This window comes from Roseateles sp. GW823-FHT07B05, from assembly GCF_058794515.1.
Window position 1 is genome coordinate 1 of record NZ_JBXAGX010000001.1, and the last position, 56,242, is coordinate 56,242.

Sequence of the window (56,242 nt, forward strand, 5' to 3'; positions counted from 1 at the left end):
TTCACTGCGCAAATCGTCCCCGCGATCAGCCTGCGGAAGCCGTCCCCGAAATCAAAGGCTTATTCAGCGTAGCCCTAAGCGAGGCATCGCTCCCCGGAATCACCGACAAGCGAGTAGATGGATTCATGAAGGGATTGCAATGAGTAAGAAGGAAGTTCGAATTGCAGATCTCCTCGAGTTCCAGCACGTCTTGATCAGATGTGCGGATGACCTCAATCAATGGCGTGCCAAGCGCGATGACATTGCTGAGCATGAGCGTGTGGGAAGAAGCCTGGTCTGGGTCTCCCAGCAGATGACAAAAGTCTCCGGGCACCTCGCCCGAGTCGCAGAGGCTCCTTCCGACGAGCTAGATTTGGAAGACGATCACGAGGTGGGGTTGCGGCTTCGCCGTCTACGCGAGCTCTACTTCAGACGAGGGCGCTTTGGGAACGATTTCGACGGGGACCTGACGAGGGAGCATCCCTTCTATCGGAGCTTTCACGATGAAGCCGAGAAACTGCAGCTTATCTTCGGCCCCAAACCGAAGCCTAAGTCGGAGCACGGTGGCTTGATCGAAGGGTTGCCGCCTTCCAGATCCTTCCCAGAGTCTGACGCCTAATCGCGCGCCGCCTGCGATGTCATTGCCTGCCTGAAGCACTGCAAGGACGACGTCACGAGGAGTCAGCGCGTGAGAAGTCGATGGCTGCATGTATCCGCAGGGGCTTGCATTGCTAGTAGGCCCTGCCAATACGCACCTGCTATTGCAAGCAGAATTGGAGATCGTCCATTGTCTCGGTCTAGGTATCTGGCGATCTCGCTGGCGGCGGCCTTGGCCGAAGGCGCCATGGCTCAAGCCTCCACGGCTCCGAGCAACGATGCCCCAGCCTGGGTTCAGGCGATTGGCTCAGTCGTCGCTATCGTGGTGGCCATCCTTGTTCCGTGGTGGCTCCATGCTCAGGCTAGAAGTGACGCGAAGGCCACTGCCGATACGCGCGCCAAGGTGGTAGCTTCTGGTCTCGTGGAGTGGATTATTGGACTGGATGAGGTGGTGAAGCCAGCGGCGGAGTGCTTTGAGAGCCACTCGAAAGATGAGAAGCCGCACGAGGAAGATCTATCGTGGCGTCGGCGTCTGAACCAGATTTATGTGCCTAGCGATGACCAGTTCTTGGAGGTCGCGGTAATGTGGCCTGGTTGTGCCGCGTTGCTTGCTAGAGCGCGCACGAGAATCTGGCAGGCCCGCAGTTGCCTTGAAGACAAAGATAATTTGACAACACAGGAGTTCGATAAAGCTGCGGTTAACTTGCGTGCTGCATTGCCGTACCTTGATCTGGCTAGTAAGGAACTGCAGTCTGCAACCAGAGAAGCGTTTTCAACGGCCCCTCAAGGCGTCGAGTCGGTGAATAGGAAGGCGCAGGATCCCTCGAGATGAAAGCAGTGGGATCTGGTTTGCATGGGCGGCGAGAAGAACGATCAGTTCACGGAGCCAGTCCGATTCCTGGCGACTTGGCTGCATAACCACCATTGACGTACCAGTCGCTGGCGAAAAGCGCTCTGTGGAGTGCCGCTCGCCAGGAATTCGGTGCGTAGTTCGACAGCCCGCCAGACGTCTTTTCCAGGTGCGATCGGATTTCCACCGCTGATCCCATCAGCTTCAAGATCTCTGCATTGCTGGCAAGCTCGTTGGCCGCTGCCACCGCGTACCTCGATGCCAGTTCCAACTGATCAAAATTGTTCTTCACCCGCTTCGTCAGCTCTGGCGACCACGCAGCGACCTGCCCGACGTGAAAAGTAGCCGAAGCGGGTGCGGTCTCGTGCAGCGTTGCTGTGAGCCAAGTCACGCCCTCAATCGCAGCCTCCTCAAAGTACGGATGCACCCCAATGTTGTCGGCCGTTGCGACGCCGCCGCCCATCTTCTTGTTGCATGTTTCGCAGCAAGCGACGAGGTTCTGACAGAGAACTGAGAACTGTGGATAACGGGCCTTCGCAAGGAAATGATCCAGCGTGTAAACCTGACCAAGTCCACAGTAAGGGCAGGTGGCCAGGCTCGGCAGCGCCAACAGTTGATCGTAGACCTTGCGCGCTGCGCCGTCTTTGTCGAGCATGACCTTGCTGTACAGACTAGTTAGGTCGCCCTTGGTAAGTTGGCCGCAGATGATCTGGTTGTCATTGCCATGTAGGAACGACTGAGCGCCATAAAGTGCCCGCTGACCGGCCATCGCCACATACGCGTCGTAGCCATCGAGAAGATCGGCCTTTGCAGCAACGAACCGGCCGGTGTCGCCCGGCGATGTAAGCTGTCCGATGCAAGTGTCAAGGAGAGTGGCTGAGTCAAACGCAGCGCAATCCAATCTCTTCATTGATCACCGCCACGGGCTTCGTCGCGGGTTCGTAGCATTGCACGCAGTTGGGCCTGCGCCTCAAATCCGAGTTGCTCCCCGAAGTCCAAGAATATGTCGTCGAACGATCCACCCTCGTCGACGGCCTTCTGCAGCAATTCGTGGAATCCAGACTTGGCGACTTCCAATCCAAACACTGCTCTCGTGAGAACACCTACGTTCTCTCCGAACGTCTCAATAGGCGGGCGTTCATAGCTTCCAGAGCTGCGGACACGTGAAACGACCCACCCACATAGTCGCGGAACCTCCTGCAGAACCACTGGAGAATGAGTGGCGATGACGGCCACGCCATTGCGATGGTTGAGCAGATCAGACAGTGCTCGAATAAACGACGACAAGAGCGGTGGGTGCAGATGGCTCTCAGGCTCGTCGATCAACACCAGTGTCCTCTCTTCGACGAACGCGACGAGTTTCGTCATGGTCAGAAGGACAATGGCGTGACCTGAACTCAGGTCGTCAAACACCTTCTCGGACCTCTGCGTGAGTTCTGATACTTGCAGCTCGATCAAGTCTCTGAGAGCGAGATCTTTGAAGTTCCGGTCCGTCTCAAGACGCTCGATAGCATCGGACCAACGCTCCCGCTTGCCGTCTGTCGTCATGCACGACATCAAGGCCTTCACGAACTCGCTTCGGAGGTGGCGCTTCTCCTTGACTGTCTTGAGTTCGTTCGGCCCCTCCTGACCCGTGAGGCCTGTAGCGATGTCCTGCATGCCGACATAGAAGTAGGCCACTTTTGAAGACCGATCCTGCGGAATCGAAGGAGGATCAAAAGGGTCGAATGCGCTGAACGAAACAGAGACGACGCTGCTGAACTCCGAAAGGTCAGAATCGTTCTCCACACCGTACTCATTAACAGTCACGACATTCGGTCTATCGATTCGATTCGAATCGGGAGCTACGATGGATCGGACCATGTTGTTGAGGATGGTTGTCTTGCCAACTCCGTTTCGGCCAATCAAGACGTGGATGTTGGTCGATGGTCTGGTGCCAGGATTTACTCCGAAGTACAGATTGAAAGCGCCACGGTCCTCACCTCCCGGGTCTTTGTAGCGAAATCGAAATGGGGTCAGGACCGGTTTTCCTTCGATCACCCGCCGATACTGGCCCACGATCGTCGACAGGCTGACGTCACGCATCAGGGATTTTCGAAACACCGCTTCGTCCCGGGCGTCACGGAAGGTCTCGTCGTGAGCGGCAACGTCGCCCACCGTTTTCAGATAGAGATCGACGACCGAAGGATCAAGTTGCTGTCGAAGTCTTTGGTAGTACTCGACGTCTTGCCCGAGGGAAAAAATGACTGGAGAAGTTTGACCACGTACGTGGTCCAAAGTCCATCCATCGACCTGGCCGCGGTAGGCAACACGCGTCGTTCCTATCTTGAACTTTGTTCCCGCCCTGTCTACATACGTGACGAAGAACGTCGTCTTGAATCCGAAGTCGTCCCAGTTGTTCGGGTGAAATTCGAAGGTTTCTAGCCGCTGCGACGAAGAAGTGTCTCCGAACTCCAGAAAGACGATATTGATCATTTGATGCGAACTCCCTCAACCGGCTACGGACATTCTCGTCAGCATCCACCTCGTGGCGCCTGATGGGTCCGTCAACATTCCGGAAACGATGCCTACAGGCTAACGCAACTGCTTGACGAGGCGGTCAGTGATCGGTTCCCGCATCCGGTTGTGGCGTTCCAAGTGGTATCCCTGATTCAGCAGCCAGTTCATGACGCTGAGCTCTCCCTCACGTTGGCAAACGCCTTCCAGACGGACGGCGAGCTGCGATACGCCCTGAACGCTTCGCTGGACCCGCGCAAGCACACGCTCCATCGCGCGTCGTCCGAGCATAGGCTCCGCGGATGGAGGAAGCTCTTCGCTGTCGAGCTCGACCTTCTTTGCGACGCCGCAACTGAACTCCACGACAGTCACCCTCAGTTGGGGCTTCGGTGTGCCCGCATCGATCAGTTCGCGTTTGAGCAGGATCTGGTAGCCGCTGGCTTGGTCATGGATCCAGTACGCCGCCAGAGACGGATCCGCAGCGAATGCGCTGAGCGAAGGCTTCGGCAGCGCATGCACACGCCCGCAGAAGTTGCGCACCCATGGTGACGTCGCGACGATCGACGTTCTCGACTTGAAGAAGCAGGGGCGCGGATCGTCGTTCATGGCGCAGCGGACGTAGCCGTACTCCCGCAGGTGCTTTTGAAGGGTCTGGTCGCGCACCAATTCCACAAACAGGCCTGCCCACCCCTGCATCACGACGGCGCGTTCCATCTCTTTCATGAACTCGACGAGTTGCCGGATGTGCGCGTGCGAGTACCGGCGGTGCCTGCGTACCGACTGGTAGCGCCGCACTTCCCAGGCAGCCACGTCAAGGCAATGACGGTCAAAGTACCACTCGCCTCGCAAGTGCGGGCGCACGCTCTTGCGAACGTACAGGCCGACATGGCTGGCAGCCAGCCATTGGTTCTGACATCCTTCGTCAGCCAGGAACTTTGCGATCGCTACTGCCGGAAGGCTTGCTTTGCTGCCCATCTCGATGGTCGATTGGTTGAGATGTCCAGAATTCTCCAGACCCCGATCCTCTCGACAAATTTAGTTGGATTGTTTTGGAAAAACATAATCCAATCAAAGACTTGCAGAGATGAAGGGCGCGCGTCCGCGAATGGCGCGGCCGCGGGTAGCGGCTTCGACTTGAATCGTGGCCACGCGCTGTGTCGCCAATCGCACATTGAGGCCGCACCCGTGCAGCACGAATTCCTCGGCCGCCTGAGCAGGCCCGTCCAAGAGCTTGTTCTTGAGGTGCAACGCCGCACCCAAATCGACATTCAGGTCGTTGTTGACGACCGCCTGAATCGCATGGGCCCGTTTGGATGGGGCAACCTTGAGGTGGAGATCGAAGCCACGCGCATTCAGATCCACGCGCCGTCCAACGGCTACTTTCCGGATGGCGCGGTCCGACACGAGGTGTTGCACGCGGCCCGATTCCATCTTGAAGGTGTTCCCAAGATTGCGCTGGCTCACAACGTGCCTTGGAGCCAAGTCTTGGCAGACGCGCTGACTCACCTCGATAACGCGATCGAACACCTCATCATCGTTCCTGTGGAGCTTCATCACCACCCTGAACGCAGGCCGCACTGGGAGGCTATGTTGCGGGAGGTTTGTTCAGTCCTCCCTGATGTGCCTCCTGAACACCGCAGGCTGGCGGTGTTCATGCATTGGACGTTCTTGCGCCACGTGCTGCCGGGTTCACCCCAGATCGAAGTCATCAGAGCCTTCGCGATGGCCCATGACTTGTTTGAGGCCGCCGAGCGTTTTGCTGATCAGTTGATTGCTGCTGCGCACTGCAAGGAGGAGATGGCGAGCCTGATATTCCTGACTGCACCGGAACTGCCTAAGCAGCACGCTGCGTTCGAGTACATCCGCAGCGGTGCAAGCACGAGCCAAGCGCCCATCCGCTGACCTGGCTGCCCTGGTCGGCCAGGTTGTTCAGCGACGGCGTTTCGCCGGACGTATCAGGCAGTAAAGCAGTGCGCTCGCCACCCCGCCGGCGCAACCTACTCGTCAATCTCCCGCTGCACCTGTTCGACCAGTGCCATGGCCTCGCGTGCGAAGGCTAGCGCGGGCACGCCTTCGCCCCTGAACCTGCCGATCTCGAAACCCTCTGGCAACGCGGGACCGGCTTCCATGATCGACAGCGGGAAATGGTGTGTGTTCCCTTTGCGGATGCTGAACAGTTGCTGAGCAAGCGGGCTGACAGCGATGGTTTTGACACGATCCCGGCGGTCCTTGTCGACCTTGACGTGCTGTTCCAGCGTCGCAAGGGTTTGCTCGTCGGCGAAGGTGTTGCCATCAGGGTCACAGAACCGGAAGTGCGCCTCGAGGGCAGCCATCTCGAGGTAGCTGTAGGCGGCGTTGAGGAAAGCGCTCAGCAGCCAGCGAAACCGTGCGCGATCGGTGTCGCCACTCGCCAGTCCCAGGAAGAACCGGCACTCCTCGACCTTGTCGCGAGCGCTCTCGATAGCAGCTAGATCCAGGCGATCCAGGTAGCGGTCAAAGTCGGAAGAAGGGGCGTCGTGCATGCCTCACTCGCACTCGACATCTGCGCAACGCCACTTTGCGTCCGACCGTGGTTTTGACCCGTACAACGTGCGTTCTGACGATGCGCTCTTGTGGGCGTTGTAGAACGCCAGTTCAACCAGTCGGGGAGTCGTTCCAACGTCGCGGGCCATATCCTGGATGAGCTTCAGGTAGCGCTTCCAGTTGCTGATCGAAAGACCTTGTCCTAGGCGGTTTTGTGTGACGGCTTTGGCGTTATGAAGAAGGCGCCAGGCTCGAACATCGATCACACCAAACCTGGTCGGGTCCCAGGCAGCCAACAAGGCTGACGCGCTCGGCACAGCAACACCGTTCAGCGCTATCAGCGCTTCCATGCGTGTTTGCTCGCACTCGGCAGCAAAGGCTTTTCGCGTGGCCGCGCGCACCTTGGCTGCTGAGTTGCTTTGGCACAGCGGGCTGCTCCGTGGACTTTTCCAACGGCAAACCGCCAGAAACTCATCCTTCGTGTAGTGGCCGCGCAGCTTGGCCTGGCGGCCAAAGCGTTGAAGTTCGATGAAACGCTCGTCAGGCTCTTGTCTGAGATCGCGTGCAAACCGTTTCAGATCTTGGAGATTCATGACAGTCCTCCAGTTGCCTATGGAGCTTGGGTCGATGCTGCCAGGGGAGGGCGCAAGCGCTTTACCTGAAATCCCTGCTCGTGGCCTTCGCCCACGGTCGACCTCAAGCTTGAAGGGAGGCGAGGTCGACGAGGACTGGGACTGGCTTGGCAGCAGGTCGGGCTGCGGCCATCCCGAAGATTGATGATGCCAACCGCACTGCTCCCTGCCAGAACGTCATGGTAGCCATCTAGGCTGAACTCGGTGACGACGGGAACTGGGAGGACATGATGAAAACTTCTCTTCGCCGGTGGAGCGCTTGGATGCTGCCCTGCATGGTTTCGACAGCTTGCCTTGCCGCGGAACCACTGGAGCAAGTAAACGCGGTGCTGTGGCAGCAGCGCAGCGTCGAGTACGTCGCCTCAACCCAGCAGGTCTACCGACAGGCGACGCTGGCCCTTGAGGAAGCCGTCCGCTCCTGTGACCGCAAGAAGAATCGCCTCAAGGGATGCGTTCCGGTGGCCATGGAGCAGCTCAAGCTTCGGCCGGCGGAGATCGCGCGCTTGAAACCCGCCGTCATCCTTGACCTGGACGAGACCGCCCTGGACAACTCGCCCTTCCAAGGCGAGCTGCAGCGTACGGGTGACGACTACAACTCGGGCAAATGGGCCCAGTGGGTCGCTGCCTCAGCCGCGAAGGGCGCAAAAGAGCGCTTTCATCGACTGTCCGTGCCGGGAGCTGCTGAGTTCACGCGGCGGGCGCAGGAGCTCGGCGTCGACGTCTTCTACGTCACCAACCGTGAATGCGCGGGCGAGGCAACGAGGAGCAAGTGCCCGGCGCTCGACCAGACGATGACGCTGATGGAGAGCGAAGGCTTTGCCAGGTCGAAGGATGAGGATGCTTTCCTGTTTTCGACCGGCGGCGTGACGGACAAGACGGCACGCAGGGAAAGTGTGGCCAAGAAGTCCAAGTGGATCGCCATGCTCATCGGCGACGACCTGGGCGACTTCGTGGGGTCGAAGCTCCGCAACGACCTTCGCGCGGACAAGAAGACCGATGAGAACAAGGCAGATCTGGCGCACGCCGCGGAGCAATGGGGCCGGCGCTGGTTCGTCGTGCCCAACCCGACGTACGGTTCCTGGGAGCGGTATCTGGCAAGCGCCGCCAACGAGACGTGTCCTAAGCCCGCGGATTCGAGTGCAGAAGCTCAGGTCGCCGCGCGGACGGCATGCCGGCTCATCAAGGCGAAGGCGAAGGATGGGCTGGTGCAGTCCATGACCGCGCAGACGCTTCGTGTGGCCACCTGGAACCTCGGGTGGCATGTCGCGAAGGCGGAGCTTGATCCTTGGATCGCAGCGTGCTCAAAGATGTTCGTCAAGAACTCGACGACGAAGGCGTGGGAGCCCGTGCCTGACGGGACCGCTGGTGCAACGCTTGGCTGGCTCATCAGCGAGTCCCGTCCAGTCATCGTCGGCAACGACCTGTCGATCATGCCGCCATGCAATACCTACCAGGATCCTGCCCGCAAGGGCATTGCGGTCAATGCGGCGGCTTATGAGAAGCGGGACCGGCAGATCTCGGAAATCCTTGCCCGGGACGTCAAAGCCGACGTCATCGCGTTCCAGGAGGTATCCGGCGTCGCCGCCGTGCGCGAGGCCCTGGGCACGGCAGCGAACGACTACAACGTCTGCTCGTTCGAGCCCAAGTACAAGGTTCAGCGCCTGGCCTTTGCCTGGCGCAAGACTTTTGGGCCGGCTGTCGAATCCTGTTCCGACATCGCCTCTATGACCCTCCCTGCGCTTGCGCCTGAGAATCAGGTGCGTCCGGGACTGACGATCACTTTGAAGATTGGGGGCAAGTCGATCCGCTTCCTGACAGTGCATCTGAAGTCCAGTTGCGTGTCGCCGCTGGAGAAGGACAAGAAGAGCATGGACGACGACGAGGCGTCCAAGGACTGCAAGATCCTGCGGGAGCAAGTGCAGCCGCTGGAGGATGTTTTCGAACACCTCGCAGACGGTGTGGATCATTTCGTCGTTCTGGGCGACTTCAACCGCAACCTTTGGCACGAAGCGAACAAGGTCGCTGGAGCCGAAGCGACGCGCAGCGATGGGTCGACCGATCTGCAAGCGCCCCGCCCATCCACGGTGCAGGCGCGCAACCTGCTGCTTGAGGTGAACGACGGCAAGCCGGCAGCGTCGAAGGCTGTGCTGCTGGCGGCGCATTGCCCAGGTGATGCTGCCGTACAGGCCGCTTGCGAGAAGTCCAAGACCACCGTGCTCACTTCAGCCGATTCCGCAGTCCTGACGAAGTCGACGGGTCTCGGCTGCCGCAATCCAGTCGGGCTCGATCACGTCCTGGTGTCAGAGAGTCTGGCCAGCGCGGTGGGCTCGGTGTCGAAGGTGTCCATCGGGGCGCTGGGCGGATCCAAGTCGCCGAACCCACCTAGCTTTCCAGAGCCGCTGCTCGCCGCTTCCGATCACTGCCCAACGGTGGTGGATCTGGCTTGGTAGGACGCTGACGGCCGCATCAGTAGGTCCAGTGAATTCAGAGTCAAACTCACCGGGGACCGGGCAGTGTGGTTTGTCTAGAAGAGCAGAGACAGTCCATGCGTTGCCAGCCCCTCACTCAGATCGATCCGTCGCAGGTTGTGCGTTTTAGCTGCTATGCCCACGATGGCCGCAAAGGCAAAAACTGCGCTTACGCGAAAGACCAAGTTCAAAAGAATGTCGTCATCTCGTTGAGTACCACTGAAACACGACATGGCACAAGGCATCCCACGATTCGCAACGATCTCGTCGTTGCTGGCACATCAGAAGTACGCAGCATGTGAAGCCTTTGACAAGCGTAGCAATGGCCTGATCAAGCACGTCGGATCCTTGCGCTGGGCCGTTGATGAAGGCCTCGGATTTGGCGCACACGCGTTGGCGGTCAAGACCTTGCCGGGCATCTCGGCGGATAAGTTGCTCGACGACCATTCCATGTTCCCACTGCTGTCGAGGATGTTGCTGACATCACAACTGACCTTCTGGCGTCAAGCATTCATTGCCGGCGCGCCGTTGGCCGCAAGGTTGATGTCGGACTGTCGCCGTGTGGGTCTCCTGCAAAGTGGATCGAAAGCCTACTGCCCGACTTGCGTGGCCGAGGACCTGGCTGCGCTTGATACCTCTTTTTGGCGGACGTTTCACCAGTTGCCGTTCGTGCGCAACTGCGCGGTGCACGGTTGTGCGCTCAGGTACAAGTGCGGCGATTGCGGGATTCCCTTCTCGCGCGCGGTGTGGCACCGGCAACCCCATGACGGCTGCGAGACGTGCAGGTCCACCAACATCTGGCAGGACCGTCGACCCGAGCGTAGCCCTGGCCTGTTCGACATAGAGGCGTTGGTGCGTAACGTGCTGTTCAACGATTGCGGGCTGGACATGGCAAGGGTGAAAACCGTCGACACGCAGGCGCTGGTGCGGGCATGGGGCTGCGAATCCGAACGGGAGCTGCTGACGAAGCTGGGTGTGCGGGAACGACCGCTGGTGACCACGCTGTACCGAAGGGTCTTTGGCGAAGATCCGATAGCGATGTCTCTTGCCAAGGTCAGCTTTGCAATCGGCGCAGCACAGTTCGCTAGACCTGGGCTGTGCAGCAGGTCTGACACCATGTTGACCCGTCACAACGAGGCGCGCCGTCGGTGCCCTTCCTGGGTTCCTCCGACGCACATGAAGCTTGTGCGATCGGGCGCCTGGTCCTAGGTACTGCCGGAGCTTCAGGCGATTTTGAGAACGAGCTGGTTGTCTCTGCGGTAGACTCACCGGTACGCACCGAGCTTCTGACTCTTGATCGTGATGAGCTGCCAGTCGCTTGGCCAGAAGGTTGCGGAGCAGATGCGCAGCCTTTGTATAACGACTAGTTCGTCTTTCGCGAACGCGTCGAACATCAGATTTATCTCCTCGGGCCGATCAGGAAGCGACAGCGTCCATCCGGGCTCTCCTAGGCCCTTCAGTGAGCGCCACAGCGACGCAAGCCTGCGGTTGCTCAGCCAGAACGCCATGCACGCCGCTTCGCCAGCGGTGAATGGAACTCTCCCTGCGTTGGGGTGCGTCCCGATGAGTTCAAGTTCTTTCAATGGGTTCGCGGCCCACCGCAGCAGAAAGTCGACGCTCAGGGGGTTGAGCAACCGATGGGCCAAGCGCTCAGTGGGTATCGCGATAGCTCGCAGCAGGGAGAGCGACGCACACACAATCTGGTGGCCTTGGGCATGGGCTGTGACGAGGTCATTCGCGCCGCGGTCTTCAGGAATTTCGAGACCCTGTAGTCGCCGGCTATCGGCAATGAAGGGAGAGAAGCCACTCAACGGGACCTTCAAGTCGCGCACGTAGATTCGACGCCACCCGGGCCCCAGTTTGTAAGGTTCGAACGACTGAGGCAGTCTCCACGAGGAGGGAATTCGAGCGGCAATAGCCGATGCATCTCGGCGAGTCCCCTCGGAAGACGTCAGCTCTACATCCACCAGAATCGTTCCATCTCGCTCGATGAGGCCGTGTTCCCAGACCAGGCGTTCTTCTCCCGCACTTTTCTGCTCATTGAGCATTTGGTGTCGCAGCGGCGTGATTTTTGTGAGCTGCTCGTGAATAGGGCGATGTAGGCGAGTCATGCCCAGTCTCCCACCAGGCGATGCTCCCAGCCTCGGTTGGTCGGGTTGCGATGCGGCGATGACCACAGTTGTTCCAGCAGGAACAGCCGCATGAAGATGTGTTGAATGGGCCAAAGGCGGCGACGCGCGGCGGTGTAGGTGGCCCGCCACCACCGTTTGCCGCCCAGGTCAGAAAGCCTCACGCCGGTGCCGACCGCAAAACGTTCCATTTGCAGGTCCAGTCTCGACGCTGCGACGGTCCGATGGGGGCCCGCGAATCCATGCGATCGCAGCAGGCTCACCAAGTCGTCTGCAGTCATGTGCAGGGCACCGTGGGCTGCGAGACCGCGCTCCGAGGTCGCAGCATTCAAGCTGACCTTCGCTACCGCGCGGCCCATCGCGTGAGACATCGTCAGCGGCGGCTGAGTAAGTCTTCCTGGCAGGCATCGGCTGCGATGCGCCGTCCAGAATGCTCCGGCGCTCGGTGCGTAGGGCACCTGGCTGTCTGAGAGGCGGTCGCCGTGCAGGCTGCAGTTGATGACGAATGGGATCTGATGGTTGACATGCCAGTACGACTCACCGACCTCTTCCGTGTCCACATCTAGGCAGGTTCGGCAGAACCGCAGTCGCTCGGGGTCGAACGGAGACCGCTGGTGTGAAACGACCTCACGCAGTGGCAAGTTTTCTGCGTGGGAAGCGTCGAGGGCTTGTTCCAGACGTTCAGGATGATCGAAGGCGAGGTGATACCGAAGCATCGTGTGTGCGTTCGCAAACGCGACCGTGTCGGTCGGTGTGCGGTGGTTGGTGTACTGGATCAAGCGGCTAATGCGGTTGGGGAAGGCGATGCTGGTCGTGGACGACGGCGGTCCAAGGACTTGGCGGGCACGAAAGAGTCGCTGCGACTGGCCGCGGTTGCGGATATCCCGTGCTACCAGGCTGTACCAGAGTTCTCCCGGGTAGGGCGCTGGGAGCCGGTCAAGAGGCGATACCGTCATGCGGCCTCCAACTCGGCAACGTTGAACATGTGGCCGGCGTCGCGTAGCGCCGCGTCATGGTCCGCACCGGCTCGAGTTGCCTGATGAACAATGCGTCGAATGTCGGACGGTTCGAGAGCAGCCATGGCGACGTCCACCTGAGCCATCTTCTTTGTGTCTTTGGTCGGACGCGGGCCCTTGCGCATGGCGGTGCCGAGGGCTGCCTTAACGATTTCAGGAGCGGTCGGATTGGCCGCTTCCTTGGCCGCGTGGCCGGCGACTGCCTGTGCTTGTTCCGGCGAAGCGATCCCCATGGCGGTCATCACGTTGGCAGCGACTGCAGCTGCGGCGGCTCGACCGGCGTCGTCCATCACCCGTTTGGCCGCTTTCTTGCCTTTCTCGTGCATCGCGAACTCGGCCAAGACACGCTGGGTGTAGGCCTCCGCATTGACGGGCTCGGCATCCCAGATCATCAGATCGTCCTCCATTGCGCCGTTGCGCATGAGTTCCAGGGCCGGGCAAACGTATTTGAGGAACTGAGCGGCGCAGGCTTGCACCAGCGGTCGGGTGATCGTCTCCGTTTCGCTGGCAATCGCCGCTGCCTGCGTGAAGACCATGAGCTTCACTGCCAGGTCCGGGATGCCTTGAGTCTCCTCGTAGAACGTGCTGATCAGTTCATCATCACAGGGCACCACGTTCTGAGTGAACTGCAAACGGAACAGCCTGCGCATGAAGCCGGTCCACACTTTGCCTGGCCTGATGCGGCGGGCTTCACCAGAACCTTGAACGGTCGCGCGACGGCCGCAGAACAGCGTGTCCTCGAGGATTGGAATCGCGCGCCAGGTGCCCAACAGCAAGATTGGGCACTTGATCTCGTTGGAGAGTGTGGTCAGGAACTCGACAGCATGGTTGTCGATGCCCGCCTTCTTGTGCATCCAGTGCTGAATCTCGTCGATGATCAAGATGCCAAGCTTGAGCATGCGCGCCAGCGTCGCGCACTCCACGGCCAGCATACTGGCGTTGGCGCTGGTGGTCGTGAACGCCTTGCGGGTTCCGCCCGCATTGACCAATGCTTCATAGAGCTTCGAGTAGATCATCCACGCCAGTGACTTCTCGGTCTTCACGGTGGGGGCCGATCCGATCACGTACAGACGCTGTATGAAACCGTGGTGTGGGTGATAGAACGCTAGGTCCCTGCTCAGTTTGCGTAGCAGTCGCACGGGGACTGAAGTTTTGCCGCAGCCGGGCGTGCCGATGACGGTGATTAGCTGCGGGCGGTCGCCGAACGTACGCCCGCCACCACCGAACTGCCCGAGCTCGATGCGCCTGCACATCGCTTCGAAATCCGACTGCGCATCGGAATGGCGCGGGTCTTCGCGAACGTATGCCGCGCAGATGGCATCCCACAGGTTCTTGGCGTGGGTGACTTGCTCAGGCGTCGGAAAGAAGAATTCGAAGATGCGCTGGAGGTACTCCTGCCGAAGGTGGGCCGGCTTTGCACGATCGGCGTCTGTGCATTGCACTGGTGGCGTCAGCAGGTCGCGGATGTGCTCCTTGCGCAATGGGCCGATCCAGGTGATGAGGGGGTTGCCCTCGTAGTCCGAGTTCTCGGCGCTGAAGTACTTGTTGATGGTGATTGTCTTCATGGAGTTTCTCGTTTCAGTCCGTTGTGGTTGAGGATGCGAATTCAAGGAAGTCGTCTTCTTCGTCTGGGGACGTCAGAAGCACCGCTGGGATCGGTGGCGTCGCCGATGCGGCAGACTTGGTGGCCGATGGAGGTGATGCGGGCGGTGCCGCGGGCGTCGCCTGCGACGCAGGCGTTGCAGTTCCGCCCGAGAGCACGAATGCGTCTTTAGGGGCATGGGCGAACGAGTCTTGCTGGCGGTGACCCTTCATGGCTCTCAGTTGCGATGCCTTGGAGCCTTGCGCAGGCGCCTGCGCGGTGTCCGCCTTCGCTTCGGAGTTGTTCTGCATGTCTGCGTCGTGGGTGTCCATTGCCGACGCGTGGGTGCTCGGCTTTGCTTTGGCGGTGTTGACCGCTTGACCCCGGCGCTTGAGGTCGATCTCCTTGAAGCATTTGCCGAAGTAGCTGGACTGATGCTCAAGCTTGTGGTTCAGCCCGCAGATGACCGGACGCTCAAACTCGTCTTCACCGAGGGCGACGACGTAGATCTGATCGACGAGGCGCTCGTCGAACTTGATCTGCAGGTCTTTGCGGCCAAGGCGTCTGGCCTTCGAGTACGGATAGAGGCGGTTCAGTTCGTCGCTGAGGTAGATGCAGCCGCGGAAGGTGATGCCGCCTTCGGTCTGCATTGCCGCCCCCTCGCTCATGAGGCTCAGCTTGACCTCGTCCAGCTCAAAGCTGGACAGACCGCCGCCTTCATGGGCGATGGAGTAGTTCCAGAAGTCCAGCGGTGATGTCGTTCCCCCATTGGCCACCATCTGAGCGGGCAGCTCCATGTCAGCGCGCGGCTTCTTCATCCGGTCCAGTTCGTGGCGCAAGAGCTTTTGCATGAACTGGTCCAGATCGTGATCGCCCTTGAGCTTCCACTCGGAGTTCTGGGCCTTGGCCCATGTGCTGGTGAGGTGGCCAGGCGTGAAGCCAGTCAGCCGGACTTGAAGGGTGCGGAAGTCCGATTCGGAACCGCCTTTACCGTCAGGCGCCTGTCCTCGCAGGTTCGTGACGGCCACATCCGTTGCACGCTCGAAGGCGGACGCCTTGAAGTTGTACGTCTCGCCTCGGTCGAACTTGAGTTCGCCCGGCAGCCCCTTGATCGGCCACTCCTCTGGTGCGATGTCGATGCCGTATCTCTTGCAGAACGCCACCTTGTCCTCAAGGCAGTTGGCGATGGCGGCTGCCGCGAGGTTCCAAGATGCGGCCTCTAATGAGATGGCGATTCCGAGAAGCATGCCGGTGCGAACGCAGCGGATGCGAAAGACCACGGGGCAACCGATGGCGTAGCGGCCGGGCAGACGACTCCTGATCCCGGCGTTCCAGATGGTTGCGTCGCCAGAGCCTAGTTCGCCGCCGGCCCCCGCAGTCGAGCGTTCGTCGCCAGTGACGGGTCGTTCGTTCTGGTTGAACTCGATGTCCCCGACTGCGCTTCGGCGCCGGGTTTCGTAGTCGTACAGCTTGTAGAACCAGACCTGAAAGACATGCAGCTCGGGCAGGGCACGCTCAGGAATCCGTTGTTTCCCGCCGTTCGCAGCAGGCATGACGAAAACCTCCGTGATCATCTTGAGCCGCGCAGCGGCGAGCGACGGCTTTCGTTCCTTGAGCTTCCAGTCGTAGTAGTGCTTGAACACGCGCAGCGTCTTGCGATCGACGCGGAACGCCGTCGGCCGAGCCGGCGCGTTGCGCTGGCGTGGGCGGCCGTCGATCGTGCAGTCCGGCAGTACCTCCAGCGGCTCAAGCACCCGCTTGGATGCGGCGATAGCCAACGCAACCACATGCTTCTTGGCTGCGGTCAGGTCTTCGTTGTCCAGTTGGCTGAGGTCGATCGGCTTGCCGCCACAGTTTGACCATTGGGTCCGGAAGGCATCCTCGGTCTCGCCACCAGACCAGAACTCTCGAAGGGCCTTGAGGAAGGTCTTCTGAGTGAGCGTGGTGTAGGTCTTCTTGAGTTCCTTGTAGGCCGCAGCTCTGCCGGCCTGGCTGAGCAGCTTGGGGCGTTCTCTGAAGCGCAGAATGGGCAGGAAGTTCGCGTATTTCTCCTTGGCGTGCCGAGACTGATTGGTCGTCAATGCGCCGGAAGGCTGATTGAAGTTCGGCGAATGGACCAGGACATCGCCTGCCTTGATCTGTTGCTGAAGATCGACAGTGAACCGTGCCTCCGGGAATGCCTTCGGGTCGTCGAGCGGAAAGAGGTACGTATGTGTCGCCCGCTTGAGGATCACGCGCCAGTGCACGCTGCCGTCGGCGGACGCGAGGATGTCGCGGCGCTGATAACTCACGACGCTCGCCTCGCGAGTCGATCAACGCGCGCCTGTGTCGCCTGTGATACCGCCAGAACGTTCTGCGAGAGCAGGTCGACGGCGTGCATGTTGCAGACGAGATCACCGCGATAGATGAGGTTGGAGATCACCTGCGTGAACTGGTCGATCGAATGCGATGTCTGCTGCGCCAGACGCCCGGCGAGTTCGTTCAATGTCTCGCTGGCGGTGGCCGCGCGCACGGCGACAAGAATCAGCGCCTTGCGGTGCTCGTAGGTCAGAGTGACATCGTTGACGACGGCCTTGTGAAGGAAGCGGTGCTGTTGGAGTCGCCTCGCGTTCTTGAAGAATGCGTCTGGGATGCAGGCGGGCGACTCCGTAACGACTCGCAGCTTTTTGTCATGCGCTTGCCAGTAGCGCCGTTCGATCTCCATCTTCTCGGCAATCCGGAAGTTGCTTACGTCAGTGCTGCTCTTGCACTGAAACGGGAACTGCACGATTCCCGTGTCCGTGCGCACCTCGGCGAGGAAATCCGATGTCATGTCGAGGTCCGCACCGGAGCGCGGGCATTTCGGATGCTCGATGCCGAGGTCTCTGGCAATGCTGCGTGTCTCTTCTCGGTCCAGGGGGTACTGGTCGTAGATCTCGATCACGTCGGGGTTGACGTCCAGCATGAAGAACGTGCGTGCTTCGATCTGGGACAGCGTCAGAATCTCTCGCCCATGTCTGCCCTCGCTCTTGCGCGATTCGTCACCCTTCGAGCGGAAGTCCCGGAAGGCGATCCAGGAGAGGTAGTCCGCACCTGTGCCGGTGCCGCGGCCTTCGTCGATGCGCTCTTGACGCTTGGCGTCTCCCTGCTCGTACTCATGCATGCGAAACCTCCGCGAGGGTTGCAGAGATGGCGTGGCCGGCGAGAGAGGGGCGGGCTGCGAAGGGGCAGTTATGTCGAACGCCGGGGGGCGATGCCGGCTGATGCATTGAATTGGTCATGGATCTCCTGAAGAAAAAAGATCCAGGCCTGCCACCGCGGTGCGATCTAAAGCGGTACGAATTCGAAGGACGTGTTGGTCCTTCCCACCCGACGCGCTTTGCTCGTACGGGTGGGTGCTTTAGACTTGCCGCATACCTTGTGGGTTGCACGTAGGTAGGGCGGCAAAAGGGGCTTGGAAGTCGGTAGGACGCCTTCCAAGCCCTTCGCTTTTTCCGGATGCGAAGACCTGGCGTGGGGAATTGGTGCTCTGTTGCGGCAGCCGAATTGGCCGCCGGCTGGTGTGATGTCCTCCTGCGGTTGCTGAAAAAAGCTCTAAGTCTTGAACAAATCGAAATCGTGGTAAATAAATCGAATGAGATTTATTTGCGAGGCCGTGACAGGTTGCTCGCGAGCGTCGGTCAATGAGCAGGCCTGGCGTTGCGTCTAAGAGTCAGCGACATACCGGCAAGGACGCCGAGGAGTTCGCGGACGAAGCCCGTCGGATCTTGAAGGCCGAGATGGCGCGGCGCGGATTCAGCTTCAAACAGTTGGCTACCGCGCTGAATGAGCTGGGTGACGCTGAGACCGAATCGGCTCAGACCTTGATCAACAAGGTCAACCGCGGACGGTTCACCTTTGCCTTTATGCTGCGTGCGAGCCGGGCGATGGGTGCGCGCAGCCTTGACGTTGCTCCGCTTCGAGATGGCGTCGCAGGCACGCCCATCGGCGCTGGTGAGTAGCTCCCGCGGTCTGTGGGAGCGTTAACGGCGGACAGCATTTCTGACATTCAATCCTCCTCTTGAACGAGGCAGCGCCGTTTGGCGCGCCTGTGTCAGAAGTGAATCTTCCGGATCGTTTTCGATTCGAATAAAGTTCCTAGAACTCTATTCACTCGAAGAGCGGCCGGCGTATGGCGAAACGGGGACGTCCGCTGATAGGCGAGGCGAAGTTGACTGCGAAAGAGCGCAAGCAGCGCTTTGATGCCCGGATGCGGAACGCAAATGGCGAAGTGTCCGGCCAGCCCAGTCGTACGCCGGTTGTGGTCTACCTCAGCGAGGCCGCACGCAATGCGTTGAGGAACCAGCGGCTGTTGGCTTCTGAGGCCGAGCTGCCGGCTTTGGTCGATTCGGTGGTCATTGAGGCTGCGCTTGAACAACGCCTTGGCGCCGCCTTGACGTTGGACGCTGACCGCGTGAGGCGATTGAAGGAACACATCCTGTGGCTGGAGGCACAGCTTGGCCACTACCAGTCGCTGTATCTGCATGTTGGCCGCGGGAACAGCCCTGGCGACCTGAAGGTGCGGAGGCAATGGTTTCAGCAGGTGGTCAAAGCAAGGATTGGCGCATCAAGCGCGAGCGCGCCGAGTTCGCGTGATCTGGCGACGAAGTGTCGGGCGGCGATCCAAAGCATGTCGGGTTACGAGGCGAGGAAGCTGGTCGTTGATCTAGTCGCGATCGAAAGAAACAAGCTGGAATTTGAAGATCACGAGCAGGCACTTGCCGACCGCTTGTGCGACTACGTGGATCGAGCGCTGGGTGTCTGACAAGCCGGCTCGTAGACCTTGCTGAAGTCCATGCAGACGTAGTTGGAGCAGCCTAGTTTCCGACTCTCGTTGACAGCAGTTTCCGACTTCGCTGCCAACTTTCCGACTTGCTCTGACAGAGCCATTAGGGATGCGTACAAACGCGGCGTGCAACGCGTGGAACCTAAAGCGGCACTTCTCAATATCTCGGCAAGTCCTTATTTATGAACGATATTTTTTGCACACACTGGTTTTTTTGACAGCCTGCTCTAAGTGCTTGATTTCATTGAAAAAACTTGTGCGCATTCTTGACCCTGGTGTGCCCAGGGCTTAAAGTGGGGAGAAGTGTCGTTTCGTGGTGAAAAGTGTCGGAAATCGTCTTTCAGGGAGCTTCAAACTTGGCGTTGGACGCCAAGGGGCGCCTGGGCGTTCCTGCGCGACACCGTGAGTTGCTGCAGGCGCTCTGCCAGGGGCGACTGACCGTCACCAAGCACCCGGACGGCTGCCTGATGCTGTTCCCGCGCCCGACGTGGGAGACCTTCCGCGACAAGGTGGCGGGCCTGCCGATGTCGGCCGCCGGCTGGAAGCGCGTGTTCCTGGGCAATGCGATGGATGTCGAGATCGACTCGGCGGCGCGCGTGCTGATCTCGCCCGAACTGCGCGAGAGCGCCGGACTGGACAAGGAAGTGGTGCTGCTGGGCATGGGCAGCCACTTCGAGATCTGGGACAAGAAGGCCCACGTCGCCCAGGAGGCCGAGGTGCTGGCCGGGCCGATGCCGGACGCGCTCAAGGACTTCAGCTTCTGATGGCCACCGACGTGAACGAGAGCGCCCCGTTCCGCCACACGACCGTGCTGCTGGACGAGGCGGTGGACGGCGTGCTGGCGCGCCTGGACGGCGTCTACGTGGATGGCACCTTCGGCCGCGGCGGCCACTCGCGCGCGCTGCTGGCGAAGCTGGCACCCGAAGGCCGCCTGATCGGCATCGACCGCGACCCGGAGGCGATCGCCGCGGCCGCCGCCATCACCGACCCGCGTTTCTCCATCGTCCACGCCGGCTTTGCCGACATGGCCGAGGAACTGGCGGCCATCGGCGTGCATCAGGTGGACGGCGTGCTGCTGGACCTGGGTGTGTCCAGCCCGCAGATCGACAACCCGGAGCGGGGCTTCAGCTTCCGCTTCGACGGGCCGCTGGACATGCGCATGGACACCACGCGCGGCGAGAGCGCGGCGGACTTCCTCGCGCGCGCCGACGAGCGCGCCATCGCACAGGTGATTCGGGACTATGGCGAAGAACGGTTTGCTGGCCAGATTGCAAAGGCGGTTGTTGCTCGCCGAGAAGCCGGTGCGCCGCTCACGCGCACCGACGAACTGCGCGAACTCGTGGCTCGCACGGTCAAGACCCGCGAGCCCGGCCAGGACCCGGCCACGCGCACCTTTCAAGCTCTTCGGATTCATGTCAACGGCGAACTGGAGCAGCTTGATCAAGGGCTGAAGGCCGCGCTGCGGTTGTTGGCGCCGGGCGGGCGGCTCTCCGTCATCAGCTTCCACTCGCTGGAAGACCGCCGGGTGAAGCAGTTCATCGCCGAGTACAGCAAGCATGTGTTCGACCGCCGCGCGCCGTTCGCCGAGCCTGCGCCGCTGATCCTGAATGCGCTGGGCCGCGTGAAGCCGAGCGAGACCGAGGTGCGTGCCAACCCGCGCTCGCGCTCCGCCGTGCTGCGCGTGGCCGAGCGCACCGATGCACCGCTGAAGAGCTGATCGCGTGGCCAAGCTCAACTTCGCGCTGATCCTGGCCGTGCTGGCCAGCGGCATCGTGCTTGTGCACAACGCCTACGAGTCGCGCCGCCTGTTCGCCGAGCGCGACCGCATCAAGGCCGAGGGCCAGCGTCTGGCCGCCGATGCCGAGCGGCTGAAGGCTGAGCGCCATGCGCAGGCCACCAACCTGCGCGTGGAGCAGGTGGCGCGCGAGCGGCTGGGCATGCGGCTGATCTCGCCGGCCGTCGTGGCGTCGGGGGTGGCGCCGTGAGCAAAGGCAACAAGTCCGGTGCCCGCGCGCTCGGCTCGGGCCGCGCGGTGAACTATTCCACCAGCCCGCTGCTGGCGTCCAAGACGCCGCCGTGGCGCTCGCGCTTCCTCGTCGCGCTCGTCGGGCTGGCCTTCGCCGGCCTGCTGGGGCGCGCCATCTACGTGCAGGTGCTGCACACCGAGTTCTTCCAGAAGCAGGGTGAGGCGCGCTATGCGCACACGCTGGAGCTGCCGGCCAGCCGCGGCCGCATCAACGACCGCAGCGGCCAGACGCTGGCCGCCAGCGTGGCCGTGCCGTCGATCTGGGCCATCCCGAAGGAAGTGGACGCGGATGCCGACAAGCGCCGCGCACTGGCCAAGGCGCTGGGCCTGTCGCCCAAGGAGCTGGAGGCCAAGCTCAACCCCGAGTCGCGCTTCGTCTGGCTCAAGCGCCTGGCCGATGACGAGACCGCGGCGAGCGTGAAGGCCATCGGGATCAAGGGCGTGTTCCAGGACCGCGAGTACCGCCGCAAGTACCCCGAGGGCGAGGCGGCCGCGCACGTGGTGGGCTTCACCAATGTGGAGGACCGCGGCCAGGAGGGCATCGAGCTGGCGTTCCAGAAGGAGCTGCAGGGGCGCGATGGCTCCCGCTCCGTCGTGCGCGACCGGCTGGGTCGCGTCGTGGAAGACATCGGCGACATTGTGCCCGCGGCGAACGGCCGCGACGTGGACCTGTCCGTCGACTCCAAGGTGCAGTTCTTCGCCTACCAGCGCATCCGCGACGCGGTGGCTGCCAACAAGGCCAAGGCCGGCTCCGTCGTCGTGCTGGATGCGCAGACCGGCGAGGTGCTGGCGCTGGCCAACTTCCCGAGCTACGACCCGGGCAACCGCCAGAACCTGTCCGGCGAGCAACTGCGCAACCGCGCGCTGACCGACGTCTTCGAGCCCGGCTCGACGATGAAGCCCTTCATCGCCGGCCTGTCGATGGAGACGGGCCGCACGACGCCCGACACGCTCGTGGATACCGGCAACGGCCGGTACGCGTTCCAGGGCGCCGTCATCACCGACACGCATGCGCACGGCGTGATCCCGGTCAGTGAGGTCATCAAGTTCTCCAGCAACATCGGCGCCACCAAGCTTGCGATGCAGATGCAGCCGCGCGAGATGCACGAGATGTTCACGGCCATCGGCCTGGGTCAGCGGCCGCAGATCAGCTTCCCCGGCGCCATCAGCGGCAAGCTGCGGCCGTACAAGACCTGGCGCCCCATCGAGCAGGCGACGATGAGCTACGGCTACGGCCTGTCGGCGTCGCTGTTCCAGCTGGCGCGCGCCTACACGGTGTTCGCGCGCGACGGCGAGATCATCCCCGTCAGCATGCTGCGCCAGCCGCACGACCACCCGGTGGCCGGCATCCGCGTGTTCAGCCCCAAGGTGGCTCATGACCTGCGCCTGATGCTGCAGGCCGCCGCCGGCCCCGGCGGCACCGCGCCCGACGCGCAGGTGCCCGGCTACAGCATCGGCGGCAAGAGCGGCACGGCCCACAAGCAGGAAGGCCGCGGCTACGCCAGCCACAAGTACCGCTCGTGGTTCGTCGGCATCGCACCCATCAGCAAGCCGCGCATCGTCGTCGCCGTCATGGTGGATGAGCCGACCGCCGGCGTCTATTACGGTGGCAAGGTCGCCGGGCCCGTGTTCAGCCAGGTCACGGCGCAGACGCTGCGCCTGCTGGGCGTGCAACCCGACCTGGACGTGAAGAGCCAGATCGTCGCCAACCAGAAGGCCGTGGCCGTCGAGGAAAGTTTCTGATGCTGACCCGCCTCAAATCTTCTGACGCCGCCGCGCGCTGGCTCGCCGAATGGTGCACCGGCACGCTGCGCACCGACAGCCGTCAGGTCATGCCCGGCGACGCCTTCATCGCCTGGCCCGGCTACGCGCGTGACGGCCGCGAGTACGTCGCCGCGGCGCTGGCGGCCGGCGCGTCCACCTGCCTCGTCGAAGAAGCCGATGTCGACCGTTTCGGGTTCGTGGATGCCCGTGTCGCGTCGCTGCCCGGCCTGAAGTCGCGCACCGGCGACATCGCCGCCGCGTTCTTCGGCAAGCCCACCGACGCGCTGGACGTCATCGCCGTCACCGGCACCAATGGCAAGACCTCGTCGGCCTGGTGGATCGCGCAGGCCTCGGCCCAACTGGGCAAGCGCTGCGGCGTCGTCGGCACGCTGGGCATCGGCGAGCCGCCCAAGCTGGACTACAACGGCCTGACCACGCCCGACCCCGTGCTGCTGCAGGCCGCGTTCGCGCGCATGCGCCAGGACGACTTCGCCGCCTGCGCCATCGAGGCCAGCTCCATCGGCATCGTCGAGAAGCGCCTGGCCGGCACCGCCGTGCGCGTGGCCGTGTTCACCAACTTCACGCAGGACCACCTGGACTACCACGGCGACATGGACGCCTACTGGGTGGCCAAGCGCGCGCTGTTCGGCTTCCCGGGCCTGCGCGCCGCCGTCGTCAACCTGGACGACGCCAAGGGTGATTCGCTCGCCGCCGAGCTGTCGGCGCTGGACGTGTGGACCACCGGCGTCGAGCGCCTGGACGCGCGGCTGACCGCCCGCGGCCTGCACTACACCGGTGACGGCCTTGCCTTCACGCTGCACGAGGGTGCCGAGGCCATCGCCGTGCAGACCGGCCTCATCGGCGACTACAACGCCGCCAACCTGCTGGGCGTGGCTGGTGCGCTGCGCGCGCAGGGCCACACGCTGGCCGACGTGGCCCGTGCGCTGTCGCGCGTGACGCCGGTGCCGGGCCGCATGCAGCGCGTGGGCAATGGCCGCGAGCTGCCGCAGGTCGTCGTCGACTACGCGCACACGCCCGATGCGCTGGACAAGGCGCTGTCTGCGCTGCAGGGACTGGCCCAGGCGCGTGGCGGCGAGCTGGTCTGCGTGTTCGGCTGCGGCGGCGACCGCGACCGGGGCAAGCGCCCACAAATGGGCGCCATCGCGGCGCGGCTGTCGGGCCGCGTCGTCGTCACGACCGACAACCCGCGCACCGAGGTGCCGGCGCAGATCCTGGCCGACATCACGGCCGGCGCGCCGGCGGCCACCGTCATCGAGGCCCGCGAAGAAGCCATCCGCGCGGCCATCACCGAGGCCGGCGCGCGCGACATCGTGCTCATCGCCGGCAAGGGCCATGAGGACTACCAGGAGGTGCACGGCGTGCGCCGGCCGTTCTCCGACGTGGCCGAGGCGCGCGCGGCGCTGCTGGAAAGGGCGGGGCTGTGAGCTTTCTCTCGCTGCTCGAGGCGCAAGTACTGCTGCCCGGCTCCACGCTGGTGGGCGATGGCGCGACCGCCTTCGCCCGCGTGCACAGCGACACGCGCACGCTGCAGCCCGGCGACCTGTTCGTCGCGCTGCGCGGCGAGCGCTTCGATGCGAACGACTTCCTCGCGCAGGCCAGGGCCTCCGGCGCCGTCGCCGCGCTGGCCGAGCGCGGCCTTGCCGAGGCGGGCCTGCCGGGCCTGCTGGTACCCGACGCGAAAGTCGCGCTGGGCCAGCTGGCCGCCGCCTGGCGCCGCCAGCACCAGATCCCCGTCATCGCCGTCACCGGGTCCAACGGCAAGACGACGACGACGCAGATGGTCGCCAGCATCCTGCGCGCCTGGGTGGGCGATGACGCGCTGGCCACGCAGGGCAACTACAACAACGACATCGGCGTGCCGCTGACGCTGATGCGGCTGCGCCATGACGACGAGCGCAGCCACCGCGCCGCCGTCGTCGAGCTGGGCATGAACCACCCCGGCGAGATCGCGCCGCTGGCCGCGATGACGGCGCCGACGGCGGCGCTCGTCAACAACGCGCAGCGCGAGCACCAGGAGTTCATGGCCACCGTCGAGGCCGTCGCGCGCGAGAACGGCGCGGTGCTGGAGGCGCTGGGCCCCAGCGGCTGCGCCGTGTTCCCCGCCGAGGACGCCTGTGCGCCGATCTGGTTCGAGATGGCCGGCGCGCGCCCGCACCTGACCTTCGCGCTGCGCGGCGAGGCCGATGTCACCGGCAGCGCCGAGTGGCAGGGCACGCACTGGGCGCTGGAGCTGCACACCCCCGCCGGCACCGCGCCGGTGGCGCTGCAGATGGCCGGCGAGCACAACGTGCGCAACGCGCTGGCGGCGGCCGCGTGCGGTCTGGCTGCCGGCGCACCGCTGGCAGCCATCGCGCAAGGCCTGGAAGCCTTCCGCGCCGTCAAGGGCCGCAGCGAGCTCAAGCGCGATGCGCGCGGCCGCACGCTCATCGACGACAGCTACAACGCCAACCCCGACAGCGTGCGTGCTGCCATCGACGTGCTGGCCGCGCTGCCGGGCGACAGCTGGCTGGTGCTGGGCGACATGGGCGAGGTCGGCAACGACGGCCCGGCCTTCCACCGCGAGGTCGGCGCCTACGCGGCCGAGCGCGGCATTGCCCATTTCTGGACGGCCGGTGCGGCCGCCCGCGACGCGGCCGCGGCCTATGGCCCGAACGCGCGCGCCTTCGACAACACGGCCGCGCTGATCGCGGCCCTCACGGAACAACCAAGCGCGGCCCAGACCCTGGTCAAGGGCTCGCGCTTCATGAAGATGGAACAAGTGGTCTCCGCACTTCAGACTCAAACGGGAGACACCCATGCTGCTTAGCCTGGCCCAGTGGCTGCAGGGCCTGTACCCCGACCTGGGCTTCCTGCGCGTCTTCAACTACATCACCTTCCGCGCCGTGATGGCCGCCATGACGGCGCTGCTGATCGGCCTGGCCTTCGGGCCCTGGGTCATCCGCAGCCTCACGGCGATGAAGATCGGCCAGCCGGTGCGCGCCTACGGCGTGCAGGCCCACCTGGCCAAGAGCGGCACGCCGACGATGGGCGGCGTGCTGATCCTGATCGGCATCGGCGTGTCGACGCTGCTGTGGTTCGACTGGAGCAACCGCTTCGTCTGGGTCGTCATGCTCGTCACGATGGGCTTCGGCGCCGTGGGCTGGGTGGACGACTGGCGCAAGGTCGTCGACAAGAACCCCGAGGGCATGCGCAGCCGCGAGAAGTTCTTCTGGCAGAGCCTGATCGGCCTGTTCGCCGCGCTGTACCTGGCGTTCAGCGTGTCGGAGACGAGCTTCCTCGGTGTCGTGCAGCTGTTCTTCCGCTGGGTGTCCAGCGGCTTCTCGACCGAGCTGCCGCCCAAGGCCGACCTGCTGATCCCGTTCTTCAAGACCGTCAGCATGCCGCTGGGCGTGTGGGGCTTCGTCGCGCTGAGCTACTTCGTCATCGTCGGCACCAGCAACGCGGTGAACTTCACCGACGGGCTGGACGGCCTGGCCATCATGCCGGTGGTGCTGGTGGGCTCGGCGCTGGGCCTGTTCGCCTACCTGACCGGCTCGTCGGTGTTCGCCAAGTACCTGCTGCTGCCCTACATCCCGGGCGCCGGCGAGCTGCTGATCTTCTGCGCCGCGATGTCCGGCGCGGGCCTGGCCTTCCTGTGGTTCAACGCGCACCCGGCGCAGGTGTTCATGGGCGACGTCGGCGCGCTGGCGCTGGGCGGCGGGCTGGGCACGCTGGCCGTCATCACGCGCCAGGAGATCGTGCTGGGCATCATGGGCGGCATCTTCGTGGCCGAAGTGCTGAGCGTGATGCTGCAGGTCAGCTGGTTCAAGTTCACGAAGAAGCGCTTCGGCGAGGGCCGGCGCATCTTCAAGATGGCGCCGCTGCACCACCACTTCGAGAAGAGCGGCTGGAACGAGACCCAGGTCGTCATCCGCTTCTGGATCATCACGATGCTGCTGTGCCTCGTGGGCCTGGCCAGCCTGAAGCTGCGGTAAGCCGACATGAAGCTGGACCTGCCGCCACTGAACGAACAGCGCGTGCTCGTGCTGGGCCTCGGAGACTCCGGTCTCGCGATGGCCCGCTGGTGCGCGCGCTTCGGTGCGCAGGTCACCGTGTGGGACTCGCGCGCGCAGCCGCCGCAGCTCGGCGCGCTGGGTGAGGCGGCCACGTTCATCACCGGTGAATTGACGGCCGAGATCGCCGCCGGCTTCAACGCGGTGCTGAAGAGCCCCGGCCTGTCGCCGCTGGACGCGCGTCTGAAGGCGGTCTATGAACACGGCCCGGCCGTGCGCGGCGAGCTAGACCTGTTCGCCGACGCACTCGCTGCGTTGAAGGCGCAGCACCGCTACGCGCCGGCCGTGCTGGCCATCACCGGCACCAACGGCAAGACGACGACGACCTGCATGACCGGCCTGCTCGTCGAATGCGCGGGCCGGCGCGTGGCCATCGCCGGCAACATCGGCCCGACGTTGATGGACACGTTGACCGAGGCCTTGGCGAAGGAGCCCGATCCGGCGCCCGTGCTGACGCCCGACGAGGTGATCGCGGCCGAGATCGAGGACGTGCCTGCCGAGGAAGCGGCCGCCGCCGAAGAAGCCGCTGCCGCCGTGCTGCCCGACGAGGACACGCCGCTACCCATAGCTCCACCGCCCCCGCGCGGCCCGGTGTTCGAGACGCTGCCCGAGGTCTGGGTGCTGGAGCTGTCCAGCTTCCAGCTCGACGGCGTGACGGGCTTCGAGCCCACCGCGGGTGCCCTCCTGAACCTGACGCAGGACCACCTCGACTGGCACGGTGACATGACGGCCTACGGCCGCGCCAAGGCGCGCATCTTCGGCCGTGGCATGGACAGCCCGACGGTCATCGTGTCCAACCGCGACGACGCCGAAGTCGAAGTCCTGGTGCCGCAGCCGGTGTTCGTGAAGGGCACGCGCGGCAAGCCCGGCCGCACGGTGTCGCGCCGCGTCGTGCGCTTCGGCCTGAACCCGCCGACGGCGCCGGGCGACTTCGGCCTGACGGAAGAGGGCGGCCTGGCCTGGCTGGTGCGCGCCCGCGAGCTGGACCCGACGATCAAGCGCAAAAAAGGCGACGAAGACGAGCCGCTGTCGATCCAGCGCCTGATGCCCGCCGACGCGCTGCGCGTGCGCGGCCGCCACAACGCCGCCAACGCGCTGGCGGCACTGGCGCTCGCGACGGCTGCCGGCTGCGAGCTGGCGCCCATGCTGCACGGCCTGCGCGAGTACCGCGGCGAGCCGCACCGCGTGGAGCCGGTGGGCGGCATCGAGGGCGTCGAGTTCTATGACGACAGCAAGGGCACCAACGTCGGCGCCACCGTGGCCGCCATCTCCGGCCTGGGCGCGGACCGCGCGCCGGCCAAGCTGGTGCTCATCCTCGGCGGCGACGGCAAGGGGCAGGACTTCTCCCCGCTGGCCGCCGGCGTGCAGCGCCACGCGCGCGCCGTCGCGCTGATCGGCCGTGACGCACCACAGATCGAGGCCGCGCTGGCCAGCACCGGCGTGCCCCTGCAGCGCCATGACACGCTCGAAGCCGCCACCGCGTGGTGCCTGGCGCAGGCCCAGCCTGGCGACAGCGTGCTGCTGTCGCCGGCGTGCGCGAGTCTGGACATGTTCAGGAACTACGCCCACCGCGCCGAGGTCTTCGTCGCGACGGTGCAGCAGTTGGCCGACGACCGCGGGGTGACGCTATGAGCGCAGCGCCGGGCCGCCCCAAGCAAGCTTGCTCCCGCTTGGCGGGACAGCGCGCAGCGCGAAGGGGGCATCAATGAACGCGGTGCTCAACGGCTTCACCGCCAAGCTGCAGTCGCTGTGGAAGCGCAGCGACGCCGAGTCCGCCGGCCCGGTGCCCGTGCGCGACTGGGTGGCCACGTCCGCCGGCCGGCCCACGCAGCTGCAGGGCTTCGACATCACGCTGGTCTGGGTGGTGCTGGCGCTGATGGCGCTGGGCCTGCTGATGGTCTATTCCGCATCCATCGCGATGCCGGACAACCCGCGCTTCGCCAAGTACATGCCGACGCATTTCCTGACGCGGCACCTCGTGGCCATCGGCTTCGGGCTGGTCGCCGGCCTCGTCACGGTGCAGATCCCCGTCGCGCTGTGGGAGCGTTACGCGCCGTGGGTGTTCGTCGTCGCGCTGGTGCTGCTGGTGGGCGTGCTGGTGCCGGGCATCGGCAAGGTCGTCTACGGCGCGCGGCGCTGGATTCCGCTGGGCGTCATGAACTTCCAGCCCAGCGAGCTGGCCAAGTTCGGCATCGCGCTGTACGCGGCCAACTACATGATGCGCAAGATGGACGCGCGGGAGAACTTCTTCCGCGCCGTCACGCCGATGGCGATCTCGCTGGCCTTCGTCGGCCTGCTGCTGCTGGCCGAGCCGGACATGGGCGCCTTCATGGTCATCGCTGCCATTGCGATGGGCATCCTGTTCCTGGGCGGCGTCAACGGCCGCATGTTCTTCCTGATCGTCGCGGTGCTGCTGGGCGCGTTCGTGCTGATGATCACGTTCAGCGAATTCCGGCGCGAGCGCATCTTTGCCTACCTGAACCCCTGGGACGAGAAGTACGCCCAGGGCAAGGCCTACCAGCTGACGCACAGCCTGATCGCCTTCGGGCGCGGTGAATGGTTCGGCCAGGGGCTGGGCGGCAGTGTCGAGAAGCTGCACTACCTGCCCGAGGCGCACACCGACTTCCTGCTCGCCGTCATCGGTGAGGAGCTGGGCTTCGCCGGCGTTGCCATCGTCATCCTGGCCTTCTTCTGGCTCACGCGCCGCTGCTTCCTCATCGGCCGCCAGGCCATCGCGCTGGACCGCGTGTTCGCCGGCCTGTACGCGCAGGGCATCGGCATCTGGATGGGCGGCCAGGCCTTCATCAACATGGGCGTGAACCTCGGCGCGCTGCCGACCAAGGGGCTGACGCTGCCGCTGATGAGCTTCGGTGGCTCGGCCATCCTGATGAACTGCGTCGCGCTGGCCGTTGTCTTGCGGATCGATCTTGAGAACCGCCAGATGATGAGGGGAGGGCGCTCGTGACGGATCGCCATCTCGTGGTCATGGCCGCCGGTACGGGCGGCCACGTCATTCCCGGCTTGGCCGTCGCCGAAGAAATGCAGCGCCGCGGCTGGACCGTGTCGTGGATAGGCACGCCGCACGGCATGGAGAACCGGCTCGTGCCGGCGCGTGGCATCGAGCTGGATGTGCTGCCGTTCGCCGGCCTGCGCGGCAAGGGCCTGAAGCACACGCTGCGCGGCATCGTCGGCTTCTTCAAGTCGCTGGGCGCCGCGCGCCGCGTCTATGACAGGCGCCGCGCGACGGCTGTGCTGGGCATGGGCGGCTACGTCTGCGTGCCGGCTGGCCTGTCGGCCGCGCTGACCGGCCGGCCGCTGATGCTCGTGAACGCCGACGCGGCCATGCTGAAGAGCAACTTCGCGCTGAAGCCGTTCGCGCGGTGCATCGCGTTCGGCTTCGACGGCGCGGCCGCCGCGTCCACGCGGGGGGCCATCGTCAGCGGCAACCCGGTGCGCGCCGAGATCGAGGCGCTGCCGTCGCCGGCCGAGCGCATGGCCGATCGCGTCGGGCCGCTGCGGCTGCTGGTGCTGGGCGGCTCGCTCGGCGCCCGCGCGCTGAACCAGGCGCTGCCGAAAGCGCTGGCGCTGTGGCCTGCCGAGCAGCGCCCGCAGGTGCTGCACCAGGCGGGGCAGGATCACCTCGGCGCCGTCTGGCAGGCCTACAGCGACGCCGGCCTGTCGGCCGAAGTGCGGCCGTTCATCGACGACATGGCCGCGGCGCTGGCCTGGGCAGATGTCGTCGTCTGCCGCGCCGGCGCCATCACCGTCAGCGAGTTGTGCGCCGCCGGCTGCGCAGCGGTGCTGGTGCCGCTGGTGGTCAGCACCACATCGCACCAGCGCGACAACGCCATCTTCATGACGCAGCACGGCGCGGCCATCCACCTGCCGCAGACGGCGCTGACGCCCGAGACGCTGCATGAACTGCTCGCCGGGCTGGACCGCGGCGCACTGCTGGCCATGGGTGAGAAGGCCCGCTCGCTGGCCCGGCCCCGCGCCGCGGCGCGCGTGGCCGATGAGATCGAAGGAATGTTGAAGTGAAGCACGCGGTTCAACGACTGCATTTCGTGGGCATCGGCGGCGCCGGCATGAGCGGCATCGCCGAGATCCTGCACAACCTGGGCTTCACGGTCAGCGGGTCGGACGCGGCCGAGAGCGCGACGACCGAGCGGCTGCGCTCGCTGGGCTTGCGTGTCGAGATCGGCCACGCGGCGCCGCACATCGGCGATGCGCAGGCGCTGGTCACGAGCACAGCGGTGGCGGCGGACAACCCCGAGGTGGTCGCTGCCCGTGCGCGCCACACGCCCGTCGTGCCGCGCGCGGTCATGCTGGCCGAGCTGATGCGGCTGCGCCGCGGCATCGCCATCGCCGGCACGCACGGCAAGACGACGACGACCTCGCTGGTCACGGCCATCCTCGTCGAAGCCGGGCTGGACCCGACCTTCGTCATCGGCGGCAAGCTCAATGCCGCCGGCGCGAACTCGCGCCTCGGTCGCGGCGAGTTCATCGTCGTCGAGGCGGACGAGAGCGACGCCTCCTTCCTGAAGCTCAGCCCGGTGCTGTCGGTCGTCACGAACATCGACGAAGACCACATGGACACCTACGGCCACTCGGTCGAGAAGCTGCATGCGGCCTTCATCGAGTTCCTGCACCGCATGCCGTTCTACGGCGCGGCCGTGGTCTGCGCCGACGATGCCGGCGTGCGGGCCATCCTGGGGCGCATCGAGCGGCCGGTCGTCAGCTACGGCCTGAACGAAGGCGCCAGCGTGCGGGCCGTCAACGTGCAGGCGCTGGCCGGCGCGCAGATGCGCTTCACCTGCCAGCGCGAGGACGCCGCCGACCTGGACGTGCTGCTGAACCTGGCCGGCGAGCACAACGTGCGCAACGCGCTGGCCGCCATCGCCATCGCGATGGAGCTGGGCTGCCCGGACGAGGCCATCCAGAAGGCGCTGGCCGGTTTCTCCGGCGTGGGCCGCCGCTTCGAGAAGCATGGCGAGTGGCCGGCCGCCGACGGTGGCCGCTTCACGCTGATCGACGACTACGGCCATCACCCGGTCGAGATGGCCGCCGTGCTGGCCGCCGCGCGTGGCGCCTACCCGGGCCAGCGTCTCGTGCTGGCGTTCCAGCCGCACCGCTACACGCGCACGCGCGACTGCTTCGCCGACTTCGTCCGCGTCATGCAGGGCGCCGACGTCGTGCTGCTGACCGAGGTGTATTCGGCCGGCGAGGCGCCGATCGAAGGCGCCACCGGCACCGCGCTCGCGCAGGCCGTGGGCACGCCGCATTTCGTCGCGACAGTGGCCGACATGCCCGCCGCGCTGGCCGCGCTGACGCGCGACGGCGATGTCGTCATCGGCATGGGCGCCGGCTCGATGAGCGCGTTGCCGCGGCTGGTGGCCGCCCATTTCCAAGGAGGTGCCGCATGAGCGCTCCCATCGACCTGAACATCGATGCCAAGGCCCTGGGCAAGGTGGCCGTGCTGTTCGGCGGCACGAGCGCCGAGCGGCCCGTGTCGTTGATGAGCGGCAACGGCGTGCTGGCCGCGCTGCGCTCCGCCGGCGTGAACGCCCACGTCTTCGACCCCGCTGAGCGCCCGCTGCAGGCGCTGAAGGACGAAGGCTTCGAGCGCGCCTTCATCGCGCTGCACGGCCGCGGCGGCGAAGACGGCACGCTGCAGGGCGCGCTGGAATGGCTGGGTATCCCCTACACCGGCTCCGGCGTGACGGCCTCCGGCGTCGCGATGGACAAGACGATGACCAAGCGCGTCTGGGGCACCGAGGGGCTGCCGACGCCGCAATACCTGGCACTGGCCCGCGCCGAACTGACGCGCGAGCGCATCCGCCAGATCCCCGACGAGCTGGGCCTGCCCGTCATCGTCAAGCCGCCGCACGAGGGCAGCAGCATCGGCATCACCAAGGCCATGGGCTACTCCGACATGCAGGGCGCCGTCGAGCTGGCGCTGGGCTTCGACGACGAGCTGCTGTTCGAGCAGTGCATCGAGGGCCCCGAAGTCACCTGCGCCGTGCTGGGCCAGGGCGAGTCGGCCGTGGCGCTGCCGGTGGTCGAGATCCGCGCCGAGGGCGGCGACTACAGCTACGAGAACAAGTACGTGTCCAACGACACCAAGTACCTGTTCGGCACGCTGCCGGCCGCGCTCGAAGCCGAGATCCAGCAACTGGTGCTGAAGGCCTACCGCCTGCTGGGCTGCCGCGGCTGGGGTCGCGCCGATCTGATGCTGCGCAAGGCCGACATGAAGCCCTTCCTGCTGGAGATGAACACCAGCCCGGGCATGACGTCGCACTCGCTGGTGCCCAAGGCGGCGCAGGCCGTCGGCATCGACTACCCGCAGCTGTGCCTGTGGCTGCTGTCGCAAGCGAGGCTGGACAAGAAGTGAACTCCGCTGTCGCCACCGCCGCGATGCCGCCCGACGTCCGCCTGATGAATGCGGTGTCGGCGCTGCTCGTCGTTGCGTTGCTGGCGACGGTGGCCTGGGGGTTGGTGCGCTGGGTGGTGCGGCTGCCGGCGTTCAACGTGCGCGCCATCCAGGTGGAGGGCGACGTCAGCCGCAACAGCGTCGCGTCGCTGCGCGCCAACGCGCTGCCGCGGCTGCACGGCTCCTTCCTCAGCATGAACCTGAAGGACGGCCGGGCCGCCTTCGAGTCCGTGCCGTGGGTGCGCCACGCGCAGCTGCAGCGCGTGTGGCCGATGCGGCTCAAGGTCAACCTGGAAGAGCACCGCGCCGCCGCCTACTGGGAGGCACGCACCGACGGCGCCGATGCGGCGACCGAGGCCACCGCCGAACGGGCGCTGGTCAACAGCTTCGGCGAAGTCTTCCAGGCCAACCTCGGCGACGTCGAGGACGAGAACCTGCCCGTGCTGGCCGGCCCGGCCCATGCCGCTGGCGCCATGCTGCAGATGTGGCGGGCGCTGTCGCCGGCGGCCGAGAAGCTGGGCGAGGGCATCGAGCGCCTCGACCTGTCCGGCCGCGGCTCCTGGCGCGCGACGCTGGGCAGCGGCGCCGTCATCGAGCTGGGCCGCGGCGGCGAATCCGACGTCGTCGACCGCTTCGGCCGCTTCGCCAACTCCATCTCGCAGGTCACGGCGACCTACCGCAGCCCGCTGCTGACCGCCGACCTGCGCCACGCCGACGGCTACGCGGTCAGGCTGCGCGGCGTGACGACGACACAAACTCCGGGTAAACCCGTAAATAGAAAACGTTGAGGACGGACATGGCCAAGGAATACAAGGATTTGGTCGTCGGGCTGGATATCGGGACCGCCAAGATCATGGCCGTGGTGGCCGAGGTTTTGCCGGGCGGTGAATTGCGGATTGCCGGCCTGGGCGTGGCGCCCTCGCATGGCTTGAAGCGCGGCGTCGTCGTCAATATCGACGCGACCGTGCAGTCCATCCAACAGGCCCTCAAAGAGGCCGAAATGATGGCCGATTGCAAAATCTCCCGGGTTTATACGGGGATCACCGGCAGCCATATCCGCGGCCAGAACTCCACCGGCATGGTCATCGTGCGCGACAAGGAGGTCACGCCGGTCGATGTGACCCGCGTCGTCGAAACCGCCAAGGCCATCAATATTCCCAACGACCAGCGGCTGCTGCTGGTCGAGCCGCAGGAATTCGTCATCGACGGCCACGAGGTCAAGGAACCCATCGGCATGAGCGGCGGCCGGCTGGAGGTCAAGGTCCATATCGTGACCGGCGCCCAAAGTGCTGCCGAAAACATCGTCAAGTGCGTGCGGCGCTGCGGTTTGGAGGTCGACCAGCTGGTTTTGAACCCGAGCGCCTCGAGCCACGCCGCGCTGACTGCCGACGAGCGCGACCTGGGGGTGGCGCTGGTGGATATCGGCGCCGGCACGACGGATGTCGCGATATTCACCGGCGGCTCCATCCGCCATACCGCCGTCATCCCGATCGCCGGTGACCTGATCACGTCCGATATCGCGATGGCGCTGCGCACGCCGACCAAGGATGCCGAGGAAATCAAGGTCGAATATGGCGTCGCCAAGCAGCTGCTGGCCGACCCGTCCGACCAGGTGGAAGTGCCCGGTCTGGGTGACCGCAGCCCCCGCATGCTGTCCAAGCAGGCGCTGGCCGGCGTCATCGAGCCGCGCGTCGAGGAAATCTTTTCCCTCGTGCACCAGGTCATCCGCGAGAGCGGGTATGAGGAATTGCTGTCCTCGGGGATTGTGCTGACCGGCGGATCGGCGGTCATGCCCGGCATGGTGGAACTGGCCGAGGATATTTTTCTGAAACCTGTCCGCCGCGGCCTGCCGACTTATTCCGGCGCGCTGTACGACATGGTTGCCAACCCCCGTTCCGCCACCGTCATGGGATTGTTGGAGGAAGCGCGGCTGTCGCGCAGCCGAGGTTTCAAGGCGGCACAGCAGGCGGGCTCCGTGCAAACCCTGCTCGGCCGCATCAAGGATTGGTTCATGGGGAATTTTTGACCCCCCAAAACCACGGTCTGCCACGAAAAAGTTGTTTCAGCAACTAGTCATTCATTCTGTGCCGCGGCACAATTGCACCAGTTAGGAGGTTTCATATGCCCATCGAGATGATCGAAGAGTTTGACCAAGGCACCCAAATCAAGGTGATCGGGGTTGGTGGCGGCGGCGGCAACGCCGTGGACCACATGATCGCCCAGGGCGTCCAGGGCGTCGAATTCATCTGCGCCAATACCGATGCACAGGCATTGAACCGCTCCAAGGCCGACCAATTGCTGCAACTCGGCTCTACCGGCCTGGGCGCTGGCGCCAAACCCGAAATGGGCAAGTCGGCGGCCGAGGAGGCCGAATCCCGCATTCGTGAATCGATTGCCGGCGCCAATATGCTGTTCATCACCGCCGGCATGGGCGGCGGTACCGGTACGGGCGCGGCGCCCGTGATTGCGCGCGTTGCCAAGGAAATGGGCATCCTGACGGTGGGCGTCGTCACCAAGCCGTTCGAATTCGAAGGCGGCCGCCGCCTGAAGGCCGCCGACGCCGGCCTGGCCGAACTGGAGGCAAATGTCGACTCGCTGATCGTCGTGCTGAACGACAGGCTGCTGGACGTGCTGGGCGACGACGTCACGCAGGATCAGGCCTTTGCGCATGCCAATGACGTGCTGAAGAACGCCGTTGGCGGCATTTCCGACATCATCCACATCCCGGGCCTGGTCAACGTCGACTTCGAAGACGTGAAGACGGTGATGAGCGAACCGGGCAAGGCCATGATGGGTACGGCGCAAGCCACCGGCCCGGACCGCGCCGCCAAGGCTGCCGAAGCCGCCGTCGCCTGCCCGCTGCTGGAGGGGATCGACCTGTCCGGCGCGCGTGGCGTGCTGGTGCTCATCGCTGCCGGCCGCAGCAACTTCAAGCTGAGCGAGTCCAAGAACGCGATGAACGCCATCAAGCGTTACGCGTCGGACGACGCCCACATCATCTACGGCACCGCCTACGACGAAAGCCTGGGCGACGCGCTGCGCGTGACCGTCATTGCCACCGGCCTGACCGCCGGCCGCGCGCGCCAGCAGGCGCCGCTGCAGGTGGTGCAGACCCAGCAGGTCGTGCGCAACGGCACCGACGGCATGGCCATGCCCGTGCTGACTCATGCCGTGGCCATGGGCCAGGCCGCCACGCCGACGGCGGCGCAGGCCAACGTCGGCCTGGGCCTGGGCGACTTCGCCAATGCCAACGTGCCGAGCGTGTGGCGCCATGGCCGTTCGGGCAGCGCGGCTGCGAAGGTGGAGGCGCTGTCGTCCAACGGCATGGACGAGATCGAGATCCCGGCCTTCCTGCGCAAGCAGGCCGACTGAGATCGCGAGCTGGAACCAGCAAGGGCGGGCCGACGGGCCCGCCCTTTTTTGCTTTCAGGACGCGCGAACGACGGCCGTGGGCCTGCCCCAGCCCGACAGCAGGGCCAGCACGCCGCCGCCGGCCAGCACGGCGGCCAGCGCATCCATGCGGGCCATCGGCAGCGTGGCGGCCACCGTCGTCAACAGCGCCGCTGCGGCCATCTGCAGAAAGCCCAGCAGCGCCGAGGCTTGCCCGGCCTGCGACGCGAACGGCGTCAGCGCCAGCGCCGTGCCGGTGGGCGACACCAGGCCCATGCCGAACAGGAACACGCAGCCCGCCGCGGCGAAGCCGGTCAGGCCGGCCGCCTGGCTCATGAGCGTAAGCAGCCCGCCGGCCACGGCCAGCGTCGCCCCCAGCTTCAGCACCGCGGGCGCACCCCAGCGGGCCGTCCAGCGCGGCGCCGTCTGCCCGGCGGCGAAGACGACGAAGACCGTCGCAGCGAAGAACAGGCCCACCTGCAGCGCCGAGAAACCGAAGCGGTGCAACAGCACCAGCGGCGCCGTGCCGAAGAACGCGAACAGCGCGCCGAGGATGGTGGCCGTGGCCAGCGCGGGCCGCATGAAGCGGGCGTCGCGTAGCAGCGCGACGTAGCCACGCGCCAGCGCCCCGGCCGGCTGGTGTCGGCGCCGCTCGGCGGGCAGCGTTTCGCCGACGATGCGCACGTAGGCCAGCGCCAGCGCCAGGCCCGCGATCACCAGCACGGCGAACAGCGCGCGCCAGCCGGCCGCCGCCTGCACCAGCCCGCCCAGCAGCGGCGAGAAGCCCGGCGCCGCGGCCATGACGACCATGATGCGACCCAGCAGCGCCGCGAGCTGCGGCCCCTCGAAGCGGTCCCGCGCGGCGGCCCGCGCCAGCACCGACGCGGCGGCCACGCCCACGGCCTGCAGCACGCGGCCGGTGAGCAGCAGCGGCAGCGTCATCGCGAACGTGCCGACGGCGCTGCCGGCGATGAACACGGCCAGCCCGCCCAGCACCACGGGCCGGCGGCCGATGCGGTCCGACAGCGGCCCGGCGATCAGCTGCGCCAGCGCGAACACGGCCAGGAACAGGCCCAGCGCCGCCGCCGTCAGCCGCGCCTCGTCGATGGCCAGCGACCGCGCGATGACGGGCAGCGACGGCAGCAGGATGTTGGTGGACAGCGTCGCCAGCGCGGACAGCGCGGCCAGCGTCAGCAGCCAGGCGCGCGGCACGGCGTTCATGCGTCGGCCCCGGCGATGAAGGCCACGCTGCGCGCGATGACCGCGGCGTCGGCCAGCAGCCGGCGGTGGCCCAGGCCCGACACCGGCGCGAGGTGCGAGCCGGCCCACGCCGCGTGCAGCGCCTCGGACGCGGCGAACAGCACGGTGCGGTCCTCGGGGTCGTGCACGATGAGGCCGGGGTGGCGCAGGCCGTGCTGCAGCCGTTCCAGATCGACGTTCGCGATGGGCGTGCCGATGAAGCGCTCCACCCAGCCGGCGAAGGCGGCCGCGTCGGCGGGCGCCAGGCCGTGGGCGCGCGCCAGGCCCTGCACCATGGGCGTCAGCGACGACGGCCCGGCCAGGTGCACGCTGCGCTGCACCGCCCGCCCGTGCGCAAAGGCCAGCAGCGCCGCGGCCGACCCCATCGAGTGGCCGATGACACCGTGCACTTCGCCGAGGTCCGCCATCACCGCTCGCAGCGCCCGGCCCGCATGCACGACGCTGGCTGCATGGCCGCCGCTGTCGCCATGGCCCGGCAGGTCGAACAGCGTCACCGAGAAGCCGGCTGCCACCAGCGGGCGCGCGAAGCCCAGCAGGTGCGAGCCCCGGCTGTTCCAGCCATGAACGAGCACAACACGCGGGCCGCTGCCCAGCGTCCAGCGCGCGAGCTTGATGCCTTCGTGATGCAGCGGCGGCTGCGCGGCAGCGGCCAGTGCCGCGCGCTCGTCGGCGGTGGGCGCAACGCGCTCGGGCGTCGAGAACGCGTGGCGGGCGGCGGCCAGGTGGCCGTCGGCCCGGGCCGCGAGCGGCGCGGCGAGGGCGGCGGAGGCGGGCGAGGAGGGCATGGCGTCTCCCGGTGCTCAGGCGTAGGCGGGCGCGGCGGTGGACAGGCTGTGCTTGACCTGGCGGCTGATGTCGTCGGCCAGCACCTCGATGGCGCCGTCCGCCACGCCCTGCAGCGCCAGGCGGGCCACGTCGGCGGGCGCGGACTTGGGTGCGTCCAGGCCGCGCGTCATGTCGGTGTCCATGTAGCCCACGTGCAGGCTGGTCACCTGCGTGCCCTGGGCCTTCAGCTCGGCACGCAGGCCGTTGCTGAGCGCCCAGGCCGCGGCCTTGCTGGCGCTGTAGGGCGCCAGGCCCGGCAGCGTCAGCCAGCTCAGCACCGACAGCACGTTCAGCACCGCGCCGCCGCCGTTGGCCTGCAGCACCGGCGCGAAGGCCTGCGCCAGCGCCCAGACGCCGAACACATTGGTCTCGAAGTGATGGCGAGCGGTGGCGATGGCGTCGGCGGCCAGCACGCCGGCGCCCTGCGACACGCCGGCGTTGTTGATGAGCAGCGTCACGTCGGCGCACTGCGCGGCCGCGGCAGCCACCTGGGCGGGGTCGGTCACGTCCAGCTTGACGGGCACGACACCGGCCAGGTCGATGGCGGCCGGGTCGCGTGCGGCCGCGTAGACCTTGGCGGCGCCGGCGGCCAGCGCGGCCTCGGCAAAGGCGCGGCCCAGGCCGCGGTTGGCACCGGTGACGAAGACGACGGCGTTCTTGAGCTGCATGGCAATTCCTTCTTGATCGGTTTATTCATGTCGACTGACATGATTGATATAAATGTCATGCAACATATAAAATCCGTCAAGCCCGTCCCGAAAGACCCCAGGAAGCCGACATGAAGGTCACCCGCGCCCAGGCCGAAGAAAACCGCGAACGCATCCTCGACAACGCCGCGCAGCTGTTCCGTGAGCGCGGCTTCGACGGCATCGGCCTGAACGACCTGATGCAGTCCGCCGGGCTGACGCGCGGCGGCTTCTACGGTCATTTCGAGTCCAAGGACGACCTGGCCGCCCAGGCCACCCAGCGCGCGCTGCAGGCCAACCGCGCGCAGTGGAAGACGCAGACCGAACGCAGCCTGCAGGCCTGGGTGAAGACTTACCTGTCCGACGCCCACCGCGACCACCCCGGCGCCGGCTGCGGCCTCGCGGCGCTGGCCGGCGATGCCGCCCGCTGCGGGCCGGCGGTGAAGGGCGTGTTCGCCGAGGGCGTGGAGAGCCTGGTGGCAACGCTGCAGGGCCAGATGCCCGGTGGCGATGACGCTGCGCGGCGCGAGCAGGCGCTGGCGATGCTGTCCACGTTAATGGGGTCGCTGCTGCTGTCGCGCGCGGTGGGCGACGCCGGACTGTCGCGCGAGCTGCGCGAGGCCGCGCGCCGCGTGCTGCCGGCCGGCGGCTGAGCGGTCGCCCGCCGGGGGCGGGCGGTACGTGCCGGCGCACCCCCTGTGGCATGCTCGCGCCCCATGTCGACGCCTAGAAGATCTTGCAGGCATGCCTGAGCTTGGCCTGCTGCTGCGCCGCTGGCTGGTGCTGATGCTGCTGGGCGCCTGCGCCATGGTGCAGGCTCAGCGCCTGCCTCAGCCCACGTCCCGGCACGCGGGCGACGAGGCCGCACCCGCGGAGCTGGCCACCACCGCCTGGCGGCGCGACCAGCTGGACGCCTGGTGGAGCGCGCTGCGCCGCCAGTCGCTGGCCACCAGCGACCAGCTGGCGCTGCCCGCCGACCTGCTGCCGCCCGAGGCCGCCGCGGCCTGGCAGCCGGTGGCCATGCCCGACGTGCGCGCCCGCCCCGGCGCTGCCGTCGTCAACGATTCGCGCGGCTACGAGATGCGCTGGTACCGGCTGCACCTGCCGGCCGGCATCGACGAACCCCAGGCGCTGTACCTGCCGCGGCTGGTGACGCTGTCGGCCGCCGTGCTGGCGCGCCACCCCGGCGGCGGCTGGCGGCTGCTGCTGGACAACCAGCATGCCGAACGCGAGCAGTGGGCGCAGCCGCTGTGGCTGCCGCTGCATGCCACGGGCACCGAGGGGCTGGAGCTGGTCGTCGCGCTGCCGGTGCCGGCGGGCAGCTACCACGCGGTGTCGCGCATCTGGCTGGGCCCGCGCGATGTGCTGGAGAAACGCTGGCAGTGGCGCGTGCGCATGCAGGCCGGCCTGCCGCAGGCCGTCAGCCTGACGCTGGCCGTGCTGGGCCTGTTCGCGCTGACGCTGTGGCTGCGCCGGCCCGATGAGGCCATCTACGGGCTGTTCGCCGCCGCCGCAGCGGCCTGGATGGTGCGCAACCTGCACTACTACGTCAGCCTGCCGGCCTCCACCGTGGGGCAGGACTGGTTCTGGTGGGTCACGCATGCGTCCATGGCCTGGGTCATGGTGACGGCGCTGCTGTTCGCGCTGCGCTTCGCGCGCCGGCGCGCGCGCTGGCTGGAGCGCGGGCTGGTGGCGGCGGTGGTGGTGGTCAGCGTCGTCAGCATGCCGCTGTGGTTGCGCCAGATCGACATGGTGGTGCTGCAGTACGGCGTGACGGCCGCGGTCGCCGCCGTCGGCACGCTGTGGCTGGCGCTGCTGGCCTGGCGCGAGCGCTGCACCGAGCTGCGCGTGATGGCGCTGGCGCTGCTCGTCGCCGTGGCCATCGGCGGGCACGACCTGGCCGTGCTGGCCGGCTGGGCCTGGCCCGAGCACTTCTTCTGGCTGCCGTTCGCGACGCTGACCGTCATGCTGAGCTTCCTGCACGCCGTGCAGCGCCGCTACGTCGGCGCCGTCGAGCAGGTGCAGGCCGAGAACAGCCAGCTGCAGGAAGACCTGGACGAGCAGGTTTCCGTGCTGCAGGCGCAGAACGCGCAGCTGCGCGAGGTCGAGCGCCAGCAGGCGCTGCTGCTGGAGCGCCAGCGCATCATGGCCGACATGCACGACGGCCTGGGCTCGTCGCTGCTGTCGGCCTTGGTGGCGATGGAGCAGGGCAGCATGTCGCACGAGCAATGCGTGGAGGTGCTGCGCGAATGCGTGGACGACCTGCGGCTGGTCATCGATTCGCTGGAGCCTGTGGGCCACGACCTGGTGTCGCTGCTGGCGACCATGCGCTATCGCCTGGGCAAGCGGCTGCAGACCGGCGGCCTCAAGCTGGACTGGGACGTGCAGGACCTGCCGCCGCTGGCCTGGCTGGAGCCGCCCGATGCGCTGCATGTGCTGCGGCTGATGCAGGAGGCGCTGAACAACGTGCTCAAGCATGCCGGCGCCAGCCGCGTGCGCATGGTCACGCGCCACCACGGCAGCTACGTCGAGATCCGCGTGGAAGACGACGGCGCCGGCTTCGACCTGCAGAGCATCCAGCATGGCCGCGGTCTGAAGAGCCAGATCAAGCGCGCCCAGCGCCTGGGCGGCAAGCTGCGCATCGATTCCTCGCCAGGCCATGGCACCAGGCTATCGCTGCGATTGCCCGTGGAGCGCAAAGGCGGGGCCTGATGCTGGGACAATCCCTGGCATGGTCAAGCAACGCACCCTGAAGTCGATCACGCGCGCCGTCGGCGTGGGCATCCACAGCGGCCAGAAGGTCGAGCTGACGCTGCGCCCGGCACCCATGGACACCGGCATCGTCTTCCGCCGCGTGGACCTGTGCCCGCCGGTGGACATCCCGGTCAGCGTCATGTCGGTCAGCGACACGCGCATGGCCACCACCATCAGCCCCGGCGGCGACCCCGGCGGCCCCAAGGTGCAGACCATCGAGCACCTGCTGTCGGCCTGCGCCGGCCTGGGGCTGGACAACCTCTACGTCGACATCAACGCCGACGAGGTGCCGGTGCTGGACGGCTCGGCCGCCAGCTTCGTGTTCCTGCTGCAGTCCGCCGGCATCGCGATGCAGGACGGCGCCAAGCGCTTCCTGAAGGTGAAGAAGCCGGTCGAGGTGCGCCAGGGCGAGGGCAAGAAGCTGATGTGGGCGCGGTTGGCGCCGCATCACGGCTACACGCTGAGCTTCGAGATCGAGTTCGACAACCCGGCCGTGGCGGCCACCGGCAGCCAGTACGTGTTCGACATGGGCTCCGGGCTCTACAAGAAGGACATCGCCCGCGCGCGCACCTTCGGCATGACGGCAGACATCGACCTCATGCGCTCGCGCGGCCTGACGCTGGGTGGTTCGATGGACAACGCCATCGTCGTGGACGACTACAAGGTGCTGAACGCCGACGGCCTGCGCTACGACGACGAGTTCGTGAAGCACAAGATCCTGGACGCCATTGGCGACATGCAGGTGGCCGGCATGCCGCTGCTGGCGGCCTACACGTCGTTCAAGGGCGGCCATGCGCTGAACAACAAGCTGCTGCGCGCGCTGCTGGCGGACAAGGACGCCTACGAGATCGTCCACTTCGAGGACGACCGCGAGGCGCCCAAGGGGTTCGCGGAGCTGGCGCCGGCATGGTGAATTCCGTCGCGCCATGCTGATCGCCCGCCTCGTCATCGGCCTGCTGCTGTTCGCGGCCATCGTCTGTTTCGCGCTGTCCATCGCCACCGGCCAGCCGCGCTGGCGCCGGCTGGGCGTCGTCATCATGAAATGGACGCTGGTGGCCGGCCTGGGCTTTTTCGCCGTGCTGTTCCTGGAGCGCCTGGTGCTGATGCTGTGACGCCGTTCACGCACCGGCCGGGCCACCCCTGGGCTTGCGGGGATGCCATCGCGGCGCCGGATGCTCAGAATGGCTCCACGGTCGCTGTTCGAGTTGCAGCGGCCCAGCCCGGCAGACAACAACACGCCGGGCGCCACGCGCGGAGATGGCCGGGGGGCCGGGGAAGCGCGATGGATTGGAAGAGAGAGATCGTTCGAACCGAACTTGGGCCGCTCCGTGGAGCGGCCCTATTTTTTTCAGCCCAGGTAGCGATGGCGCAGGTGGGCTTCGAAGTGCGCCGGGTTCAGTGCCTCGCCGCTGGCGCGCTTGACGAGTTCCGGCGTCTCCCAGCGGCTGGCTTGCTGCCACACGTGCGTGCGCAGCCAGTCGAACACGCCGCCCAGCTCGCCGCGCGCGATGCGGGCGTCCAGGTCGGGCTGTTGCGAGCGCATCGTCGCGAACCACTGCGCCGCGTACATCGCGCCCAGCGTGTAGCAGGGGAAGTAGCCGAACAGGCCGGCCGGCCAGTGCACGTCCTGCATGGCGCCATCCTTGAAGTTGCCGCGCGTGTCCAGGCCCAGCAGCTCGGCCATCTTGGCGTCCCACAGCGCCGGGATGTCGTCCACCTCGGCGTCGCCCTCGATGAGCGCGCGCTCGATGTCGAAGCGCAGCAGGATGTGGGCGGGGTAGGTCACCTCGTCGGCGTCCACGCGGATGAAGCCCGGCTGCACGCGCGTCAGCAGCTTGTGCAGGTTGCCGGGCTCGAACGCGGGCTGGTCGCCGAAATGCTTCACCAGCAGCGGCGCCAGCAGGCCGGCGAACGCCGGGTGGCTGCCCAGCTGCATCTCGAAGCTCAGGCTCTGGCTCTCGTGGAGGCCCATGGAGCGGGCGCGGGCGATGGGCTGGCCCAGCAGTTCGCGCGGCAGACCCTGCTCGTAGCGGCCGTGGCCGGTCTCGTGGATGGTGCCCATCAGGCTGGGCAGGAAGTTGTCCTCGCGGTAGCGCGTCGTCATGCGCACGTCCTCGGGAACGCCGCCGCAGAACGGGTGCGTGCTTTCGTCCAGGCGGCCGGCGGCGAAGTCGAAGCCCATCAGCCGCATCGCGTCCAGCCCCAGCGCCTTCTGCGCGGCGGTGGGGAAGGGGCCCACGGGCTCGATGACGGTCTCGCGCGACTGCCTTGCGGTGACGTCGCGGATCAGCCCGGGCAGCCATTGGCGCAGCGGCGCGAAGGCCTGTTCGACGTCGGCGCTGCGCATGCCGGGCTCGTAGTTGTCGAGCAGCGCGTCGTAGCGGGACAGCCCGGCGCTCTGCGACAGCAACTCCGCCTCCTGGCGCGCCAGCGCCAGCACCTCGCGCAGGTTGGGCGCAAAGCCGGCCCAGTTATTGGCCGGGCGCTGCGTGCGCCACGCGTGCTCGCAGCGGTTGTTGGCCAGGCTCTTGGCCTCCACCAGCGCCTGCGGCAGCGCGTTGGCGGCCCGCCAGGCGCGGCGGATCTCGCGCAGGTTGGCGCGCTGCGTGTCGTCCAGCGGCTCGGCGGCCGCGCTGTCCAGAAGGTGTTTCAGTGCCGGGTCGGTGGCCAACTGGTGCAGCAGGCCGTCCATCTCGGCCAGCGCCAGGCTGCGGGCCTCGTTGCCGTGGGCGGGCATGTTGGCAGCCTGGTCCCACTGGGCGATGGACTGCAGGTGGGCCAGGCGGTAGGACCGTTGCTGGCGCGCGGCCAGTTCTTGGTAGGCGGGGGTGTTCATTGCATCCATGACATCCAGGATTCGGGAATCAGCCACAGCAGGGCGGCCGTGAAACAGAGGAAGCGCAGGCCCTTGCCCAGCGCCATCCAGCCCACGCAGGGCCAGAACGGCAGTTTCAGCCAGCCGGCGACGGCGCACAGCGGGTCGCCGACGATGGGCAGCCAGCTCAGCACGCAGGCTCGCGGACCGAAGCGCTTGAGCCAGGCCAGCGCGCGCGGGTTGGGTGGCTCGCGGTGGCGCACGGCCTCCACGGCCATTTCGGCGCCGTAGCCCATCCACCAACTGACCGCGCCTCCCAGCGTGTTGCCGATGGTGGCCACGGCGATGACCGGCCAGAACATGGCCGGATCGGCCTTGACGACGAGGAAGACGGCGGGCTCGGAGCCCAGCGGCAGCAGCGTGGCCGAGACGAAGCAGATGATGAACACCGCGACCAGCCCCACCTGCGGCAGCGCCACGGCGGCCAGCATGTCGTGGATGAATTGCGCGAGCCAAGCTTCCATGCCGGCATTGTCAGCGGGGGCGGAAAGACCGGATGGCTACAATCTCGCCTCTTTTTTGAGCAGACCTTCGTGCAAATCGGCCCCCACCTCCTCCCCAACCGGCTCTTCGTGGCGCCGATGGCGGGGGTGACGGACCGGCCGTTCCGCCAGCTCTGCCGCCGGCTGGGCGCCAGCTACGCGGTCAGCGAGATGGTCACGTCGCGCAAGGAGCTGTGGGGCAGCCTGAAAACCTCACGCCGCGCCGACCACACCGGCGAGCCCGGGCCCATCGCCGTGCAGATCGCCGGCACCGACGCGGCCATGATGGCCGAGGCCGCGGCCTACAACATCGACCGTGGCGCGCAGATCATCGACATCAACATGGGCTGCCCGGCCAAGAAGGTCTGCAACAAGTGGGCCGGCTCGGCGCTGATGCGCAACGAGGCGCTGGCGCTGGAGATCGTCGAGGCCGTCGTGGCCGTCTGCCTGCCGCGCGGCGTGCCCGTCACGCTGAAGATGCGCACCGGCTGGAGCGCCGACGAGCGCAACGCGCTGCGCCTGGCGAAGCTGTTCGAGGCCGCCGGCATCGCGATGCTGACCATCCACGGCCGCACCCGCGAGCAGGGCTACAAGGGCCTGGCCGAGTACGACACCATCGCCGCCGTGAAGGCCGCGCTGGCCATCCCCGTCGTTGCCAACGGCGATGTCGACTCCCCCGAGAAGGCCCGCGACGTGCTGGCCTACACCCGCGCTGACGCGGTCATGATCGGCCGCGCCGCGCAGGGCCGGCCGTGGATCTTTCGCGAGGTGTCGCATTTTCTGGCGACGGGAGAACACCTGGAGGCGCCCACCGTCGCCGAGGCGCGCGACGTGCTCACCGAGCACCTGCACGACCACTACGGCCTGTACGGCGAGCTCAGCGGCGTGCGCAGCGCTCGCAAGCACATCGGCTGGGCCGTGCGCGGCCTGCCCGGCGGGGAAGCCTTCCGCCAGCACATGAACACCCTGGAGCGCTGCGAAGAGCAGTTGCAGGCGCTCCGCGACTGGTTCGACGAACTCGGCCAGACCCACCACCGCCTGCCACCCGCAGCGGTTCCTGCAGCCAATGACGACGAGGCCGACGACACGGCCTGCGCCGCCGCCTGAGAGATTCCACTCGCATGAGTGCCCAGAAGAACACCCCGCCCAACCCCATCGACGCCTGCGTGCGCGACAACCTCGAAGCCTTCTTCCGTGACCTCGACGGCCAGGAGCCGCACTCGATGCACGAGATGCTGATCAAGCTGGTGGAGAAACCGCTGCTGGAGATCGTCATGCGCGAGGCCGGCGGCAACCAGAGCAAGGCGGCGGAGTGGCTGGGCATCAACCGCAACACGCTGCGCCGCAAACTCACTGATCACAACCTTGGCTGACCCCACCATGGCACTCACCGCACTCCTCTCCGTCTCCGACAAGACCGGCATCCTCGAATTCGCCAAGGAGCTGCACGCTCTGGGCACCAAGCTGCTGTCCACCGGCGGCACCGCCAAGTTGCTGGCCGACGCCGGCCTGCCCGTCACCGAGGTGGCCGAGCACACCGGTTTCCCGGAAATGATGGACGGCCGCGTGAAGACGCTGCACCCCAAGATCCACGGCGGGCTGCTGGCTCGTGGTGACACGGCCGAGCACGTGGCCGCGATGGAGAAGCACGGCATCACGCGCATCGACATCCTGGCCGTCAACCTCTACCCGTTCGAGGCGACCGTGGCCAAGCCCGGCTGCACGCTGGAAGACGCCATCGAGAACATCGACATCGGCGGCCCGGCCATGGTGCGCAGCGCGGCCAAGAACTGGAAGGACGTGACGGTGCTGACCGACGCGGCCCAGTACGCCGCCGTGCTCGAAGAGCTGAAGGCCCACGGCAAGACCAGCGACAAGACGCGCTTCGCCTGCAGCGTGGCCGCGTTCAACCGCATCGCCCAGTACGACGCCGCCATCAGCAACTATCTGTCGGCGCTGCAGGATGACGGTGCCAAGGCTGAGTACCCCGCGCAGATGAACTCGACGTTCGTGAAGGTGCAGGACCTGCGCTACGGCGAGAACTCGCACCAGACCGCCGCGCTCTACCGCGACCTGTTCCCCGCGCCCGGCTCGCTGGTAACCGGCAAGCAGCTGCAAGGCAAGGAGCTCTCGTACAACAACATCGCCGACGCCGACGCCGCGTGGGAATGCGTGAAGAGCTTCGACACGCCGGCCTGCGTCATCGTCAAGCACGCCAACCCCTGCGGCGTGGCCGTGGGCGTGAACCCGGCCGAGGCCTACAGCAAGGCCTTCAAGACCGACCCGACCAGCGCCTTCGGCGGCATCATCGCCTTCAACCGCGAACTGGACGGCGCCGCGGCACAGCTCGTCGTCAAGCAGTTCGTCGAAGTGCTGATGGCCCCAAGCTTCAGCGCCGAGGCGCTGGAAGTGTTCAAGGGCAAGGTCAACGTGCGCCTGCTGCAGATCGCTTTGCCGGCGGGCGGCTCGCGCCCGTGGGATCAGGGCCGCAACGCGCAGGACGTCAAGCGCGTCGGCTCGGGCCTGCTGGTGCAGACGGCCGACAACCACTTCCTGAAGCGTGAAGACCTCAAGGTCGTCACGACGCTCAAGCCCACCGAACAGCAGCTGGACGACCTGATGTTCGCGTGGACCGTGGCGCAGTACGTGAAGAGCAACGCCATCGTCTTCTGCGGCGGCGGCATGACGTTGGGCGTCGGCGCCGGCCAGATGAGCCGCCTGGACTCGGCCCGCATCGCGTCCATCAAGGCCGGCCATGCCGGGCTGACGCTGGCGGGTTCGGCTGTCGCCAGCGACGCTTTCTTCCCGTTCCGCGACGGCCTGGACGTGCTGGCCGATGCCGGCGCCACCTGCGTCATCCAGCCGGGTGGTTCGATGCGCGACGACGAAGTTATTGCCGCCGCGAACGAGCGCGGCATCGCCATGGTCCTGACCGGCGTGCGCCACTTCCGGCACTGATTCGGATCGGTGCCGGATTGGCGGGCCGAGCGCCGGGCCGCCCCCAAGCCGGCCCGCGCTGGCGATGCCCGCGGCTCGATGCCGCGGGCATCGCCGTCCCCTCGGGGGCTGAGGCCGGACACATTGAGCCCAGTGGGCTCGATGTGCCTGCCGAAGCGCCACGGCCACTGGCCGCGGCGCGGTCCCGACCGGGCTCGCCCGTGTTCAGCGGTGCGAGATCGGGCGAGGGGCTTGTTGTCACCTGCGGGACTAGACGCAGCCCTCTAGTCCAGGGCCGCCCCTGTTGGGGCGCCCACCACTTGCGGTTAGCCTCACCGGATTCGATCCAGAACCGGAGACAAGCCCATGGACACCGCGCTGCAGGAACGCCTGCACCTGGCGCTGACGGCGCAGCGCCGCGCGTTCGACGCCGAGCGCATGCCGTCCTACGCCGTGCGCCGAGACCGCCTGGAGCGGCTGCTCAACATGACGCGCCAGCACGGCGAAGCGCTGGCCGCCGCGATGGCGCAGGACTTCGGCCACCGTGCGCGCCAGGAGTCGCTGCTGGCCGACATCTTCACCGTCGAGGCCGGCGCGCGCCACGCGCTGAAGCACCTGCGCGCGTGGATGAAGCCGCGCCGCGTGGCCACGCCGCTGCACTTCCTGCCCGGCCGCAACGTGCTGATGCGCCAGCCGCTGGGCGTCGTCGGTGTCGTTGCGCCCTGGAACTACCCGTACTACCTGGCCATGGAGCCCGCCGTCGCCGCGCTGGCGGCCGGCAACCGTGTGCTCATCAAGCCGTCGGAGCTGACGCCGGCCACGTCCGAGCTGATGGCGCGCCTCGTCGCCGAGCACTTCAAGCCCGAGGAGATGCTGGTCATCACCGGCGACGCCGAGGTCGGCAAGGCCTTCACGCAGCTGCCGTTCGACCACCTGTTCTTCACCGGCTCCACCGCCGTGGGCCGCCATGTGGCCCAGGCCGCGGCGAAGAACCTGACGCCGGTGACGCTGGAGCTGGGCGGCAAGTCGCCCGCCATCGTCGACCGCAGTTGCGACCTGGCGCTGACCGCGTCGCGGCTGGCCTTCGGCAAGCTGTTCAACGCCGGCCAGACCTGCGTGGCGCCGGACTACCTGCTGGTGCCGCGCGAGCTGGTGGAGCCGCTGAGCCAGCAGATCCTGGCCGAGATGCGCCGCATGTACCCGCGCATTGCCGGCAATGCCGACTACACCAGCATCGCCACGCCGCGCCATCACGCGCGGCTGCAAGGCCTCATCGCCGACGCGGCCCAGCGCGGTGCGCGCGTGCTGCGCACGCATGACGAGCAGCCTGACGACCGCCGCCTCGTGCCGGCGCTGCTGCTGGACGTGCCGGCGGACGCCACCGTCATGCAGGAAGAGATCTTCGGTCCGCTGTTGCCCATCGTCGGCTACGACAAGGTGGATGACGCGTTGGCCCACATCAACGCCGGCGACCGGCCGCTGGCGCTGTACTGGTTCGGCCAGGACGGCACCGCGCGCGACCACGTGATGGCCCAGACCCACGCCGGCGGCGTGACCATCAACGACTGCCTGTGGCACCTGGGCCAGGAAGACCAGCCCTTCGGTGGCGTCGGCGCCAGCGGCATGGGCTCGTACCACGGCGAGTGGGGCTTCCGCACCTTCAGCAAGGAGAAGCCGCTGTTCATCCAGTCGCGCTTCGCCGGCACCAAGCTGTTCCAGCCGCCGTATGGCCCCACCTTCGAGCGCCTGCTCGGCCTGTTGAAGAAGATCGTGTGATGAAGCGCCGCGGATTTTTGAAGTTGGGCGTCGGCGCCGCCGTCGTCATCGGCGTGGCCGGGGCGGGTGTGGCGCTCATCAAGCCGGGCCTGGTGGACGGCAAGCTGGGCCCCGGCGCGCGTGACGTGATGCGCGCCGCCGCGCAGGCCGTGCTGTCCGACCTGCTGCCGCCGCCGGGCGCCGCGCGCGATGCAGCACTGGCGCTGCAGCTGGACCGGCTGGACGCCTTCATCGCCGGCCTGCCCGCGCCCACGCGCAAGGAGCTGTCCGACGCGCTGGGCCTGCTGGCCACGGCGGCGGGCCGGTATGCGCTGGTGGGGCTGTCCAGCCCCTGGGCCACGGCCACCTTGTACGAGGTCCACGAGGCGCTCAACGCCATGCGCGTCTCCACGTCCAACACCAAGCAGCAGATCTATCACGCGCTGCGCGACCTGAACGCGGTCGCCTTCTTCAACGCGCCGGACAACTGGCGCAGCGTGGGCTATCCCGGCCCGGTGCAAATTCCATGAGCTCCATTCCCGACCCCATCGTCGACGGCCTGCAGCGTGGCTGGAAGGTGCATGGCGGCCCGCACGCCGCGCTGCCCGCCGCGCTGGACTGCGACGTCGCCATCATCGGCAGCGGTGCCGGCGCCGGCATCACGGCCGAGATGCTGGCCCGTGCCGGGCTGAAGATCGTCATCGTCGAGGAAGGCCCGCTGCGCTCCAGCCACCAGTTCAAGCAGCGCGAGACCGACGCCTACGGCCAGCTCTACCAGGAGGGCGGCGGCCGCAAGACGAAGGACCAGGTCGTCAACATCCTGCAGGGCCGTTGCGTGGGCGGCTCCACCACCGTCAACTGGACCGGCTCCTTCCGCACGCCGCCCGATGCGCTGGCCTACTGGGGCGACAAGTTCGGCCTCACGGACTTCAACGAGGCGGCGATGGCGCCGTGGTTCGAGCAGGCCGAGCGGCGCCTGAACATCGCCGACTGGCAGACCGCGCCCAACGAGAACAACGACGTGCTGCGCCGCGGCGCAGAGAAGCTGGGCATCCCGACCAAGGTCGTGCGCCGCAACGTCAAGGGCTGCTGGAACCTCGGCTCTTGCGGCATGGGCTGCCCCACCAACGCCAAGCAGTCCATGCTGGTCAGCACGCTGCCGGTGGCGCTGGACCATGGCGCCACGCTGCTGGTGCAGACGCGCGCCGCAAGGGTCGAACTGCAGGGCGACCGCGTCAGCGCGCTGGTGGCCGAGCCGGTCGCGCTGGACGGCGCCGTCACCGGCGCGCCGGTGCGCATCACCGCCAAGCACTACGTCGTCGCCGGTGGCGCCATCAACTCGCCCGGGCTGCTGCTGCGTTCCAACGCGCCGGACCCGCACGGCCTGCTGGGCAAGCGCACCTTCCTGCACCCGACGGCCGGCGGCTCGGCGCTGTTCGACCACGACGTCGCCGGCTGGGCCGGTGCGCCGCTGTCGGTGTTCTGCGACCACTTCCTGCATACCGGCCCGGTCGACGGCCCGGTGGGCTACAAGCTGGAGGTGGCGCCCGTGCACCCGACGTTCGCGATGGGCAATGGCGGCGGCATCGGCGCCGAGCTGGCCCAGCGCGCCAAGGACATGCCGCGCACGCAGCTGATGATCGCGCTGCTGCGGGACGGCTTCCATGCCGACGCGGCCGGCGGCGCCGTCAAGCTGCGCAGCGATGGCTCGCCGGTGCTGGACTACGCGGTGACCGACTACCTGCTCGACGGCGTGCGCCGCGCCTACCTGACGATGGCCGAGATCCAGTTCGCGGCCGGCGCCAAGGCCGTGCGGCCGGTGCACGAGCAGGCCGCCAACTACGCGACGCTGGCGGAGGCCAAGGCCGGCATCGCGGGCCTGGCGATGAAGCCCTTCCTCGCCACCGTCGGCAGCGCGCACGTGATGGGCGGCTGCACGATGGCCGCTGACGCGGCCCGCGGCGTCGTGCGGCCGGACGGCCAGCACTGGCAGCTCGCCAACCTGTCGGTGCACGACGGCTCGCTGTTCCCCACCAGCCTGGGTGCCAACCCGCAGCTGACGGTGTATGGCCTGGCGACGCGGTTGACGCACGGGCTGCTGCAGCGCCTGGGCGCCAAGCCCGTGATACTGGCCTGATGCCTCTGCCGCTTTCCCGCCTGGTGCCGGCCCTGTTGGCCGGCGTTGCCCTGTTCTCCCACGCCCAGCCGCCGGCCGCGGCCGAGCCCGCGGCGTCCGCCGCGTCGGCGCCGGCCGCAAGCCGTGTTGCCAAGCTGCGGGCCCAGTCGCTGCGCCCCGGTGGCACGGTCTACCCCGTCGAGCTGGCCGGGCAGGGCGTGCAGGGCACGGCCGACGTCTTCGTGAAGATCGCGCCCGACGGCACGCCGGCCGAGGTCAGCCTGCACGCGTCGTCACGCTCCGCGGCGCTGGACGAACTGGCGCTGGCCTTCGTGCGCGGCCTGCGCTTCGGCGCCAAGGCGGGCGGCAGCGGGGCGCCGCTGCCGGATGTCATCGTGCCGGTGGAGTTCATGCGCGACACGGTCGAAAGCCTGGCGGCCAAGACCTGCGCCGAGTTCAACACCGACACGGCCTACTTCAAGGCCACCTTCCCCGAGACCGAACCGTCGCACATGCCGGTGGTGCGCATGACGACGGGCATGCTGCTGCTGGCCGGCATGCCGCGCCAGAGCGGCGAGGCGCTGGTGGCGCAGGCGAAGCAGCTCAACGCGGCAGCGGCGGGCATCGCGGCCGCCTGCGAGGCGGCGCCCGACGCGCTGTATTCGAAGGTGTTCGTCGAGCTGGTCAAGAAGGCCCGCTGAGCGCTGCGCCCGCGCGGCGGACGAGAATCGTCCGCATGCCCCTGCCACCTGCCATCACCCTGGCCACCGCGGCCGATGCCGACGCGCTCGCCGCCTTCGCCGCCCAGGCCTTCACCGACACCTACCGCGGCCTGGACGACGCGCAGGAGATTGCGGACTACGTCGCCGAGCACTTCACGCCCGACGTGATGGCCGGCGTCATCCAGGACCCGGCCTGCACGACGCTGCTGGCCCGCATCGACGGCCAGCTGGCCGGCTACGCCGTGCTGCGCGACAAGCCGGCGCCGGCCTGCGTGGCCGGGCCGGCGCTGCTGCAGCTGTGGCGGCTGTACCTGGGCCAGGGCTTCATCGGCCAGGGCCTGGGCGCGCGGCTGATGGGCGAGGTGCAGGCCCGGGCGCGCCAGCGCGGCGCGCACACGCTGTGGCTGGGTGTCTACGATCGCAACGTGCGGGCCGTCGAGTTCTACCGGCGCTTCGGCTTCGCGCAGGTGGGCACCGACGAATTCCTGTTCGGCGGGCGCCTCTACACCGACCCCATCTACGCCACGCCCGTCACGGAGATTCCATGATCCAAGGTTCCTGCCTGTGCGGCGGCGTGAGCTGGCGCTTCGACGGCCAGCCCGACGGCGCCACGGCCTGCAACTGCACCGCCTGCCGCCGCTACGGCACGCTGTGGGCCTACGACTACGTCGACGAAGGCATCCACGTATCCGGCCCTTCCAAGGCCTATGTGCGCGGCACGGCGCTGGAGTTCCACTTCTGCCCCAGCTGCGGCTGCGTGACGCACTGGCGCGGCCTGCGGCTGGACGAGCAGGGTCGCCGGCGCGTTGCCGTCAACCTGCGGCTGGCCGAGCCGGCCGCCGTGGCCGACATCCCCATCGACCATTTCGATGGCTTCGACACCTTCGACGACCTGCCGCGCGACGGGCGCTGCGTGAAGGACTATTGGTTCTAGCGGGCGCCTGCGCCTGCAGGTAAAGCCTTGAAACCGGACAGCCCGGCGCCAGATCCGCGACGCACACTGCCAATCTGGCTTGAGGAGTCCGCGATGAAGTTCACCCGCTTGCTGCTGATGTGCCTGGCGCTGCTGTCCACGCTGTGGCTGGGCACGGCGCATGCGCTGCCCACGGTCGACCAGGTGCAGGCCGCCACGCAGCGCGGCGACTACGCGGGCGCCGAGAAGATGATGCGCGAGGTCGTCGCCGCCAAGCCCGACAGCGCCCGCGCCCATTACGTGCTGGCCGAGTTGCTGGCCCACCAGCGCCAGTTCAAGGAAGCCGCCGAGCACACCCGCCGCGCCCGCGCGCTGGACCCGGCGCTGAAGTTCACCGACGCGGCGCGCTTCACCGCCTTCGAGCAGTTGCTGCAGCGCGAGCAGGTGGCCGAGGCCCGGCCCACCGCGCCCGCGGCGCTGGAGCCGCTGCCGGCGCCGCCGGACGCCGCACCGGTGGAGCGCGTTGAACGCACCGAGCGCGCCGGCTCCTTCGGCGGCGTGCCCATCTGGCTGCTGGTCGCCGGTGTCATCCTGTTCATCGGCCTGGCCGTGCGCTTCATGCGCGGCCGCACCTCGCAGCCTGTCCAGCCGGCGTATGGCGGCGGCTTCAGCCCGGGGCCCAACATGGGCTACGGCGGCGGCATGCCACAGGCACCTTCCAATGGCCCGGGCCTGATGGGCGTGGGCCTGGGCGTGGCCGGCGGCGTGGCGGCCGGCATGCTGGCCGAGCGGCTGTTGCACGGCGGGCATGACGAGCGCAGCCTGCCCAACAACGCCGGCGCCGGCGCGCCGGGCGGCCTCATGCCCGGCAGCTTTGGCGGTGGCGACTTCGGCGCCGCCGACGAGCTGACCCGCCGCGACATCGACTTCGGCAGCGGCGATGGCTGGAGTGGTGGTGATGCCGGCGGCGGCAGCGACGGCGGCGGCGACTGGTAACCCCCGAATCCGGCGGTGAGGGCGGCCCGATAATCCCGCCCCATGACGCCAGCCGCCTTCACCGGCCAGTTGCTTGCCTTCATCGCCCGACTCATCACGGGCGCACAAGGCCACTGGAAGGGCTGCCCGCCAAAAGCCGAGCAGCGCATCTACATCGCCAATCACCAGAGTCACTTCGACCTGGTCCTGATCTGGGCGGCCTTTCCGCATGAGCTGCGGGCGCAGACCCGCGCCATCGCCGCGCGCGACTACTGGACGAAGAGCGCCTTCCGGCGCTGGCTGACGACCGAGGTCTTCAACGCCATCTACGTCAGCCGCACGCGCGCCAACCCCGACGAAGACCCGCTGGAGCCACTCGTCGAGGCGCTGGGCAACGGCGACTCGCTGGTGATCTTTCCGGAGGGCACGCGCTCCAGCAAGGGCAACCCGCAGCCGTTCAAGAGCGGCATCTACCACCTGGCCCAGCAGTTCCCGCACGTGCAGCTCATTCCCACCTGGATCGACAACGTGCAGCGCGTCATGCCCAAGGGCGAGGTCGTGCCGGTGCCCATCCTGTGCACCGTCACGTTCGGTGAGCCCATCCAGCTGCAGCACGGCGAAAGCAAGGCCGACTTCCTGTGCCGCGCCCGCGAGGCCGTCATGGAGCAGCGCCCCGACCCCGACTGGGTGCCCCGGCCTGAGGACGACAACTGATGCGCTGGCTCAAATCCCTGAACGCCAGCGAGCAGGTGGCGCTGCTGTTCGTCGTGCTGTTCGGCTTCCTGCTGCTGCTGACGCTGGGCCTGTTCCTGAACTCGCTGCGCGAGCGCGAGGACGAGGATGCGCGCCGCAAGTCCGAGCTGACCTGGGCCCGCGTGCGCCGCGACCTGCGCGCCGCGTGGATCGGCGGCTGCATGTTCTGGGTCGCGTGGATCTCCGGCCCGCTGGGCGCGACGCTGCTGTTCGCGCTGTTCTCGTTCCTCGCGCTGCGCGAGTTCATCACGCTGGTGCACACGCAGCGCAGCGACCACCGCACGCTCATCGTCGCGTTCTTCGTGCTGGTGCCGGTGCAGTACATGCTCTGCGGCACGCGCTTCTTCGACCTGTTCACGGTGTTCCTGCCGGTCTACGGCTTCCTGTTGCTGCCCATCGTCAGCGCGCTGGCCGACGACCCCAGCCGCTT

The 56,242-nt window shown here is 66.8% G+C and carries 53 protein-coding genes (1 of these 53 cut by a window edge); 38 read left to right on the plus strand and 15 right to left on the minus strand.

What is annotated here, in order from left to right; all coding sequences use genetic code 11:
• Positions 1-139: 139 nt before the first annotated feature.
• Both AC1Q7O_RS00005 and AC1Q7O_RS00010 read left to right on the plus strand, forming a co-directional pair.
• Entirely contained in the window at positions 140-598 is a 459-nt protein-coding gene (locus tag AC1Q7O_RS00005) for a hypothetical protein (protein ID WP_492660316.1), read from the plus strand.
• A gap of 225 nt (positions 599-823) precedes the next feature.
• Positions 824-1,408, plus strand: coding sequence for a hypothetical protein (locus AC1Q7O_RS00010; RefSeq protein ID WP_492662645.1), 585 nt, complete (start codon positions 824-826; stop codon positions 1,406-1,408).
• 46 nt (positions 1,409-1,454) lie between these two features.
• Here the strand turns inward: AC1Q7O_RS00010 and AC1Q7O_RS00015 are convergent, their stop codons facing one another.
• The 3 genes from AC1Q7O_RS00015 to AC1Q7O_RS00025 all read right to left on the minus strand — a co-directional run bounded on the left by AC1Q7O_RS00015 (position 1,455) and on the right by AC1Q7O_RS00025 (position 4,897).
• Complete coding sequence (locus AC1Q7O_RS00015; protein ID WP_492660314.1) at positions 1,455-2,336, minus strand: HNH endonuclease; 882 nt, start codon at positions 2,334-2,336, stop codon at positions 1,455-1,457.
• On the minus strand, positions 2,333-3,901 hold the full coding sequence (locus AC1Q7O_RS00020) for an ATP-dependent nuclease (RefSeq protein WP_492660313.1): 1,569 nt from the start codon (positions 3,899-3,901) through the stop codon (positions 2,333-2,335). Before AC1Q7O_RS00020 ends, AC1Q7O_RS00015 begins: the two co-directional genes overlap by 4 nt.
• Positions 3,902-4,000: 99 nt before the next feature.
• The gene (locus tag AC1Q7O_RS00025) at positions 4,001-4,897 is read right to left on the minus strand and encodes a hypothetical protein (RefSeq protein WP_492660312.1); all 897 of its coding nucleotides are present in this window, start codon (positions 4,895-4,897) and stop codon (positions 4,001-4,003) included.
• 21 nt (positions 4,898-4,918) lie between these two features.
• Here AC1Q7O_RS00025 and AC1Q7O_RS00030 point away from each other — a divergent pair, with 21 nt between their 5' ends.
• A complete protein-coding gene (locus AC1Q7O_RS00030) occupies positions 4,919-5,824 on the plus strand; it encodes a hypothetical protein (protein WP_492660311.1) in 906 nt (301 codons plus the stop codon).
• 95 nt (positions 5,825-5,919) lie between these two features.
• On the opposite strand, the gene AC1Q7O_RS00035 is transcribed toward AC1Q7O_RS00030, so the two are convergent.
• Entirely contained in the window at positions 5,920-6,444 is a 525-nt protein-coding gene (locus tag AC1Q7O_RS00035; protein ID WP_492660310.1) for a hypothetical protein, read from the minus strand.
• A 3-nt stretch (positions 6,445-6,447) separates the two neighbouring features.
• Positions 6,448-7,038 (minus strand): hypothetical protein, encoded by a 591-nt coding sequence (locus tag AC1Q7O_RS00040; protein ID WP_492660309.1) that lies wholly within the window; start codon positions 7,036-7,038, stop codon positions 6,448-6,450.
• 302 nt (positions 7,039-7,340) lie between these two features.
• Here AC1Q7O_RS00040 and AC1Q7O_RS00045 point away from each other — a divergent pair, with 302 nt between their 5' ends.
• Together AC1Q7O_RS00045 and AC1Q7O_RS00050 are read left to right on the plus strand one after the other, a co-directional pair.
• Positions 7,341-9,527, plus strand: coding sequence for an HAD family acid phosphatase (locus AC1Q7O_RS00045; protein WP_492660308.1), 2,187 nt, complete (start codon positions 7,341-7,343; stop codon positions 9,525-9,527).
• Between the two features lie 249 nt (positions 9,528-9,776).
• Positions 9,777-10,754, plus strand: coding sequence for a TniQ family protein (locus tag AC1Q7O_RS00050; RefSeq protein ID WP_492660307.1), 978 nt, complete (start codon positions 9,777-9,779; stop codon positions 10,752-10,754).
• Between the two features lie 56 nt (positions 10,755-10,810).
• Here the strand turns inward: AC1Q7O_RS00050 and AC1Q7O_RS00055 are convergent, their stop codons facing one another.
• The 5 genes from AC1Q7O_RS00055 to AC1Q7O_RS00075 are packed head-to-tail and all read right to left on the minus strand — an operon-like array spanning position 10,811 to position 17,414.
• Entirely contained in the window at positions 10,811-11,656 is an 846-nt protein-coding gene (locus AC1Q7O_RS00055; protein ID WP_492660306.1) for a hypothetical protein, read from the minus strand.
• Positions 11,653-12,630: a TniQ family protein gene (locus tag AC1Q7O_RS00060; protein WP_492660305.1), complete on the minus strand. Its 978-nt coding sequence runs from the start codon at positions 12,628-12,630 to the stop codon at positions 11,653-11,655. Before AC1Q7O_RS00060 ends, AC1Q7O_RS00055 begins: the two co-directional genes overlap by 4 nt.
• The gene (locus tag AC1Q7O_RS00065) at positions 12,627-14,255 is read right to left on the minus strand and encodes an ATP-binding protein (RefSeq protein ID WP_492660304.1); all 1,629 of its coding nucleotides are present in this window, start codon (positions 14,253-14,255) and stop codon (positions 12,627-12,629) included. Before AC1Q7O_RS00065 ends, AC1Q7O_RS00060 begins: the two co-directional genes overlap by 4 nt.
• Before the next feature lie 13 nt (positions 14,256-14,268).
• The gene (locus tag AC1Q7O_RS00070; protein ID WP_492660303.1) at positions 14,269-16,563 is read right to left on the minus strand and encodes a TnsB C-terminal domain-containing protein; all 2,295 of its coding nucleotides are present in this window, start codon (positions 16,561-16,563) and stop codon (positions 14,269-14,271) included.
• A complete protein-coding gene (locus AC1Q7O_RS00075; protein ID WP_492660302.1) occupies positions 16,560-17,414 on the minus strand; it encodes a TnsA endonuclease N-terminal domain-containing protein in 855 nt (284 codons plus the stop codon). The genes AC1Q7O_RS00070 and AC1Q7O_RS00075 overlap by 4 nt, the downstream gene beginning before the upstream one ends.
• 520 nt (positions 17,415-17,934) lie before the next feature.
• On the opposite strand from AC1Q7O_RS00075, the gene AC1Q7O_RS00080 reads away from it, so the two are divergent.
• The 17 genes from AC1Q7O_RS00080 (at position 17,935) to ftsZ (ending at position 36,741) form a co-directional block, all read left to right on the plus strand.
• A complete protein-coding gene (locus tag AC1Q7O_RS00080; RefSeq protein ID WP_492660301.1) occupies positions 17,935-18,252 on the plus strand; it encodes a DUF6471 domain-containing protein in 318 nt (105 codons plus the stop codon).
• A gap of 209 nt (positions 18,253-18,461) precedes the next feature.
• Positions 18,462-19,055 (plus strand): hypothetical protein, encoded by a 594-nt coding sequence (locus AC1Q7O_RS00085; protein ID WP_492660300.1) that lies wholly within the window; start codon positions 18,462-18,464, stop codon positions 19,053-19,055.
• 353 nt (positions 19,056-19,408) lie between these two features.
• The gene (gene mraZ, locus AC1Q7O_RS00090; protein ID WP_492660320.1) at positions 19,409-19,840 is read left to right on the plus strand and encodes a division/cell wall cluster transcriptional repressor MraZ; all 432 of its coding nucleotides are present in this window, start codon (positions 19,409-19,411) and stop codon (positions 19,838-19,840) included.
• Positions 19,840-20,793 (plus strand): 16S rRNA (cytosine(1402)-N(4))-methyltransferase RsmH, encoded by a 954-nt coding sequence (rsmH, locus tag AC1Q7O_RS00095; protein ID WP_492660299.1) that lies wholly within the window; start codon positions 19,840-19,842, stop codon positions 20,791-20,793. Before mraZ ends, rsmH begins: the two co-directional genes overlap by 1 nt.
• Before the next feature lie 4 nt (positions 20,794-20,797).
• Entirely contained in the window at positions 20,798-21,061 is a 264-nt protein-coding gene (gene ftsL / locus AC1Q7O_RS00100; RefSeq protein ID WP_492660298.1) for a cell division protein FtsL, read from the plus strand.
• A complete protein-coding gene (locus AC1Q7O_RS00105; RefSeq protein ID WP_492660297.1) occupies positions 21,058-22,845 on the plus strand; it encodes a peptidoglycan D,D-transpeptidase FtsI family protein in 1,788 nt (595 codons plus the stop codon). The genes ftsL and AC1Q7O_RS00105 overlap by 4 nt, the downstream gene beginning before the upstream one ends.
• On the plus strand, positions 22,845-24,311 hold the full coding sequence (locus AC1Q7O_RS00110; RefSeq protein ID WP_492660296.1) for a UDP-N-acetylmuramoyl-L-alanyl-D-glutamate--2,6-diaminopimelate ligase: 1,467 nt from the start codon (positions 22,845-22,847) through the stop codon (positions 24,309-24,311). The genes AC1Q7O_RS00105 and AC1Q7O_RS00110 overlap by 1 nt, the downstream gene beginning before the upstream one ends.
• Complete coding sequence (locus AC1Q7O_RS00115; protein ID WP_492660295.1) at positions 24,308-25,693, plus strand: UDP-N-acetylmuramoyl-tripeptide--D-alanyl-D-alanine ligase; 1,386 nt, start codon at positions 24,308-24,310, stop codon at positions 25,691-25,693. Before AC1Q7O_RS00110 ends, AC1Q7O_RS00115 begins: the two co-directional genes overlap by 4 nt.
• Positions 25,683-26,861, plus strand: a complete 1,179-nt coding sequence (mraY, locus tag AC1Q7O_RS00120) for a phospho-N-acetylmuramoyl-pentapeptide-transferase (RefSeq protein ID WP_492660294.1) — start codon at positions 25,683-25,685, stop codon at positions 26,859-26,861. Before AC1Q7O_RS00115 ends, mraY begins: the two co-directional genes overlap by 11 nt.
• A 6-nt stretch (positions 26,862-26,867) precedes the next feature.
• On the plus strand, positions 26,868-28,571 hold the full coding sequence (murD, locus tag AC1Q7O_RS00125) for a UDP-N-acetylmuramoyl-L-alanine--D-glutamate ligase (RefSeq protein ID WP_492660293.1): 1,704 nt from the start codon (positions 26,868-26,870) through the stop codon (positions 28,569-28,571).
• 73 nt (positions 28,572-28,644) lie between these two features.
• Entirely contained in the window at positions 28,645-29,904 is a 1,260-nt protein-coding gene (gene ftsW / locus AC1Q7O_RS00130; protein WP_492660292.1) for a putative lipid II flippase FtsW, read from the plus strand.
• A complete protein-coding gene (gene murG / locus AC1Q7O_RS00135) occupies positions 29,901-30,977 on the plus strand; it encodes an undecaprenyldiphospho-muramoylpentapeptide beta-N-acetylglucosaminyltransferase (protein WP_492660291.1) in 1,077 nt (358 codons plus the stop codon). The genes ftsW and murG overlap by 4 nt, the downstream gene beginning before the upstream one ends.
• Complete coding sequence (gene murC, locus AC1Q7O_RS00140; protein ID WP_492660290.1) at positions 30,974-32,362, plus strand: UDP-N-acetylmuramate--L-alanine ligase; 1,389 nt, start codon at positions 30,974-30,976, stop codon at positions 32,360-32,362. The genes murG and murC overlap by 4 nt, the downstream gene beginning before the upstream one ends.
• The gene (locus AC1Q7O_RS00145) at positions 32,359-33,330 is read left to right on the plus strand and encodes a D-alanine--D-alanine ligase (protein ID WP_492660289.1); all 972 of its coding nucleotides are present in this window, start codon (positions 32,359-32,361) and stop codon (positions 33,328-33,330) included. Before murC ends, AC1Q7O_RS00145 begins: the two co-directional genes overlap by 4 nt.
• The gene (locus AC1Q7O_RS00150; RefSeq protein WP_492660288.1) at positions 33,327-34,157 is read left to right on the plus strand and encodes a cell division protein FtsQ/DivIB; all 831 of its coding nucleotides are present in this window, start codon (positions 33,327-33,329) and stop codon (positions 34,155-34,157) included. Before AC1Q7O_RS00145 ends, AC1Q7O_RS00150 begins: the two co-directional genes overlap by 4 nt.
• An 8-nt stretch (positions 34,158-34,165) precedes the next feature.
• Positions 34,166-35,395 carry a cell division protein FtsA gene (gene ftsA, locus AC1Q7O_RS00155; RefSeq protein ID WP_394512934.1) on the plus strand — a complete coding sequence of 410 codons (1,230 nt, stop codon included), beginning with the start codon at positions 34,166-34,168 and terminating at the stop codon, positions 35,393-35,395.
• 95 nt (positions 35,396-35,490) lie between these two features.
• A complete protein-coding gene (gene ftsZ, locus AC1Q7O_RS00160; protein ID WP_492660287.1) occupies positions 35,491-36,741 on the plus strand; it encodes a cell division protein FtsZ in 1,251 nt (416 codons plus the stop codon).
• Positions 36,742-36,795: 54 nt separating this feature from the next.
• On the opposite strand, the gene AC1Q7O_RS00165 is transcribed toward ftsZ, so the two are convergent.
• The 3 genes from AC1Q7O_RS00165 to AC1Q7O_RS00175 are packed head-to-tail and all read right to left on the minus strand — an operon-like array spanning position 36,796 to position 39,512.
• On the minus strand, positions 36,796-37,980 hold the full coding sequence (locus tag AC1Q7O_RS00165) for a Bcr/CflA family efflux MFS transporter (RefSeq protein WP_492660286.1): 1,185 nt from the start codon (positions 37,978-37,980) through the stop codon (positions 36,796-36,798).
• A complete protein-coding gene (locus tag AC1Q7O_RS00170; protein ID WP_492660285.1) occupies positions 37,977-38,804 on the minus strand; it encodes an alpha/beta hydrolase in 828 nt (275 codons plus the stop codon). The genes AC1Q7O_RS00165 and AC1Q7O_RS00170 overlap by 4 nt, the downstream gene beginning before the upstream one ends.
• 15 nt (positions 38,805-38,819) lie before the next feature.
• A complete protein-coding gene (locus tag AC1Q7O_RS00175; RefSeq protein ID WP_492660284.1) occupies positions 38,820-39,512 on the minus strand; it encodes an SDR family oxidoreductase in 693 nt (230 codons plus the stop codon).
• Positions 39,513-39,622: 110 nt separating this feature from the next.
• Between AC1Q7O_RS00175 and AC1Q7O_RS00180 the strand changes: the two genes are divergently transcribed.
• The 4 genes from AC1Q7O_RS00180 (at position 39,623) to AC1Q7O_RS00195 (ending at position 43,396) form a co-directional block, all read left to right on the plus strand.
• Positions 39,623-40,183 carry a TetR/AcrR family transcriptional regulator gene (locus AC1Q7O_RS00180; protein WP_492660283.1) on the plus strand — a complete coding sequence of 187 codons (561 nt, stop codon included), beginning with the start codon at positions 39,623-39,625 and terminating at the stop codon, positions 40,181-40,183.
• Positions 40,184-40,274: 91 nt separating this feature from the next.
• Positions 40,275-42,242, plus strand: a complete 1,968-nt coding sequence (locus tag AC1Q7O_RS00185) for a sensor histidine kinase (protein WP_492660282.1) — start codon at positions 40,275-40,277, stop codon at positions 42,240-42,242.
• A 19-nt stretch (positions 42,243-42,261) separates the two neighbouring features.
• Positions 42,262-43,197: a UDP-3-O-acyl-N-acetylglucosamine deacetylase gene (gene lpxC / locus AC1Q7O_RS00190; RefSeq protein WP_492660281.1), complete on the plus strand. Its 936-nt coding sequence runs from the start codon at positions 42,262-42,264 to the stop codon at positions 43,195-43,197.
• 13 nt (positions 43,198-43,210) lie between these two features.
• Entirely contained in the window at positions 43,211-43,396 is a 186-nt protein-coding gene (locus AC1Q7O_RS00195; protein WP_492660280.1) for a hypothetical protein, read from the plus strand.
• Positions 43,397-43,632: 236 nt separating this feature from the next.
• Here AC1Q7O_RS00195 and AC1Q7O_RS00200 read toward each other — a convergent pair whose 3' ends face one another.
• Together AC1Q7O_RS00200 and AC1Q7O_RS00205 are read right to left on the minus strand one after the other, a co-directional pair.
• Entirely contained in the window at positions 43,633-45,120 is a 1,488-nt protein-coding gene (locus AC1Q7O_RS00200; protein ID WP_492660279.1) for a carboxypeptidase M32, read from the minus strand.
• Positions 45,117-45,623, minus strand: a complete 507-nt coding sequence (locus AC1Q7O_RS00205; RefSeq protein ID WP_492660278.1) for a YqaA family protein — start codon at positions 45,621-45,623, stop codon at positions 45,117-45,119. The genes AC1Q7O_RS00200 and AC1Q7O_RS00205 overlap by 4 nt, the downstream gene beginning before the upstream one ends.
• A 69-nt stretch (positions 45,624-45,692) precedes the next feature.
• On the opposite strand from AC1Q7O_RS00205, the gene dusB reads away from it, so the two are divergent.
• From dusB to AC1Q7O_RS00265, 12 genes are all read left to right on the plus strand, one after another.
• Positions 45,693-46,748, plus strand: a complete 1,056-nt coding sequence (gene dusB / locus AC1Q7O_RS00210) for a tRNA dihydrouridine synthase DusB (RefSeq protein ID WP_492660277.1) — start codon at positions 45,693-45,695, stop codon at positions 46,746-46,748.
• A gap of 14 nt (positions 46,749-46,762) precedes the next feature.
• Entirely contained in the window at positions 46,763-47,014 is a 252-nt protein-coding gene (locus AC1Q7O_RS00215; protein ID WP_492660276.1) for a helix-turn-helix domain-containing protein, read from the plus strand.
• A gap of 7 nt (positions 47,015-47,021) precedes the next feature.
• On the plus strand, positions 47,022-48,599 hold the full coding sequence (gene purH / locus AC1Q7O_RS00220; RefSeq protein WP_492660275.1) for a bifunctional phosphoribosylaminoimidazolecarboxamide formyltransferase/IMP cyclohydrolase: 1,578 nt from the start codon (positions 47,022-47,024) through the stop codon (positions 48,597-48,599).
• Between the two features lie 345 nt (positions 48,600-48,944).
• Positions 48,945-50,354, plus strand: coding sequence for a coniferyl aldehyde dehydrogenase (locus AC1Q7O_RS00225; protein ID WP_492660274.1), 1,410 nt, complete (start codon positions 48,945-48,947; stop codon positions 50,352-50,354).
• Positions 50,354-50,863: a hypothetical protein gene (locus AC1Q7O_RS00230; protein ID WP_492660273.1), complete on the plus strand. Its 510-nt coding sequence runs from the start codon at positions 50,354-50,356 to the stop codon at positions 50,861-50,863. The genes AC1Q7O_RS00225 and AC1Q7O_RS00230 overlap by 1 nt, the downstream gene beginning before the upstream one ends.
• Complete coding sequence (locus AC1Q7O_RS00235) at positions 50,860-52,470, plus strand: GMC family oxidoreductase N-terminal domain-containing protein (RefSeq protein WP_492660272.1); 1,611 nt, start codon at positions 50,860-50,862, stop codon at positions 52,468-52,470. The genes AC1Q7O_RS00230 and AC1Q7O_RS00235 overlap by 4 nt, the downstream gene beginning before the upstream one ends.
• Positions 52,470-53,150 carry an energy transducer TonB gene (locus AC1Q7O_RS00240; protein ID WP_492660271.1) on the plus strand — a complete coding sequence of 227 codons (681 nt, stop codon included), beginning with the start codon at positions 52,470-52,472 and terminating at the stop codon, positions 53,148-53,150. Before AC1Q7O_RS00235 ends, AC1Q7O_RS00240 begins: the two co-directional genes overlap by 1 nt.
• Before the next feature lie 35 nt (positions 53,151-53,185).
• The gene (locus AC1Q7O_RS00245; RefSeq protein WP_492660270.1) at positions 53,186-53,719 is read left to right on the plus strand and encodes a GNAT family N-acetyltransferase; all 534 of its coding nucleotides are present in this window, start codon (positions 53,186-53,188) and stop codon (positions 53,717-53,719) included.
• Entirely contained in the window at positions 53,716-54,105 is a 390-nt protein-coding gene (locus AC1Q7O_RS00250; RefSeq protein ID WP_492660269.1) for a GFA family protein, read from the plus strand. The genes AC1Q7O_RS00245 and AC1Q7O_RS00250 overlap by 4 nt, the downstream gene beginning before the upstream one ends.
• Before the next feature lie 93 nt (positions 54,106-54,198).
• Positions 54,199-55,080, plus strand: a complete 882-nt coding sequence (locus AC1Q7O_RS00255; RefSeq protein WP_492660268.1) for a tetratricopeptide repeat protein — start codon at positions 54,199-54,201, stop codon at positions 55,078-55,080.
• A gap of 42 nt (positions 55,081-55,122) precedes the next feature.
• Positions 55,123-55,773: a lysophospholipid acyltransferase family protein gene (locus tag AC1Q7O_RS00260; protein ID WP_492660267.1), complete on the plus strand. Its 651-nt coding sequence runs from the start codon at positions 55,123-55,125 to the stop codon at positions 55,771-55,773.
• Positions 55,773-56,242, plus strand: the 5' portion of a protein-coding gene (locus tag AC1Q7O_RS00265) for a phosphatidate cytidylyltransferase (RefSeq protein WP_492660266.1). 532 nt of this gene lie beyond the right edge of the window; the window shows 470 of its 1,002 coding nt (coding positions 1-470); the start codon lies at positions 55,773-55,775; its stop codon lies off the right edge, out of view. Before AC1Q7O_RS00260 ends, AC1Q7O_RS00265 begins: the two co-directional genes overlap by 1 nt.

Coding starts and splice junctions, on each gene's coding strand:
- AC1Q7O_RS00245 (WP_492660270.1), top strand. CDS start 53,186: ATGCCCCTGCCACCTGCCATCACCCTGGCCACCGCGGCCGATGCCGAC.
- AC1Q7O_RS00165 (WP_492660286.1), bottom strand. CDS start 37,980: ATGAACGCCGTGCCGCGCGCCTGGCTGCTGACGCTGGCCGCGCTGTCC.
- murD (WP_492660293.1), top strand. CDS start 26,868: ATGAAGCTGGACCTGCCGCCACTGAACGAACAGCGCGTGCTCGTGCTG.
- AC1Q7O_RS00225 (WP_492660274.1), top strand. CDS start 48,945: ATGGACACCGCGCTGCAGGAACGCCTGCACCTGGCGCTGACGGCGCAG.
- AC1Q7O_RS00040 (WP_492660309.1), bottom strand. CDS start 7,038: ATGAATCTCCAAGATCTGAAACGGTTTGCACGCGATCTCAGACAAGAG.
- AC1Q7O_RS00230 (WP_492660273.1), top strand. CDS start 50,354: ATGAAGCGCCGCGGATTTTTGAAGTTGGGCGTCGGCGCCGCCGTCGTC.
- ftsZ (WP_492660287.1), top strand. CDS start 35,491: ATGCCCATCGAGATGATCGAAGAGTTTGACCAAGGCACCCAAATCAAG.
- AC1Q7O_RS00010 (WP_492662645.1), top strand. CDS start 824: ATGGCTCAAGCCTCCACGGCTCCGAGCAACGATGCCCCAGCCTGGGTT.
- AC1Q7O_RS00055 (WP_492660306.1), bottom strand. CDS start 11,656: ATGACTCGCCTACATCGCCCTATTCACGAGCAGCTCACAAAAATCACG.
- AC1Q7O_RS00145 (WP_492660289.1), top strand. CDS start 32,359: ATGAGCGCTCCCATCGACCTGAACATCGATGCCAAGGCCCTGGGCAAG.
- AC1Q7O_RS00065 (WP_492660304.1), bottom strand. CDS start 14,255: ATGAAGACAATCACCATCAACAAGTACTTCAGCGCCGAGAACTCGGAC.
- AC1Q7O_RS00045 (WP_492660308.1), top strand. CDS start 7,341: ATGCTGCCCTGCATGGTTTCGACAGCTTGCCTTGCCGCGGAACCACTG.
- AC1Q7O_RS00205 (WP_492660278.1), bottom strand. CDS start 45,623: ATGGAAGCTTGGCTCGCGCAATTCATCCACGACATGCTGGCCGCCGTG.
- AC1Q7O_RS00185 (WP_492660282.1), top strand. CDS start 40,275: ATGCCTGAGCTTGGCCTGCTGCTGCGCCGCTGGCTGGTGCTGATGCTG.
- AC1Q7O_RS00030 (WP_492660311.1), top strand. CDS start 4,919: ATGTCCAGAATTCTCCAGACCCCGATCCTCTCGACAAATTTAGTTGGA.
- AC1Q7O_RS00025 (WP_492660312.1), bottom strand. CDS start 4,897: ATGGGCAGCAAAGCAAGCCTTCCGGCAGTAGCGATCGCAAAGTTCCTG.
- AC1Q7O_RS00170 (WP_492660285.1), bottom strand. CDS start 38,804: ATGCCCTCCTCGCCCGCCTCCGCCGCCCTCGCCGCGCCGCTCGCGGCC.
- ftsW (WP_492660292.1), top strand. CDS start 28,645: ATGAACGCGGTGCTCAACGGCTTCACCGCCAAGCTGCAGTCGCTGTGG.
- AC1Q7O_RS00050 (WP_492660307.1), top strand. CDS start 9,777: ATGGCACAAGGCATCCCACGATTCGCAACGATCTCGTCGTTGCTGGCA.
- rsmH (WP_492660299.1), top strand. CDS start 19,840: ATGGCCACCGACGTGAACGAGAGCGCCCCGTTCCGCCACACGACCGTG.
- AC1Q7O_RS00015 (WP_492660314.1), bottom strand. CDS start 2,336: ATGAAGAGATTGGATTGCGCTGCGTTTGACTCAGCCACTCTCCTTGAC.
- AC1Q7O_RS00060 (WP_492660305.1), bottom strand. CDS start 12,630: ATGACGGTATCGCCTCTTGACCGGCTCCCAGCGCCCTACCCGGGAGAA.
- AC1Q7O_RS00260 (WP_492660267.1), top strand. CDS start 55,123: ATGACGCCAGCCGCCTTCACCGGCCAGTTGCTTGCCTTCATCGCCCGA.
- purH (WP_492660275.1), top strand. CDS start 47,022: ATGGCACTCACCGCACTCCTCTCCGTCTCCGACAAGACCGGCATCCTC.
- AC1Q7O_RS00075 (WP_492660302.1), bottom strand. CDS start 17,414: ATGCATGAGTACGAGCAGGGAGACGCCAAGCGTCAAGAGCGCATCGAC.
- AC1Q7O_RS00035 (WP_492660310.1), bottom strand. CDS start 6,444: ATGCACGACGCCCCTTCTTCCGACTTTGACCGCTACCTGGATCGCCTG.
- AC1Q7O_RS00215 (WP_492660276.1), top strand. CDS start 46,763: ATGAGTGCCCAGAAGAACACCCCGCCCAACCCCATCGACGCCTGCGTG.
- AC1Q7O_RS00080 (WP_492660301.1), top strand. CDS start 17,935: ATGAGCAGGCCTGGCGTTGCGTCTAAGAGTCAGCGACATACCGGCAAG.
- AC1Q7O_RS00175 (WP_492660284.1), bottom strand. CDS start 39,512: ATGCAGCTCAAGAACGCCGTCGTCTTCGTCACCGGTGCCAACCGCGGC.
- lpxC (WP_492660281.1), top strand. CDS start 42,262: ATGGTCAAGCAACGCACCCTGAAGTCGATCACGCGCGCCGTCGGCGTG.
- AC1Q7O_RS00255 (WP_492660268.1), top strand. CDS start 54,199: ATGAAGTTCACCCGCTTGCTGCTGATGTGCCTGGCGCTGCTGTCCACG.
- AC1Q7O_RS00235 (WP_492660272.1), top strand. CDS start 50,860: ATGAGCTCCATTCCCGACCCCATCGTCGACGGCCTGCAGCGTGGCTGG.
- AC1Q7O_RS00250 (WP_492660269.1), top strand. CDS start 53,716: ATGATCCAAGGTTCCTGCCTGTGCGGCGGCGTGAGCTGGCGCTTCGAC.
- AC1Q7O_RS00005 (WP_492660316.1), top strand. CDS start 140: ATGAGTAAGAAGGAAGTTCGAATTGCAGATCTCCTCGAGTTCCAGCAC.
- AC1Q7O_RS00195 (WP_492660280.1), top strand. CDS start 43,211: ATGCTGATCGCCCGCCTCGTCATCGGCCTGCTGCTGTTCGCGGCCATC.
- AC1Q7O_RS00020 (WP_492660313.1), bottom strand. CDS start 3,901: ATGATCAATATCGTCTTTCTGGAGTTCGGAGACACTTCTTCGTCGCAG.
- AC1Q7O_RS00200 (WP_492660279.1), bottom strand. CDS start 45,120: ATGAACACCCCCGCCTACCAAGAACTGGCCGCGCGCCAGCAACGGTCC.
- AC1Q7O_RS00240 (WP_492660271.1), top strand. CDS start 52,470: ATGCCTCTGCCGCTTTCCCGCCTGGTGCCGGCCCTGTTGGCCGGCGTT.
- AC1Q7O_RS00180 (WP_492660283.1), top strand. CDS start 39,623: ATGAAGGTCACCCGCGCCCAGGCCGAAGAAAACCGCGAACGCATCCTC.
- AC1Q7O_RS00110 (WP_492660296.1), top strand. CDS start 22,845: ATGCTGACCCGCCTCAAATCTTCTGACGCCGCCGCGCGCTGGCTCGCC.
- ftsA (WP_394512934.1), top strand. CDS start 34,166: ATGGCCAAGGAATACAAGGATTTGGTCGTCGGGCTGGATATCGGGACC.
- mraY (WP_492660294.1), top strand. CDS start 25,683: ATGCTGCTTAGCCTGGCCCAGTGGCTGCAGGGCCTGTACCCCGACCTG.